Here is a 56,401-nt window from a genome sequence, read left to right as displayed (position 1 = left end):
ATACGGCTTCTTCCATCCAGACGTCGCCACCACTCGCCGCAGGGGTTCTCCTGAGGCGGTCGAGGCCGAGTTGCGCGCACAGATCGACACCGCCTGCCGCGCCGGCATCGACGTCACCCATCTCGACGCGCATATGGGCGCGGCGCTGTCGCCGGAGTTCTGCGACATCTACATAAGGCTCGGGCTGGAATACCGGCTGCCGATCCTGCTGACCTCGACGATTGCCGCCTACACGCCCAACGACAATCTGGTCGGCGTCACGGAGAAGGCGCATGCGCGCGGTGTCGACAGGGCGCGGGCAGCCGGCTTCGCCATTTTCGACGCCGCTCTGCAGACGACATGGGGCAGGCCCCGGTCGAAGCTGGCGGAACCCGCCTACAAGGCGATCATCGGGAGCGTGCGCCAAGGCCTGACCTTCGTCTGCCTGCATTTCAACGCGCCGGGCGAGCTCGAACTCATCGAGCCGCGCTCGGCCTATATCCGCACCGAAGAATACGAGCTGTTCCGCGCGCCTGAATTCCGCGACTGGCTTTTGGCGCAGGACCTCGACATCATCGGCATGCGGCCGCTGCGCGAGGAGTTCCGCGCCCGGCTCGCCGCGCCGGTGAATTGATTTTCTTGCCGCCGTCAACCGCCGGCGAGCCCATGGGAACGGGCCGGAAACAGTCACGGCGGTGCCAAGGCCCGCGAGAGGCCGCCGCCCTGACAGGCCGAGGGGCGCGAAAGCGCCAGGCGGCGCATGGACAAAAGATTGGCCGCGAAAAATGGGAGACTGGGAATGACAACTTCTCTTCTGAAACTGGCGTTCGGCGCGCTGATGTCCGCCGGCATGATGGTCGGGCTAGCGCAAGCCGAGGGATTGAAGGAACCGAAGGACGTGCGCGTCACCTTCGTCGTGCACGGCTCGGCCTCCGACCCCTACTGGTCGGTGGTGAAGCGCGGCGTCGACGACGCCGCGAAACTGACCGGCGCGACCGTCGAATACCACGCACCGCAGGTGTTCGACGTGGTCGAGCAGGCGCGCATGATGGAAGCCGCCATCGCCACCAAGCCGGACGGCATCGCCGTGTCGATCGCCGACGCCGACGCCATGCGCAAGTCGGTGCAGGCCGCGCTTGCCGCCAACATTCCCGTGGTGGTGCTGGATTCCGGCGAAAAGACCGGGGCCGACATGGGCACGACGCTCTATGTCGGCACGGTGTCGGAATACGATTCCGGCAAGAAGGCCGGCGAGCGGCTGGCCAAGGAAGGCGTCCTGAAGGTGGTCTGCATCAACCACGAGGTCGGCAATGTCAGCCTCGACGAACGCTGCCAGGGCCTGAACGACGGCCTGAAACCGTCCGGCGGCGGCACCGAGGTGGTCGCCGTGACGCCCGACCCGGCAGACGTGCAGCGCCGCACCGAAGCCTATCTCTCGGCCCATCCCGACGTGCAGGCGGTGTTCGCGCTCGGCGCCACCGCCGCCAATCCGCTGATCCCGATGTTCCGCGACAAGGAACTGTTCGGCAAGCTGAAGCTCTACACCTTCGACATCAGCCCGGAAGTGCTGGACTCTATCGTCGCCGGCGAGATGGGTTTTGGCATGGACGCCCAGCAGTACCTGATGGGCTACCTGCCGGTGATCTACCTGGTCGAGCAGGCCACGCACGGTTTCTGGCCGATCAACAACTCCTATACGGGACCGCTGTTCATCGACACGCCGGACAAGGCCAAGGCGATCCTGGTGCTGGCCAAGCAGGGGATTCGGTAGGGCGCGACGGCCCACCCTCCCCCTTGAGGGGAGGGTCGCGGAGAAAGCCGAGCGGGACGCGAGGTTTTTGACGCGGGGTGGGGGTTGCTGATCAAGCGCCCGGTGTCAGATTTGTGCCAGTGCAGTTGAGGCACCCCCACCCCGTCTCGCGATCTTCGCTTCGCTCCGAACGCTCGCCGACCCTCCCCACAAGGGGAGGGTAAGACGACCCTCGTTGCGCAACCGGCATTTGGAGCGCCTAATGGCCGCCGTGGAACAGCAGGCACCCTCCGGCGAAAGCGCCGACCGCTTCGGCATGCGCCGCAAGAGCGCCGGCGGGCCGGACGAGCGGCTTGCCGCCACCGGGCGTTTCACGCAACTGATAAGGCGCCCGGAAACCGGCGCCGCAGCAGGCTTCTTCGCCACCATGATCATCTTCGCGCTGCTGCCGGGCGCGGCGAACCTCTATTCGCTGCAGGGGTCGATGACCTTCCTGACGCTGTCGGCGGAGCTCGGCATCATCGCTACCGCCGCGGCGCTGCTGATCATCGCCGGCGAATTCGACCTCTCCGTCGGCTCGATGATCGGCTTTGCCGGCGTGGTCATCGGGCTCGCCGTGCGCGAGTTGCATTTTCCGCTATGGGGCGGCATCGGGCTCGCCTTCGCCGCCGCGATCCTCACCGGATACTTGAACGGCCTGATCGTGGTGAAGACGCGCCTGCCCTCCTTCATCGTCACGCTTGCCTCGCTGTTCATCCTGCGCGGCCTGTCGATCGGCATAACGCGGGCCGTCACCGGACGCACGCAGATCCCCTACATCCTCGAGGACGTGCCCGACCCCGCCACGGCGGCGCTCTTCAACGGCCACCTCCTTACCGGCTTCTTCCAGTGGATGGCCACGCAAGGATGGATCGCCGCGCGCAGCGACGGCACGCCCTTCGTCACCGGCATCCCGATGTCGATCGTCTGGTGGCTGGCCCTCACCGCGCTGGCCGGCTACGTGCTCACCCAGACCAAATACGGCAACTGGATTTTTGCCACCGGCGGCGATGCGGACATCGCCCGCAATGTCGGCGTGCCGGTCGGCCGGGTGAAGATCAGCCTGTTCATCTACACCGCCTGCGCGGCCACGCTGCTCGCCACCATCCAGGTGATGGAGGCGGGCTCGGCCGACACGACGCGCGGCCTGTTGAAGGAGTTCGAGGCGATCATCGCCGCCGTCATCGGCGGCGTGCTGCTCACCGGCGGCTACGGCACGGTCTATGGCGTGCTGTTCGGGTCCCTGATCTTCGGGCTGGTGCAGATGGGCATCTTCTACACCGGCATCGACACCGACTGGTTCAAGGTTTTTCTCGGCATCGTCATCCTGATCGCCGTGCTGGTGAACAACTACATACGCGTGAAGGCGCTGGGGCGCGGAGGCGGCAAATGAACGTTCCGGCGATGGAACTGCGCGGCGTCAGCGTCAATTTCGGCTCGGTCAAGGCGCTGCAGGACATCGACATAAGAGTATTTCCCGGCGAGGTGCACTGCCTGCTCGGCGACAACGGCGCCGGCAAGTCGACGCTGATCAAGGTTTTGTCCGGCGTGCACCGCCCGAGCAGCGGCGCGATTTTCGTCGAGGGCCGGCCGGTCGCCTTTCGCAACCCGCGCGATGCGCAAGGCTACGGCGTTGCGACGGTCTTCCAGGACCTCGGCATGATCTCGCTGATGTCGATCACGCGAAATTTCTTCCTCGGCCGCGAGCCGACGAAAAGTGGCCTGCCCTTCTCGCGCATCAACAAAGAGTTTGCCAACCGCACGGCGCGGCAAGCGATGGCCGACATCGGCATCGACATCCGCGACCCGACGCAGGCGGTCGGCACGCTGTCGGGCGGCGAACGGCAGTCGGTGGCAATCGCGCGCGCCGTGCATTTCGGTGCAAAAGTGCTGATCCTCGACGAACCGACCTCGGCGCTCGGCGTGCACCAGGCAGCGATGGTGCTGAAGCTGATCGTCGAGGCGCGCATGCGCGGCCTGGCGGTGATCTTCATTTCCCACAACATCCACCACGCCTATCCAGTCGGCGACACGTTCACGCTGCTCAACCGCGGCCGCAACCGCGGCACCTATGCCAAGTCAGCCATCACCCGCGACGAGGTGATTTCGATCATGTCCGGCGGCGAGGATTTGAAGGCTGTCGAGGCCGAGATCGAGCGGCTGCTGGCGTCGATCGGCAACAAGGCGGCGGCGCCAGCCTTCCCTCCCCCTTGAGGGGAGGGTGGCCGCGAAGCGGCCGGGTGGGGTCGCCGCGGCCAAACGCCGACGTTACTTTGCGTCGGAGTACTGCCGGACTGCTCCCTCCCCCGGCTTTCGGCCGGACCCTCCCTTCAAGGGGGAGGGGAAGCTGGCGCCAAATACAGGAGATTCTTGATGACCAAACTCCGCGTGGGCGTGATCGGCGCCGGAACCATCTCCCAGGTCGAGCACATCCCGAACCTGATGGCGTTAAACACGCTGTTCGAGGTCAAAGGCGTCGCCGATCCCTCGAAAACCGCGCGGGACTTCGTCACCGAGACATTTGGCATCCCCGGTTTCGAGTCGCCCGGCGCGCTGCTCGACCAGCCGCTCGACGCCGTCGTGATCGGCTCGCCGGACCCGCTGCATCACGAGCAGGTGCTGGCGGCGCTCGAACGCGGTCTGCACGTCTTCTGCGAAAAGCCGCTCTGCTATTCGCCGCAAGAGATCACCGAGATCATCGCGGCGCGCGACAGGTCGGGAAAGGTGGTGCAAGTCGGCTACATGAAGCGCTTCGACCCCAACTACCGGCTGGCGCTGCAATCCCTGCCCGGAACGGCGAAGACGCTGCGCTATGTGTCGGTCGAGGTGAACGACCCGGATTCCTGGCCGTTCATAAAGCACTTCCGCACGCGGTTCGGCACCGACGTGCCGCAGGAACTGATCGCGGCGACGGCGGCGAAACGCAAGGCGCAGGCGGAGCGTGCGGTCGGCATGCCGCTCACCGACCTCGCCTTTCGCGGCTTCACCGCCGCCTACAGTTCGTCGCTGGTGCATGACGTCAACGCCGTGCACGGCATTTTGGACGCGCTCGGCGTGCCCGACGGCGAGGTGGTGGGCGCGCAGATCTTCGCCAATGGCAGCGGCGGCCAGGGTACGGTGCGACTGCTCGACGGCCAGGCGCTGTGGACCATGACGCATCTCGCCGTGCCGTCGCTCGCCGACTACAGGGAACGCATCTCGCTCTATTTCGACGACGCGATCCTCGAACTCGAATTCCCGTCGCCCTACCTCAACCACCAGCCGACGCGGCTGACCGTCAAGACCTCGGACGGACACAAGGCCTCGTGCAACCAGCTCAGAGCCAACTACGAGGAGGCGTTCGTCGAGGAACTGCGCGCCTTCCACGCCGCGATCGTCGAGGGTGCGCCAGTGGTCAACCGGCCCGAGCACGCAGCGCGCGACATGGCGCTGCTGGTCGGCCTGACGCGGCATTTTCTGAAGCATGGCTGACGGCCGGACACGAGTGCCGGCCGCCGCGAAATCTTGGGACGGCTGGCGCACGCAGTTGTCACTGCCGCGCCTTGCGGCCATTATCGCGCCCGGACAGGTTCACCAACCGCCGTCCGCAAGATAGGGTCTGTCGAGATTCAGGTCAGGGCGTGGCGAAAATGGCGTTTTTCGAGAACCGGAGCGGCGTGTACGTGAAGGTACATGAGCACCGGAAGCGTAGAAAGGCGCCAGTTGCAGCCCGCCCTGGCTTGAACATCAGTAGACCCTAAGAGGCAGGCAGGGTCGGCACATCGTGAACAGATCGGCAGTCCGCGCAGCGGCACATGTCGCGGCGGTCTTCGCGATCTACCTGTCGGTGGCGATGCTCCTGCCGGCGCTGATCGATCTCTATTACGGCAATCCCGACTGGAAAGCCTTTGCCTTCTCCGCCCTTTTCGTCGGCGGCTTCGCGCTGGCCGTGGCGCTGGCGACGCAAGGCAGGCCGCCGGCGGCGACTACCCGCTTCGGCTTCCTGCTGGTCAATATGCTGTGGTTCACCCTGGCGGTGGCCGGCGCGGTGCCGCTGATGCTGTCGTCGCTGCAGCTCAGCCCCACCGACGCGTTCTTCGAGGCGGTGTCCGGCGTCACCGCGACCGGCGCCACGGTCATCAACGGCCTCGACAGCGCGCCGCCCGGCCTGCTGCTCTGGCGCTCGCTGCTCTGCTTCATGGGCGGCCTCGGCGTCATCGTGCTTGGCCTGTTCCTTCTGCCCTTCCTCAACATCGGCGGCGTGTCCTATTTCAAGATCGAGTCCTCCGACATCGAGGACCGGCCGTTCGAGCGCTTCCAGACCTTCACCATCAGCCTGATCGCCATCTACGGCGCGCTCGCCGTCGCCTGCACCATCGGTTACGCGGCCGGCGGCATGGAGACGTTCCACGCCGTCAACCACGCCATGTCGACGGTCGCCACCGGCGGCTTCTCCACGCACGACACCTCGTTCCTGCGCTATGCCGAGATGCCGATGATCCTGTGGACCGGCAGCATCTTCATGTTCATCGGCAGCCTGCCCTTCTCGATCATGATCCTGTTCGCCGTGCGCGGCCGGCTCGACGCGCTGCGCGATCCGCAGATCCGCGTCTTCGCCGGCTACTGCATCGTCTTCGCGGTGGCCGTCGCGATCTACCTGCGCGTAAAGCTCGACATGCCGTTCGGCGACGCCATCACCCATTCCACCTTCAACTTCATGTCGATCATCAGCACCGCCGGCTTCGCCAGCGACGACTACACGCTGTGGGGACCGTTCGCGGTGGCCTGCATCTTCGTCGCCACTTTTCTGGGCGGCTGCTCCGGCTCGACCACCGGCGGCATAAAGGCCTACCGGTTCCTGATCCTGTTCGAGCTGCTCGCCAACGGCCTGCGCCGGCTGATCTATCCGCACATGGTGCTGCCGGTGCGCTACGGCGACCGCACGGTGTCGCCCGAGATGCAGCACATGGTGGCGCTGTTCGTCGCTTCCTTCTTCGTCATCTGGATGATCGGCACGATCCTGCTCGGCGCCGCCGGGCTCGACTTGGTGACCGCCACCACCGGCGCGCTGACGGCGCTGACCAATGTCGGGCCGGGGCTCGGGCCGATCATCGGGCCGGTCGGCAATTTCTCGTCGCTGCCCGACACGGCGAAATGGGTTCTGTCGTTCCTGATGCTGCTCGGTCGACTGGAAATCTTGGCGGTGCTGGTGATGTTCACGCCGGCCTTTTGGGCGCGGTGAAGCAGGAAATCCGGGACAGCTCGGATTGTCCCTTAGAGCGTGTCGCGCCCAATCGGGTTCATTCTGTTTCTCGTTTGGCGAGGCGATCCACGCGGAGGATGGCGCGGGTCGATGTGGTTCATCGGCCAAGTCCATCCGACAAAGTGGGCGCCCGCCAAACGGAAACCCGGAGGGCCGGGCTGGATTGGGCCAAATCCTTCGGGCTTCGTCTTGTCCGGGCCGCCAGCCCGGCCTGCGACAAAGCCCTCGACCTTGGCCCAAACCGTCGCCGGCAGAATGAATCCGATTGGGTGCGACACGCTCTAAAGCATGTCGCTAATCGAGCACGACCACGGCCTCCACCTCGAACAGCATCGGGTCGATCGCAAGCTTGGGAACGGGAACCAGGGTCTGCGCCGGCAACGCCTCGCCGAACATTTCCTTTACGTTCTTGGTCAACACGCCAAGCTTGGACATATCGTGATCGACCACGAAGACAGTGAGCTTGGCGACCTGGTTCGGTTTCGCCCCGATGCCTTCCAGGGCAGAGCGCAGATTTGCGTAGGCCTGCGCGACCTGTGCAGCGAAGTCGGGCGACAAGGCTCCGGTAGCGTCCTGGCCGCCTTGTCCGGAGATGTAGGCCACCCGGGCATTGGAAGGCACGATCACTGCCGTGCTGTAGCCGTTCGGCGTCGGATCGTAGAGGTTGTTCGGATTGACGATGGTCAGTTCGTTCGCTGATGCCGCCGTGGTCATGATGATGAGCCCTCCGATGAGCAGGTTCTTGATTGCGTATGACATGATTTTCTCTTGGCGCTGCGGACTGCGAGCAACGTCGGCTCGCGGCCGGCAAGACTGGGTTTTGACTCGCATACGATAGAATCGTACGACGTACTAGTCAATCGTCCGGCATCGACATTCGTGGCGTTGCCGACCAAAATCGACGCTCCAGCCAGAGGGAGACGAATGGCATCCCAACCCAGCGGCGCCGGCAGCAAGCGGCCGAAACGGACAAGTGTGTGGCTCCAGCCCGTGAAGGAGCAGCGCAGTGAACCGCCTCTTTCGCGGGAGCGCATCGTGGCGGCCGCGGTGGAATTGCTGGACAGCGAAGGCATCGAAGGATTGACGATGCGACGGCTGGCCGAGCGTCTCGGCTCGGGCGTGATGAGCCTGTATTGGCACGTCGACAACAAGGAGGATGTCTTCGACCTGGCACTCGATTCGGCGCTCGAATATCGCGGACCGCCGCAAGTGGCTGAATCTCGGGACTGGCGCAACGAAGTGGTTCACATGCTCGAGGACTGGCGCGCCAACATGCTGCGCCATCCCTGGTCGGCGTCGCTGCTGGAGCGCCCGGCGTTCGGGCCGAACGTCCTCGGTCGCCTGGAGCTGCTGAGCAGGACCTTGTCCAGAGCCGGTGTGCCGGACGCAGATCTGAACGTCTCGATATGGTCGCTGTACAACTATGTGATGGGCGCCACCATCGCCCGGGCGAGCCTCGACCTCTCGGACGACGACAGGGCCGTCGGACAGCAGCGCCTCACACGTCTCAGGGACCTCTACCCGACACTCGAACGTACGCGCCTGCTGTTGGACAATGATTGGGATGGCGTGTTCCGGAAGGGCCTGGACTTTCTGCTCGACGGCCTTGCGCCGAGACGGTGAATAGCCGCCGCAACGGCCAACACCGGCCTTCGGATAGACCCCTTCCTGCGCCGTTCATTTATCGGCAAGTTCGATCGTGCAAGGTTGCGCCAAAACGCCGTACAATGTCCGGCGGATCGAGAGGAAGCCGGGTTGACATCCGATCATCGGGCCGGTCGGCAACTTCTCGTCGCTGCCCGACACGGCGAAATGGGTTTTGTCCTCCCTGATGCTGCTCGGCCGCCTGGAAATTTTGGCGGTGCTGGTAATGTTCACGCCGGCTTTCTGGGCGCGGTGAGAGTCCTGCTCCTTCACCCGCGCCGCGTTGCCTCGATGACGGCGACGTCAATCTAGTGCATGTCTACCATCGCGGCAAAGGAGCGTTTCGCTTTGCTGCAATCGGCGTCATGTCAGAGATACCATGCGCACTCGAGTAGCCGATCCTAAAGCCGTACAGAAACGCTATCAGCGCGAGATCGCGACGGTGATACAAAGGTCGAATGAAATGGCGATCTCGGCGCGGTCGCAAATGTTTCGGGCTGGACTTTCGGCAACGGGAGAAAGGCGGGTGCTAGGCCTTTTTCTGCAACGGGCACGCTTCGGCCGGAGCGTTGGAAAATTTCGCTATCTCGGGTCTGTTTGCCATAACCTCGGGCGTGGTGCTCATAAATGGCCCGGCTTCGATGACGAAACCCAATTTCTGACAGGCGGCAATGCATCGCGCGACGTAGTTGGAGAGTGCGTTTTCGTCATAGAATGGCCCGAGGGTTACCGCATAAGTATCGGAGCAGATTGCGCCGGCGCCATCCGAGGGCCGGTGCATCGAAACCGACACGAATTTATCGCCCCAAGCACACCCATTAACGCCGACCACCACTGCGATGACAGCATCAAGTCGAAGCGGTCTCATCGCGGTCCCCAACAGGCACCTCCAGAAAATATCATCGTCCCCTTCATCCGCAACGGGTCGAAAACGATCATTCCACAACGCTCCATCTAACACCGTTCATTTATCCGCAAGTTCGATCGTGCAAGGTTGCGCGGAGGTATCGCCAGACGGCGGGCAAGAGGACGATGGGTTGACATCCGAGGCCGCAATCATGCTCTGCGCCGGACAGCGGCTGGACGCCGCCTCCGCAGGCGCGACAGGACCAGCGGCACTGGCGGCGCTGCGGCAGGAAATCCGCGAAGAGCTGGCGCGCCACGCGGTCACCATCGGCTATGCCTCGGCCTCGGCGGGCGCCGACATCGTCTTCGGCGAGGAAATTCTGGCGCGCTCGGGCGAACTGCATCTTTTCCTGCCCTGCCCGCGCGCGGATTTCGCCGCGCAATATGTGGCGCCGGCCGGCGCGGACTGGGTCTTGCGCTTCGAACGCCTGCTCGAAGCCGCCGCCGAAGTCGAGATCAGTTGCGAGGAGCGGCTGATCGGCGACGACACGCTGCTGCGCTTCAACAACCAGATCCTGCAGGGCATGGCGCGTATCCATGCCGAGCGCATCGGCACCCATGCCCGGCTGCTCGCAGTATGGAGCCCGGAGGCGCCGGCCGATCCCGGCAGCCCGGCCGACTTCATGGACCAGTGGCCGGAGCTGGAGCACCTGTCGCTGATCGACCTCGACGATCTGCGGGAGCGCACCGGGAGCGGCGGCAACGAAGGCACGGGCGACCTGGCGAGCGGCGTCAATGCGCTGGCGATCGGCCTCAGCCCATTGGTGGTACGGGCGATCTTCTTCGCCGACATGGCGACCTACACCTCGTTCAGCGACGAGCAGGTGCCGCTGCTCTGGGATTTTCTGGCCGAGGTGCAGCAGGAGGTGGAGGCGCGGGCGAAGGCGCCGATCCTCATCAACACCTGGGGCGACGCCGTCCACGCGGCGGCCGAGACGGCGCTCGACATGGCCGACTACGCCACCGTGCTGCTCGACACCATCGCCGCCACCGATCCGAAAGCGTTCGGACTGGAGAAGCTGCCGCGCTTCCGCGTCGCGCTGCATGCCGGCCCGGTCTATGTCGGCCTGCATCCGCTCACCGGGCGCAGCATGATCTACGGCCACCATGTCAACCGCGCGGCGCGCATCGAGACGGTCGGGACGCCCGGCGAGGCCTATGCCTCGCAATATTTCGTGGCGCTGCTGAGGGCCGAGATGGACGCTCTTCAGCATGAGGCGAGATTGCTCGGCGAGGCCTATCGACTGCCTTACCGGCTGGAGTATGTTGGGAAACTGCAACTGCCGAAGAATTTTGGCCACGAAGCGCTGTACCGAATCCTGCCCGCCGCCGAGAATCCAGATTAGGGATGTCCCGCCTGCACCCGCCCAAGCTCAGCCTCGCCATCGTCAACGATCTCGCCGAGATCGGCCGCATCGCGCCGATCATCGAAAAGTTCTGCGCCGAACATGGGCTGGGCGAGGAGACGGCACACGCCATCAACCTGTCGCTCGACGAATTGCTGACCAACACGATCAGCTACGGTTTTGAAGACGGCGGGCGGCATGTGATCGACATCGTCGTCGAGGCACAGGGCGACCGGGCGGTCGTGACGGTGAAGGACGATGCGGCCGCCTTCGATCCGACCGAAGCCGGCGATCCCGATCTCGACGCCGATCTCGACGAGCGTCCGATCGGCGGGCTCGGCATCCATATCGTGCGCGCCATGATGGACGACATAGTCTATGCCCGTGTCGGCGGGCATAACCAGCTCACATTGACGAAAATTTCCGTGCAGGAGGGGTAGAGAGTGGACATCCGCAAGGAGACGATCGACACAATCACGGTGCTGACGCCGGTCGGGCGCGTCGACAGCAATTCGGCGCGCGAGGTCGAGGACGCCCTGCTGCCGCTCTTCGACGAAGGTCACCCCGTGCTCGTCGACTTCGGGCAGTTGAGTTACATTTCCAGCGCCGGGCTGCGCGTGCTGCTCTTGGCCGCCCGCCGCAGCAAGGCCACCAACCTGCCGCTGGCGCTCGCCGGTATGAGCAAGCCTGTCGACGAGGTTTTCCGGATCAGCGGATTCGCCAAACTCTTCCAGATCCACCCCGACCGCGCCGAGGCCCTGGCGGCGCTGGGCAAGGGGTGAGGTCGACGCACTATTCGTTGAAATAAACCCGCCGCGTGCCCGCGCCGATCTGTGTAAGCAGCACGTTGGGCGCGCAGTCGAGCCGCTCGGCGACCGGCTCGATCGGCTGCCCACGATCGAAGAAGATTGCCCGCGTCGCAGCGATGTCCGTACCCGCCGGCACGTCGGTCAGGTCGGCCATGGTCATGTTCATGGCGATGCCGCCGATCAGCGGCACGCTCACGCCGCCGAAGCGCACCGCGCCGATCTCGGCGAAACGCTGCGGCAGGCCGTTGGCGTAGCCAATCGACAGCGTCGCCACCCGCGAGGCCCGCTTCAGCTCGGTGGTGCCGCGATAGCCGAGATGCCGGCCGGCCGGATAGTCGGCGACGCGGATCACCGGGGCACTGAGTTCGTAGCAGGGCGTCAATCCGTCCTGCCAGACCGTCGAGGTCTGCACGCCGTAGAGTGCGCTGCCGACGCGTGCCAGGTCGAAATGCCAGTCGTCGGCCATGAACACGCCCGACGAGGCGGCGAGGCTGATCGGCGCCGGCGGCAGGCGCGACACCCATTCACGCAGCCTGCGCCGCTGCTCGGCGTTTTCGGGGTCTTCCGGCAGATTGTAGGCGGCGAGATGCGACACCCACAGTCTTATGTCGAGATGCGCCAGCATGTCCGGCTCCCCGGCGAGGAAGGCCAGTTCCTCCTCGCACAGGCCGAGCCGGCCGAGCCCGGTGTCGATCTGGATCGCCACCGCGGCCCTGCGTCCGGCAAGCAGCGCGTGCCGCGCGCAATGCTCCACCTCGGCAAGCGACGTCAGCGCAGGGATGACGCCCAGCGCCTCGAAGTCGCGGATATGGGCGTTGGCTAGGCCCATCAGCGTGTGCGCCGCGGCCTCGGGCGCGACCGACTTGACGCGCGCCGCCTCCTCAAGATCGTTGACCCAGAAAACCTTGCAGCCAGTGGCGGCCAGCGCGCGCACGACCGGCTCGAGGCCTAGCCCGTAGGCGTCGGACTTCACCACGGCCGACAGTATCTGCCCGTGATAGCGGCGGCGCATTTCCAGAAAGTTCGACCGGATGGCTCCGAGGTCGACGCGAAGCGAAGGTGCGTTATCGGGAGACGTGGCGATCACCTCCGTTGGCGTGACGATTTTGAGCGCGGGGTTCACGACGCACTCCGGAAAAAAATGTCGCGGCCGCCGTCGGCGCGCCGCCGCCAGCGCGTGCCGGCGTGACCCCCGGCGAGCAGCGTACGCTGCCGGTCGATGTCCTCTACGCCGCACCACACGCCCTCCGCCTCGTCCGGCTCTCCGGCCGAAAGGTCGCGATAGAGGATGTAGCGCAGATGCCCGCCATATTTTTCCACGATGGCGCGCACAGCGAAACCCGCCTCGACCAGGTTCGGCCAACTGCGGAGATTGCCCGGCGCCGAGGTGGCGTAGAGATGGCGGACGCCGATGCGGCGCGCATCCTCGACGCGCAGATGGATCAGCTCGTCATGGATGCCGCCGCCCCAGGCGGCGGGCAGCACCGCCGCGCCGGCGAGCTTGGCCAGCCGGTCGGCGGGCGACAGCCCGAGCAGCGGGCGCGCGTCCTCCGAGGGCGGCAGTTCGAGCTGCAGCACGCCATAGGCGATCAGTTCGCCGCCGCGCAGCACGCCGGTGATGCGCCCGCCCCCCGACAGGATGCGGGCGAAAAAATCGCGCGATTCCGGCTTGATCAGCTCCGGACGACCGACCGCACCCGTCGCGGCCAGATGCAGCGCGTAGACGGCGTCGAGGTCGGCCATCGAAAGGCCGGCATGGCGCGTTGCGGCGCTAGTTTCGATCATCCCGTGCCCCCAGGCCCCGGACGCGGTTCAGCCCGTCGGGCCTTCGGCTTCAGGCTTCAGCCCGTCAGCACTTCCGCGTAGTTCAACATGTCGATCGGCGGATACAGATCGAGTTTTTTTGCCACAGGCATATTAATGATCAGCGAAAAGCGCTTCAGCGTCTCGATGGGGATTTCCGCGACCGGCGTTTCCTTGCGCAGAATCTTGACCGCCTTGGAGGCCGCAAGCTGGCCGACCGAATAATAGCGGCTGATCAGCGCCACCAGCGCGCCGCCCTGGCGGATCGCCAGTTCCGCCGCGCCGAAGGTCGGCAGGTTCTGCGCCATCGCCGCGGGCGCGACCCGATCGTATTGCGTGCCGAGGAACGTGTCAGGCAGGAGATAGAGCCAGTTGGCGCCCTCGTTCCGGATCTCGGCGATCAGTTCCTCGATGCCGTCCGGCACCGGGCGGCCGTCGCCGCCGGTGCGGAACTGCCGCTCGACGAGGGTGAAATTCATCGGCTGCTGCAGGTCGCGCGCCTCCTGCACGATCGACACCGAATTCTGCTCGCTGGCCGAATAGAGCACGCCGAGCTTGGTGATCGGCCGGTAGGAATGCATGGCCCTGAGCTGCGTTTCGGTCGGCACGACATGCACGGCGCCGGTCAGGTTGCGGTTCGGGGTGGCGCGGTCGGCCACCAATCCGGCCGCGACCGGCGAGGCCACCAGCGCGAATACGATCGGGATGTCGGTGATGAACTTTGCCTTGTCAGGCGCGTCGTAGCGGCCGGCTATGCCGAGCGTCACCGGCGTGCCCCACGTGTAGACGAGATCCGGCTTTACCGAGCGGATTTCCTCGACGAACCCGGGCAGGCGCGCCACGTCGCGCTCTGCATCGCGCTCGATGAACTCGACGGCGACGCCGTTGCTGGCCAGATAGTCGTCGAAGCCGTCCTCCACCTCGGTGCGGCCGCGATAGGTGATGCGGTAGATGCGGAACGGTTTCGCCTGCCCGCCCGACTGGGCCCTCGCCAGCGTCGGCGCCAGCGCGCCTGCGGCCGCAATGCCGAGAAATGTGCGCCGTCTGATCATGGTCGGCTCCCAGTTGCGGGCAGTTCGAGCTTGGGTTGGCGCCGCGACCCGAATATGGCGGAAAACAGCAGCGCGCACAGCGCCATGCCGCCGCCGATGATCATGGCCGTGGCCGAGAAGCCGTAGATGCCGAGCAGCAGGCCGCCGACCACCGGTCCCAGCGCGTTGCCGGTGCGCTCCACCAGCCGGAAGATGCCGTAGACGGAGCTTTCGGTGACGCTGCCCGGCAGCGCCCGGCCCATCTCGCCGACCAGCCCGGACAGCGGCGCGATGCTGATCGCCTGGCCGAGTCCCAGCCCCGCCAGCATCAGCGCGATCGGCAAGGCCTGGCTGCCGCCGAAGAACACGGCAAAGCCGCTCAGGCCCGCCACCAGGCCGCCCAGCGCCACGAATTGCGCGCGCATGTTCCAGCGGTCGGCCAGCGAGGCGAAGAACGGCACCAGCAGCACCATGGCGATCGGATAGATCATCAGCATGCGGCCGGTGGTCGACTGGGTGGCGCCGATCGCCGCCATCTGCAGCGGCACGAGAAAGAAGCAGAACGACACCAGTATGATCTTTGCCGGCATGGCGCACAGGAACAGCAGGCCGGCCAGTTGCGGCGAGGAGATGATCGGCCCGAAGTCGCGCCAGCGTATCGCCGGCCCCTGCATGGCGCGGCCGCCGCCGGAAGCCGGCATGCACAGCCAGGCGAGCACCAGGCTGCACGAGGCGAACAGGCCGGCGATGATGAAGGTGCCGGGAATGCCGACGCGGTCGGCCAGGATGCCGCCGATCGGCGGACCGCACAGACCGGCGACCAGGATTGCGCTGATGAACATCGCCATGCCGCTCGACCGCTGCCTTATGTCGGTGGAATCGATGACGAATCCCTGCGCACTGACGAAGACCAGCGCGAAACCGAGACCGGAAACCGCACGCGCGGCGGTCAGCCCGATGAGATCGGTGACGAAGGCCGAGGCGCAATAGCCTATCAGCCCGAACAGCGCACCGGCCATCAGGCAGTTGCGGCGGCCGATACGCTCGGTGACGTTGCCGAGCAGCGGCTGCGACAGCGCCACCACCACCAGGAACGCCATCATCGGCAGGCTGATGACGAATTCCGGCGACAGGCCGGGGATCGGCGTCGCCAGCGAGCGGATGTAGACGGGAAGGAACGGCCGCGTCAGCTCTTCCGCTAGCATGAAGACGAACAGCGGTGCGCGCATGGCGATCACCTGCACGGGCGCGGCGATCACCCCCTCGCCGAGGCCGAACCGGCCGCGCATCAGGTCGAGCGCCTGCTGGGATATCTGGTCGCCGCGCTCGGCCACGTTCTTGCGCAGCGACGAATAGGTCGAATGCAACTGCCCGAGCCTCTCGTCGAGCGAACGCGCGAAACCGCCGAACTCGCTGCCGGCGTCGACCGGCGGGTGCAGGCGAAGATCGCCCTTGCGGATCGTCTTCAGCCGTCGCTCGACGCCCTCGATCGCGCCGTAGAGCCCGGCGCCGAAGCCGACATAGACCAGTTCCAGCGCCACCACGGCGGTGACGAACATGACGATGACGAGGTCGATCCAAAGCGTGGACACCACCTGCCGCGCATAGGCCGGGTCCAGTCCCACCACCAGCACGTCGGCGCGGCCGCCCGCGGCGACCGGCACGCTCACCGTCTGGGCTTCGTCCGCCTGGGCGGTCCGCCCGTTGGCGTCGGACGCGGCAGCCCGATAGAGCGTGGCGCCGCCGCCGTCACGCAGCGCAATGAAGGAGAGGTCCGGATTGCCCGCCAGGATACGCTGCAGATAGGCGTCGAGCCCTTGCAGGCGGTCGACCGGCACGCCGAGTTCCAGCGCGCGGCCGACCAGCGAGGCGACCGAACCCGCCACCGTGGCCGCCTTGCGCTCGAGTTCCGGCTGGAGAATGGACTCCGCGCGTTTCGCCGTCTGGAACGACAGGAACACCAGCGCCGCGATCACCACCGCGAGCACCGTTGCCGAAAGGCGTACCCTCAGGCTGTTCATGCGCGGATTTCCGGCTGGAGGCGCTGCATTTCCTTGGCCGCCCGGCCGATCGGATCGTCCGCCGACCGGCCGAGTGCCGATTGTCGTGCGCGGCGGTGCAGGTTGGTGAGCAGGAGCAGGCAGGTCAGGCTGCCGATCGCCACCGCCGCCAGCCCCGCCGGGACCGCGCCGTTGAGGATGTCGGTGCGCAGCCGGTCGATTTCCTTGTCGATCGCCGCCCGGTCGAGCCGCACAATCACCGTGCCGACAGCCGCGCCGATGTCGTTGGCGACGCGCTCCTCCTGGCGGAACGCCGCTTGGTCGCCGCCGCCATCGTCCTTGGCACCGACACGGGTCGCGTCGCTGCTGAACACAACCGCGCCGTCGTCGCCGGCCACGTCGATCGACAGCGTCAGCGGATCGGTCGCCGCCTGGCGCGCCAGCAGGTCAGGCAGCGTCGCCTGCTCGCTCAGCCTGATGCCCAGCGTCGAGGCGGTGGAAATATCGTTGCCGATGCCTTCGGCCATCATCGCCATGCGCGAGCGGATCAGGTCGAGATAGGCGGAGCGCACGCCGCTGAAATTCATGTAGGCAGCCAGGAACATGGCAAAGCCGATGATCACGGCGAAGACCGGAACGGTGCGGATGGCGAGCCGAATCATCTTGGAATCACTGGAAAGCGCTCCCCCCATTGGAGCAGGTTCAGATTAGCAGAATATTATTACAATCCATAGGTTTTGTCGGATGACAGTGGGGTAAGCCTCGAATACCGTTGCCACATTCTGCCGCGACTCACTAAAAACCCGCATGGCTCCAGCTACGAGGATCATCCTGGCAGTGCTCGGCGTCACGTGCGCGGGGCTTGCCCTGTGCGCGGCGCTGGTGTTCGGCAGCACCGACCGCGTCGCGCTGCGCACCGCGGAAGCCAATATCGACTTCCTGCTCACCCAGTTGCGCGACACGATCGAGGCCAATGCCAACCTCGGACTGCAACTCGCGGATGTGCGGGTCGTCCAGGACCTTATCGAGCGCGCCAAGGCTGCCGACCCGCAGGTGGTGGCGGTCGAGGTGTTCTCGCCCGAAGGCATATCGCTGTTCAACACCGACCGAGGCAGCATCGGCGAGGCAATCTCCGGCCTGTGGCGGACCGCCGTGCGCTACCGCGTCGAGAACGAGCGCTGGCGGGTCGAGGAGTTCGGCAATATCGTCGTCGGCCAGGCCATCCGCAACGATTTCGGCGAGCCGATCGGCAATCTCGCCATCACCGTCTCGGGCGCCGCGCGCGCCGATATGGCGCGCGGCGTGCTCACGGGCCTCGCCTGGCAGGCCGCTTGGGTGGCGCCGGCGGCGTTGCTTGCCGTGCTCGCGGTTCTGCTTGTGCTGTTCGGCCTCTCCTCGCGGCCGCTGACGCGCCTCACCGAGCGCCTTGCGGGCGAAGCCGCGCCCCTGCCGGACGGCGCCGCGACCGCGGCATATCTCGCCGACGCCGATCGCGTGCGCCTGTCGGTGGAGCGCGCCGTGACCGATTTCGACCGCGCCGCCGTCGAAGTGCTCAAGGTCGACGAAAGCGATGACCGTGACGCAGCCTGACCACGCCAGCGTCCGCAGCCCGGCCGCAATCATCGGGGTGGTGGTGGCCATCGTCGTCGGCCTTTCGGCCTGGTTTCTGCTCGACGCCGGGCTGCGGCGCAGCGCGCCAGCGCTGGAGGAAGCCACCCGCACCGGCGCCGCGACGGTCGGGCAGGCCGTCGCCGGTCAGTTCTCGCACGCGCTGCAACTCGGCATTCCGCTCGACAAGCTGCCGGGTATCGAGCCCTATCTGCACCGCATCGCCGACAGTTCGCCGCAGGTCCAAGGCCTCGCCATCATCGACGCCGCCGGCAAGACGGTGGCCGCCACCGCCGAGGGCGTCACCGGAGAATCTTTCCCCATAGCCGGCGATGGAACCAGTGCCACGCTGGTGGTGGCCGGTGAATCGCCGCTGATCGACCAGGCGGTCCGGCAGGTGCGCATCGCGCTCACCATCGCCGCCGTGCTCTGCGGCGCGGTCGCCGGCGGCATTCTCGGCGGTTTCTTCGCCTTCAATCTGGCCCCCGCCCATGCGCGGCTGCTCGGCGACATGGAGCGCGTGGCGTCCGGCGACTTCACGCCGCAGGCACATGACGAGGATCGCGGACCGATCTATGCCGCGTCGCGCGCTCTCGCCCGCAGCATCGACCGCGTCAAGGCGGCGCGCCGCAACCTGGTCGAGGCCGTCGCCACCATCCGCGCCATCGACTTCGACGGCAGCCTCGGCCGCCGCGTCGACGCCATCCTCAAGCCGATCGACAGCCGCTACGCCTTCGCCGACGACCGCGATGGCCTCGACGTGGCCGCGCCACGCGGCAGCGGCGCCGTCTGGCGCGTCGCAGTCCTCCTCTGCGTCTACGCCGCCGCCTTCCCCTATGTCGCCAATTTCGCCATCGACCGGGAATCCGCCGTGGTGCCGACGGCCTGGCTGCCGGTCATGCCGCTGCTGGCCGAACTCGGCGCCGCACTGGCCGGCGCGTTGGCCGGCAGGAGCCGGGCGGGGCACTCCTCCGCCTTGCTGGCGCTGGCCGGGCTTCTGCTCGCCGCCGCGCTCGGCGGCACCTATTGGTGCCGGACCTATGATGTCTTCGTCATGCTGCGCGCCGCCGCGGGCGTCTGCGCCGGCTTCATCGTCGCGGCGCTGCTGGTCCATCGCCCGGTCGAGCAGTCGCGGCGCGGCCTTGCCGTGCTGCTGATCTTCGCCGCGCTGTTCGCCGCGCCTCTGGTCAGCGGGCTCTACGCCGAAGCGATCGGCCGCCGTTCCGGTTTCATGATGCTCGGCATAGCCGCGCTGCTGATTGCGCCCTTCGTCGCCTATGGCGAGGCGCGGACAGACCGGACGCCCCCGCGCCCCACCATTGCGGCCGCAACGCTGCCCGACATCCTGCTCGCGCTTGCCACGGCCCCGGCCGCAGCGATGGTACTGGTCGTGCTGCCGGCCGGCATCGGCTTCGACAACTATCTGCTCGGCTCCGGCGCCGCCGCGCTGCTGGCCCTGGCGGCGCTGATCGCGCCGGCCCTGCCGCCGCTCGGCTGCGGCGCGGCGCTGCTCATCGGCGCCGCCGCGCTGCACGATCCGCTCGGCAATGCCGTCGCTTCGACGCTTGTCGCCTGCGCCGCGCTCGGTCTGGGCGGCGGCGCGGCCGTCAAGTCTTGCGTTGGCGAAGCAAGACATCCCTGGTTCTCGATCGGGTGCGCCGCCGCCCTCGGCCTCGCGCTCACCGGCGCCACCAGCGAGGCCGGCCTGACGCTCGCTCTGGCCGTCACCATCGTCGCCTTGCTCGTCGCCGCCGGCCAGTTTCTCGGCCGCCGTCCGGCCGAACCGGCCGCAGCCTGAGGACCGCCATGCTGCTCAGCACGCGCATCGCGGTCTTCGTCTCGCTGGTCTTCATCCTCGCCTTCGGCATTCTGGCGGTCATCGGCGTGCAGCGCGAGTCCCTCGCCGCGCGCCCCTATACGCGCATCGCGATTGCCGGCCAGGAGGCACTGTGGCGCGAGATATTGCACACCGAGACCCGCCGGCTGGCGTCCCTGCGCGACCGCATCGCCGCGGACGGCGCCGTCGTCGAAGCGTTCCGCAAGGCCGACCTGCCGGCGCTCCGCCGCCTCGCCCACACCTGGACGCAGCCCTGGCTGACCTCCGGCGAACTGTCGGATTTCCAGATCCTCGACCGCAACGGCCACATCGTCGTCTCCAGTTCGGCGCTGGCCGAGCCGCCGCGCCTGCTCGACATCAGCACCATCGCGGCCATCGTCGACGGGCAGGAGCCCGCCGGCATCCGCCAGGTCTCCTCCGACGCCTTCCGCATCGTCGCCGCCAAACGCTTCGAGAGCTGGGACGGCGAGCCGACCGTGCTCGCCGTCGGCTCCAAGGCCAGCGGCCCGCTGAAGAGTTTCGGCGAGGCGATGGACGCCGAAGGTTATCTCGTCAGCACGCGCGGCCGGCTGGTCGAGGGCACCGAATCGCAGCTCTGGCAGGATCTCGACCTGACCTTCCCGCAACGCACCGGCTCGGTGCAGCAGGCCGAGCGCGGCGACCGCCTCTATGCCGTCACCGCCATCCCGCTGGCCGACATCTCCGCCGGCTCGGCCGGCCTGCTTGTCGCCGCCCAGGACGCCACCGAAAGCCTGCTGGCGCTCGACAGGTTGACGCTGCTCACCGTCATCATCATGGCGGCGGTGGCGGTGCTCACCGTCGGCGGGCTCTATTTCTACCTGCGCCACAGCTTCAACCCGCTGCGCCGCGCCGTCACCATCCTGACCGCGCTGGCGCGCGGCGACACCTCGGCCACGCTGGTGCGCCGCAGCGACGACGAGATCGGCCAGATCGCCTCGGCCATCACCGAACTCCGCCACAATCTCGTCGCCTTCAACGAGGCGCGCCGGCAGCGCGAATTGCAGCGCCGCCGCCAGGAACGTTTCGTGCGCCGGCAGATGGAATCGCTGGCCGGAACGCTGGAGCCCGGCGCCCGCGACGAGGTCTTGAGCGACCTCGGCCGCATCGTCGCGGCCACCAGGGGCGGCACCGAGCCCACCGGCGAGATCGATCCGGTCGCCCGGCTGATCCGCGAGGACGACCAGCTCGGCCCGATCGCCGCCGTGCTGCAGCAGATGTCGGGCCGCGTCGTCGAGCAGCACCGGCGACTCTCCGAACTGGTGGCGCGCCTGCGCGAGGCGCTGGTGCGCGAGACCCAGCTCGCGACGCTGCAGCAGGAACTCTCCATCGCCCGCGACCTGCAGCGCTCGGTGCTGCCGGCCGATTTCCCGCCGCGGCCGACCTTTGCGGTCAAGGGCCTGATGCAGTCCGCAAACGAGGTCGGCGGCGATTTCTACGATTTTTTCGAACGCCGCGACGGCAAGCTGGTGTTCGTCATCGCCGACGTGTCCGGCAAGGGCGTGCCGGCCGCGTTCTTCATGGCGATCTCGCGCACCCTCCTGAAGGCGATCGCGCTGTTCGAGAACGACCCGGCCGTCTGCGTGCGCCAGCTCAACGACCTGCTCGTCGTCGACAACGACCAGATGATGTTCGTCACCCTGGTCTTCGGCGTGTTCGATCCGAAGACCGGCCATGTCGATTTCGTCAATGCCGGCCATGCCGCGCCGATCCGGATGCGGCCGGACGGCAGCGTCGAGACCATCGTCGAGTCGACCGACGTCGCTGTCGCGGTCGTAGGATCGGTCGAATTCACCAGCCACTCGATCGATCTCGCGCCCGGCGAGGCGATCCTGCTCTACACCGACGGCGTGACCGAAGCCTTCGACCCCGGCGGCGATCAGTTCGGCGAGGAGCGGCTGCTGGCCAGCCTTGAAAGTTTTGGCGGCGCGCCCGGACCGGATGCGGTGGCGGAAGGCGTGCTCGCCGCGGTAAAATCCTTCGAGAACGGCGGCCACCAGTCGGACGACATCACGCTGCTGGTCGTGCGTTATTCCGGCGCGGCCCGCGATGCCCTCGCCGCCGCGTCCTGAGCGTCTCCCAAGCTGTTTGACAGCATTCTCGACCTATTCGTGACGCCGCACTCCGTCCAACACCTCTTGGTTTCGGCCGCGGGCGCGGCGGCCGCTCGATTGCGGGAATCGGACGGTCGGCGTGCGGCACCCTTCTCACCGCCGGAACGGGTGACTGGCGGCTGATGTTTTTTCGGAGTCAGGGGAAGCGAAGCGAGCGGGCACGACGAACGGCCTTGAAACAAAACTGATCCGTTCGGTTCGATTTGACCTCGTGAAGTAAAGCGGCCATACCAGGGACAGTCGAACTATACGGTTCGAATATTTTCGAGGAAACGATGTCTCCTGACACCGAGGAATTTCCGGAAGCCTGCGACCAGGTGCTGGAATATCTGCGGCGTGGGAGGCCGGCGGCGGGCCAGGATCCTGCCAAACGCAAGCAGATCCTAGAGGGCGCACGCCGTGTCTTCATAAACATGGGCTTTGACGCAGCCTCGATGAACGACATCACACGCGAGGCCGGCGTCTCGAAGGGCACGATCTACGTCTATTTCAACAACAAGGAAGAACTGTTCGAGGCGCTGATCGAGGATGAGCGCAAGACGATCTTCGCCAATCTCTACGACGCGCTGGAACAGGAAGGCAGCGTCAGGGATACGCTGCTCCGCTACGGCATCGCGCTTGCCTGGAAGATCACCTCGCCGGGGGTGCTGAAGGCACAGCGCACCGTGATCAGCATCTGCGAGCGCATGCCTGAACTCGGCGTACGCTTCTACGAGCGCGGCCCGAAACGCGGCCACGACAAGCTGGCGGAATATCTCGAACGGGCAGTCAAGGCCGGCGACCTCGCCATTCCCGACGTCGATCTTGCCGCCTACCAGTTCACGGACCTCTGCATGGCGGGCCTGTTCCGGCAATGCATCTTCGGCTACCGCAGCGCGATTCCGACCGAGGAGGAGGTCAGGCGCGTTGTGACCTCCGGGGTCGATGTTTTTCTCAAGGCATATGGGGCCGGCAAGTAGCGCATGAGGGACGCACCTACTGCACCGCCGCCAATGAGATCGCCGCGCGAAGCTCTTCGATCCCCTCGCCTTCTTCCGACGACGTTGCAATGATCTCCGGAAAGGCGGCGGGACGTTTCCTGATCTTCTCCGCCGTCTCCTCAAGCAGGCGCGGCACGCCGGCAACCTTGATCTTGTCGATCTTGGTCAGCACGACCTGATAGGAAACCGCCGCCTTGTCGAGCAGCGTCATCACCTCCAGATCGTTCGCCTTGATGCCGTGTCGCGCATCGATCAGCAGGTAGACGCGCTTCAGCGTGACGCGGCCGCGCAAGTAATCGAGCACCAGTTTCGTCCAGCGGTCGACTTCGGTCTTCGGCGCCTTGGCGTAGCCGTAGCCGGGCATGTCCACCAGTGCCAGTGGTGGCAGGTCGGCCCCCTCGCCTGAAAAGCCGTCGGGCACGAAATAGTTGAGCTCCTGCGTGCGGCCGGGCGTGTTGGAGGTGCGCGCCAACCCCTTCTTGCCGGTCAGCGCATTGATCAGCGACGATTTTCCGACATTGGAGCGGCCGGCGAATGCGATCTCCGCCGGCCCCTGCGGCGGCAAGAGGTCCATCGACGGCACGCTGCGGATGAAGATCCACGGTTTTGCGAAAAAATCCGGCGCCGTGGCGGCCTGGCTTGTCGTCATGCTCACCGTGCGGCCTCCAGGGCTTTCAGATCGGCGCCGCGTATGGCGTCGAGGTTGCGGGTGATCTTTTCCACCGGCCAGTCCCACCAGGCGATGTCGAGCAGGCGGCGGATGGTTCGCTCGTCGAACCGCTTCTTCACCACCTTGGCCGGGTTGCCGGCGACGATGGCGTAGGCCGGCACGTCATGGGTCACCACCGACTTCGCGCCGACAACCGCGCCGCTGCCGATGCCGACCCCCGGCATGATCACCGCGTCCATGCCGATCCAAACGTCGTTGCCGATCACCGTATCGCCGCGCACCTCGCGTTCCCAGGTCGAGACGTCGAACCCCTGCTCCCAGCCATGGCCGAAGATGTTGAAGGGATAGGTGGAAAAACCCGACAGCGCGTGGTTGGCGCCGTTCATGATGAAGCGGGCGCCTTCGGCGATGGCGCAGAACTTTCCGATCACCAGCCGGTCGCCAATGAACGGGTAATGGTGCAGCACGCATTTTTCCGCAAAACGGTCCGGCCCCTCCGGATCGTCGTAATAGGTGAAATCGCCGATCTCGATGTTCGGCGCCTCGACCAGCGGCTTCAGGAAGCCGACGCGCGGATGCATCGGGATCGGATGTTTTATGTTCGGGTGGGGTCCGTGCATGGCGCGCCTCGCTCCGTCGGTCGGAAGCATCTTTCCGCGCCGGTCGCCCGCCCGGCGGCCCGGGCGCGTGCTTCTCAATCGCTTCGGCTCATTGCACGGGGCCGGAAACCGTTCAAGCGGAAACGGCCGCGCATGGCGGCCGTTGTTGGCAACGGTCTGACGGCAGGGTCTGTTGAGATTCGGGTCAGGGCGAGGCGAAAATGGCGGCTTTCGAGAACCGGAGCGGAGCGTACTTAAAGTACGTGAGCACCGGAAGCGCAGAAAGACGCCATTTGCAGCCCGCTCTGGCCCGAATGTCGACAGGACCCTAGAGCAGTGCCAGGATGTAGGACACGCAGGCGGCGATACCAGCAACCGTGCGGACATGGTTCCACGCCGTCCAGTTGGAGAGGTAGGCGCTCCAGTATTGCGCTCCCGCGGCGCTGGCCGGATCGACGGCGGCGAGCGCGTTGTTCATCGGCACGTTGACGGCGATGGTCACACCGATGATGCCGACGAGGTAGAAGGCCGCGCCGACGTAGATCGCCAGCGCGCTGCCGCCGTGCCAGCCGAGCAGCGCCGCCACCGCCAGGACGATGCCGAGCAGCGCCGGGCCGAAGAAGGCGACGAAGAACACCGGGTTCTGGATGACTTCGTCGATCGTCTGCATGGCCGCGATGCCGCTGCTCGGCGCGATGCGCCCCAGCGCGCCCATCACCGAGGTCGAATAGGCGAAGAACAGGCCGCCCATGACGCCGGAGCCGACGGCCGCCAGTATGGTGAGGGTCTGGAACACGCGCTCGCTCATCTTACTCCTCCCACGGCACGGCGTGTGCGGCGCGGTGTCCAGATCCCGGTTTCGGCGGCATCGCGCGCAAAGTCGGCGAAATCGCGGGGCGGCCGGCCCAACGCCTCGGCGACGCCGCCGGCGAGGGACTGATTGCGGCCATCCAGCAACTGGGTGAACAGAACCATGATGAGTTCGACAAGGCTGTCCGGCACGCCTTCCGCCACAAGCAGGTTCGAGAACTCACCCGCCGATATCTGTTCCAGCCGGATTTTTCGGCCCGTCGCCGCCGCGATCTCGGCAATCGCCTCGCCGAAAGTCAGCAGGCGCGGCCCGGTCAGTTCGTGGAGTTTGCCGGCATGGCCGTCCTCGGTCAGGGCGGCCGCCACGACATCGGCGATGTCGTCGGCATCGACGAAAGGCTCGCGCACGCCGTCGACCGGCAGTGCCACGACGCCGGCGAGGATCGGGTCGAGCAGAAAATTCTCGGAAAAGTTCTGGTTGAACCAGGCACAGCGGACGACGGTCCAATCGGCTCCGCTCGCCTTCAGCGCCTGCTCGGCCTTCTCAGCCTCTTCCTCGCCCCGGCCGGAGAGAAGCACCAGCCGCCGCACGCCGGCATCGAGAGCAGCCTCGGTGAAGGCGGCGACGGCCGCCGCCGCGCCGGGGACAGAGAGGTCGGGATAGTAAGTGATGTAGGCTGCGCGCGCGCCCTTCAACGCCGCAGCCCATGTCGCGCGGTCGTTCCAGTCGAATGCCGGCTCGCTCGACCGGGAGCCTACGCGCACCAGCACGCCTTGCGCTTCCAGTCTTTCGGCGACGCGCCGGCCGGTCTTGCCGTAGCCACCTACCAGCAGGACGGGTTTTTCCAGATTACCGAGGGTCATTTCAGCCTCCAAAAAACATGAGCATTTCTCATGTTTGCAAATGTGATAAATCCTCATATTATGGATGTCAAGCAGCTTTCTGGATGAAGGACGAACGGGGCATGGAGAATCCGACAGGGGCAATCGAGCCCCGCGGCGGCGATGCGGCGGGGACGCGCCGGACGCCGACGCAGAAGCGCAGCCGCGAGCGGGTCGAGCGCATGCTGGCCGCGGCGACCGAACTGATCGCGGAGCGCGGCAGCGACGCGCTGCGCATGAGCGAGGTGGCGGAGCGCGCCGGCGTGTCGATCGGCTCGCTCTACCAGTTCTTCCCCGACAAGACGGCGATCGTCGGCACGCTGGTCGAGCGCTACAACGAAGCGGGCCGCCGCTGCATCGCCGACGGGCTGGCGCAGGTGGAAAGCGACGGCGACATGCGCCGCGCTTTTTGCGCACTCATCGACATCTACTACCGAATCTTCCTGGCCGAGCCGGTGATGCGCGACATCTGGTTCGGCGCTCAAGCCGACAAGGCACTGCGCGACGCCCAGCTTGCCGACAGCCGCCGCAACGGCGCGATCGTCGCCGAAGCATTGAAGCGGCTGCGCCCGCTGGCCGATCCCGCCGCGCTGGAGGTCTCGGCGCTTGCCGTCATGCATCTCGGCGAGGAGGCGATGCGGCTGGCGATTTCCATCGGCCGGCAAGAAGGCGACGCGCTGGTCGAGGCCTACAAGCGCATGGCGCTGGCGGAACTGCTGCGAGGCTGACGGTGCGAGGCGGCAAAGGGCCGAGGCCTCGCGGGGATAGAGCGAGACCCCGGCCAGACGGACGGCGCGGTGCCGCCGTCCAGGGCCACGCCATGCACACGGCTTTGCTCAGCCGCGCGACGTAGCCGGTTGTTCGCCGTTCATCTTGGCCGCGGCGCCTCGTTGACGACATGAGGCAGGCACATGGTTCCTCCGCGAAGCTGTTCTTGGGCCTGACGCCAGTAGCCACGAGGGCAGGCCGGAAAAGTTTCGGCGGGCGCGAGAAATTTGCCAAGGACCGCGGCTGAGAGCCGGTCTTCCCTCACGTGTTTCGAGACGGGCTGACGAAAAAAGGCCCCGACGCTGCGGGGCCTTTCGGTACTTTCGACGATGATAGCGGCTATTCCGCCGGCGTCGGCTTTCGCTTGAACAGGCCGGCGAGATTGTCCCACAGCTCGATCTTGGCGCCCTGGCGCTTCATGATGACGCCCTGCTGCAAGATCGACAGGAAGTTGTTCCAGGCCCAGTAGATCACCAGGCCGGCCGGGAACGAGGCCAGCATGAAGGTGAACATCAGCGGCATCCAGTTGAAGATCATCGCCTGGGTCGGATCCGGCGGCGTCGGGTTCATGCGCATCTGCAGGAACATGGTGATGCCCATGATGATCGGCCACACGCCCAGCATCAGGAACGGGCCGAACACCGGCACCGTGCTCGGATCGAACGACAGCAGGCCGAACAGGTTGAACAGCGACGTCGGGTCGGGCGCGGCAAGGTCCTGGATCCAGCCGAAGAACGGCGCGTGCCGCATCTCGATGGTGATGTAGAGCACCTTGTAGAGCGCGAAGAACACCGGGATCTGGATCAGCACCGGCCAGCAGCCGGCGATCGGATTGATCTTCTCGGTCTTGTAGAGCTCCATCATCGCCTGCTGCTGCTTCATCTTGTCGTCCGCGTATTTTTCGCGGATTTCCAGCATCTTCGGCTGCACCTTCTTCATGTTCGCCATCGACTTGTAGGACTTGTTGGCGAGCGGGAAGAACACCGCCTTGACCACGACGGTGGTGGCGATGATGGCCAGGCCGAAATTGCCGAGCAGCTTGTAGAGGTTGTCGATCAGCCAGAACATCGGCTTGGTGATGAAGTAGAACCAGCCCCAGTCGATCAGCAGCTCGAACTGGCGGATCTGCCGGTCCTTTTCATAGGCGTTGATCTGCGCGACTTCCTTGGCGCCGGCGAAAACCATGGTCTCGACCGTCGCCGACTGGCCGGGCGCGATCGTGATCGCGTCGGTCAGGAAGTCGGACTGGTAGCGCGGGCGGCCGTCGGGGAAATAGGCAAAGCGCGGCTGGAACGGCTGCTTGGCCGAAGGCACCAAGGCCACGGCCCAGTATTTGTCGGTGATACCGAGCCAGCCGTCGGTCGACTTGCCGGGCGAAACCTGCTTGTCCTCTTCGATCGTGGAATAGCCGATCTCCTGAAGACCCTCTTCGCCGGTGACGCCGATCAGGCCCTCATGCAGCACATAGGCCGCGGCATGCAGCGGCTTGTCGAAGCGCGTGACCCGTCCATAATTCGCCAGGCTGACCTCAGCCGTGCCGGAATTGGTCACCGTGTCGGAAATGGTGAACATGTAGTCGTTGTCGACGCTGATGGTGCGCTTGAAGGTCAGGCCCTTGTCGTTCGTCCAGGCAAGCGTGACTGGCGTCGTCGGCGTCAGCGTCTGGTTGCCCTCGACCGCCCACACCGTATCGGGACCCGGCACCGCGCCGGTCGCGGCGCTGCCGACAAACCCTACCTCGGCAAAATAGCCGGTGGGCAGCGCCTGCGGGTTGAGAAGCTCGATGGTGGGCGAACCCGGCTCCACCGTCAGCCGGTAGTCGTTCAGGCGCAGATCGTCGAGCCGCGCGCCGGTCAGGTTGATCGAGCCCGTCAGGCTCGGCGTATCGATCCTGACGCGCTGGCCGCTAGCCAGCGCCTTTTCGCGGTTCGCTTCCGAGGTGCCGTCGGTTCCGGGAATGCCCGGCACCGCGCCCTGCGGAGGCACCGCCGGGTCGGTTGCGCCGCCCGGCTGGGCGGGCTGCGCCGCCTTCTGCTCCGCCGCCACGCGCTCGGCCTCGATGCGGGCCGTCTCTCGCTGGGCCTCGACGCGCGGGTTCATGTAGAACACCTGCCAAAGCACCAGGATCAGCACCGACAGCGCGATGGTGATGAAGAAATTCCGGTTGTTTTCCATCGGATCCCAGATCTCAACGACGCTGGCGTATACGCCGCGACAGTTCGTCCGCCAGTTGGGCGAAAGGCGCCGTCAGCACATCCTCGCGCCCGACGATGACATAGTCATGGCCGGCGGCCATGTCACGGGCGGCATCGACGCGCACCGCCTCTTTCAGCCGCCGCCGCACGCGGTTGCGTACGACTGCGTTGCCGACCTTTTTCGTCACGGTGAAGCCCACGCGAGGCGGTGCCGTGTCCGCACGGTCGAGCACTTCCAGCAGGAAAAGCCGCCCGCGGCGCTTGTCACCGCGCCGGACGGCCAGAAACTCCTCCCGCTTGCGGAGCCGCGCGGGAGGCATGATCACGGAATCGCCGGAGACCGGCAACGCGCCAAATGTCCGCTCAGGCGGACAGGCGCTTGCGGCCACGGTTGCGGCGCGCGGCGACGACGCCGCGGCCACCCTTGGTGGCCATGCGGGCGCGGAAACCGTGCCGGCGCTTGCGGACGAGTTTGGACGGCTGATAGGTACGCTTCATTTGTTTTAATACCGCGGCGTGCGGCCCTTCTTGATTCTGTCACCAGGTAACAGGAGCTTTGCCGGGGCCATTGCGGGACGCGCAAAACTGCGCGCCGGACGACGGAGCCCGAGCGTGGCGGGCTTATAGGGGTAGCGGTATTTCGAGTCAATCGGCGGCAAAGGCATCGTCCGCGGTTCGGCTCGGTAGTGTCTCAGTTCGAGCTGCAGCCTGAGGTGGAAGTTTGCCGTTCGCGTGGGCGGGCGGTGCGGCTTGCTCGCGCAGGGAAGCGACCGTGCCCTACAATCCCAATGCCTCTTGTTCGACTTGGGTGGAAACGGCCGCACGCGCTGCATTGGTAACTTCCAGAACCATGCGCCGACGATGGCAGCACGGGTCAGCGCCTTTGCTCCGTAACGGGTGTGCCGTCACGGAGACATGACTTCACGTGGCACCGACACCGTCAGTGCGAGGGCTGCGGTTCCGGGAACTTCCAGCTGCCGCTCAGGATCTCCTCGCGCGGGCGATAGAGCCTCACCGTATAATTCCAGCCCTTCATGATCGGCAGGCAGTTGGCGATCTTGCCGTCGCAGCCGCCGAACTGGATGTCGACCGCGCCGCCTTCGCTCTTCTTCGCCGTGATGTTGTTGACCGAATAGGCGTTGTACTCGTTCTTCTCGTAGTAGCCGTCGGCATCATAGAGGCTGACCGACCAGAAGCCGTCCACCGGCACGTCCTTGACATCAAGCTTGTAGACCGTCGTGCCGTCATTGTTGGGTGGTGTGACGTTGAGATAGAAGGCGTCCTTGTCAGGATTACCGCCCCAGCCGAGCGCAGTGCCGACCAAATGTCGGACGGGATCGACCTCTCCCTTCTTGCCGAATGCATTCTTGAAGTCGGGCATCGTCGAACCGAGCACCAGCAGCGCGTCGCGCACCTTCTTCTGGCTCGCCTGGTCCCAGTCGGGGATCTCGAACGTGCCTTCGCTCGCCTGCTCGACCTTGATCGCATCCTGCAGCGCGTGGACCTTCTTCACGTCCTCGGGGTCGGCCGGATCGACCAGCGTGCGCACGCCGGCCATCACATAGCGTGTACCGACCTTCTGCTTGTCCAGGGTGTAACTGCCGGCGCCATAGATCACCTCCGGCACGTAGTGATCTTCGCTGATGATCTGCATCGACATGAAGCGGTCGCCCGCATCCGGCAGCGTGATGGTCACCGGGCCGGCGTCGAGGTCGAAGATAGCGGCAGAATAAAGCGTATCGCGGTTGAGCCGGATGACGGTCTGGTCGTCGATCGACGCTGGTTCGCGTCGATGGAAGAACTTGCCCGGTCCGCCGGCCTCCTTGACCCCGTTGCCGAAATAGAGATCGCTCTCGGCACGTATGAAGTTGTCTACCGTCACCGGTTCGGCGGCCATCGCCTGATGCGCGGTCAAGACGGCGAGCCCCACTGCGAGCGTCAGCACCGTCAATTTGTACTTCATCATTTTCTCCTCGTAATTCAGCTTGCGCGCTCGAGCGGTGGCGCCTTCCAGGTGCCGTTTAGCGCTTCCTCTTTCGGCCAGTAGAGCCGCATGGCCATGAAGAACGGGCCTTCCGGCGCCGGTAGCCAGTTGGCTTCCTTGTCCGCTCCCGGGCTCTCATTTTGGATGTAGAGCGTCAACCCGCCGTCAGCGTCCTTCTTTAGGTCGGGCAGCATGTCCGAATTGATGAGATAGCGGTTCAGCTTGTTGGCCGACAGCAGGCTCTCCGGCATCTTGTACATCGTCAGCGACCAGAAGGCGTTGACCGGCGGCAGTCCGCCCGGCGCGAAGCGCATGGTGTAGCGGTTCGCGCCCGACGTCGGCTGGTGCCCGGCATCGGTGAAGTAGGCGGGATACATCGCCTCCTGTTTGGAGTTGCCATAGATGCCGAGCACCGCGCTCGACATGCGGCTGAGATAGTCGCCGTTCAGATGTTCGCGTGTTCCAAAACCGTCGCCGCTTGTCTTCTTGCCCGTATCGAGTTCGGTTTCCTTGAAGGTCTTGAACACCGCCCAGGCGTCAGCCATGCCGCCTTCAAACGCGGCGCGTGTCTCAGGCGACAGCGCATTCGGGTCGAATGCCTTGCCGCCCTCGATGCCGAGTTTGGCGAAGCGCGCCCTAATGTCGGTCTCGACCGGATTGACCGGGGCGAACTGCAGCAGGAAGTTCAGGACGTCGAAGAATTCCGGCGAGGTCTTCTCCTCGTCGGGCGCCAGCGGTTTCCTGAAATCGATCGCCGGAGCGGTGGCCGGCGCCGGCTGACCGAGGAAGGCCGACAGCGGCTCCACCTTGTAGCCCGCCTGTATCTTCTTGACGTTGTCGATGTCTTCGGGACCGAAGAGTTGCGTACGGTAGAGCACGAACACGAACTCTGTCTCCGAGCGGATGACCTCCTTGACGCCCTCCGGTTTCTCGCCCTGCCAGTTCGGCCCGGCGAGCAAAAAGCTGCCTGCACCGTTGCCCGTCGCGCGGCTGCCGACATAGGCGAAGTTGAAGGTGTACATGTCGATGAACTGCAGGGAATAGTACCGCCCCTTCTCGACCTCCGGCACGGTGAAGACCAGCGGCTCAGTCCTGAGGTCGGCGCCGACATAGGAATAGGGCGTGTCGGAATTGGGCGTCTGGATTGCCGTGTCGTCGGGCGTGTAGACGCGGGCATTGTTGAAGATCTCGTTCCAGGGCGCCTTGTACTCGGGGCCGCCCTTGTCGACGAAATACGAATGCTGGATGCGGTAGCTGTCGACCATCGGGAAGCCGTAGATGTAGGCTTCCTTGGCGATGGCGCGCGCTTCGGCCGGCGAGAGGTCTTGGGCTAGAGACGGCAAACTGTTCGAGGTTGCCGCAGCCAATGAAACCGCGCCGATCATGACAGAGCGCCGCGTCAGGGGCGCGCCACTCAACGACGATATCGTCATGGTCATCTCCGTGAGATTCGCTGTCAACGTATCGTCCACCGTAGCAAACGCAATGGCATCTCATCGTAGCATCCGGCCGCGCAACGCCAAAGTTGGCGACTGGCTGCGAAAGCCCCTGCATTGGTCAATCCCAGGGCGGAGCAGGAGCGAAGCTACCTGCGCGGACCCTAGGATCCATGCCGTAGCGGTGGCGAAGGGCTTCGGCGGCGCCGAAAAGGCAAGCAAAACCGCTCGAAAAAGGGGGATGGAAAATGCGCCGCCTGAAAGAAATTTTTCTGCCGGGGCCGTCTTGCCGTTCGCCAACCCGTTGAAATCGCTCGCAGGCACTCCTTCGACGCAAGCATCTTCGCCAAAAAAATGACGCCGGCCGTCCCCCTCCCCAAAACCACGCGCATACTCGTCGCCAGTTTCTCCTGCGGGAACGCCGATCATGACGGTGTGAAGGCGGGGAGGAACCGGCGCCTCCGGTGCGGGAAGACGTAGCCCGCGCCCGGGGAGGCTTTGTCCGAAGGTCCTCCCTCCGCAACTACGTGCGGTGTGCGCTGGACGACGCGCTTAAGCACGGCCAGCCGAGGCGAAAGCCGGAGCCGGAGCTGTCGCGAAGCAGGACGGGACAGAGCCCAAAGTCGCCGGACGGGCGGCCGCAAGGTCGCAGATTATTTACTAGATGAGCGAGCTTGTGGTCGCCCGTCTTCCCGAGCCTTTTTCAACAACCCGGCCGAAAAGCGCGGGAGCGAGAGCCCATGCCCAGACGAAACCCGCCTCCCCAAACCGTCCCCGACATCGATTTCGACTCGCTGCCGCCTGACGAACGGCGCTGGATGGACAAGCTCGCCGACGTGCCGTGGATCGGTGACACGCCCGACGGCATGACCGAGGCGGAATTCTTCACGCCGAAACCCTACGAGAAAACCGACTGGAGCGATCCCGACATCACCGATGTCTACGAGCACTACAAGATTCCGCCGGCTTATCCGCGGTTTCGCGTCCCTCATGCTCCGCGCTCGCAGTTCAAGACCGAGGAGCACTACCTGGTCGACCGCCGCTTGACGGAGAGTTACTATTTCACCCTCTCGATCTCGCTTGGCGCCGCCCAGCAGGCAGCGAGCCTGCTGGGATTGCACAAGGACTGCAAACGGTCCGCCTGCCGGCGGGCGCGGCGCTGCGTGTCGCGGCGGGCAGAGGACGACTGGACGGTGTTTCCTGGCCCCTGGCTGCCGCCCTGCTGCAACAGCTTTGAGCGCACCGCCACGGTTCGCCACTGGGTCAACGTCAAGATCGAACAGCACAACGAGGGGGTGCGGGACGTGGAAAGGACCGATGAAGCTATGCCGCGCGCCCCGAAAGGGTCGGCATAGCGGATGGCTGTTTCGGCCCCGTCGTCGCGGCATGCCGCCTCCCTCCATCGGCCGGTTTGGCAAACGCGATGCGATCGCCTATCTTTGCCGTGCTGCCCGAATGGTGCCGGCGCATCGCATTCATTGCTTTGCAATCGCCGCTCTCCAATCCGGAGGACATTGCGCGGCGGCTGGACAAGGACCGAACGGCCGCATGAGCGACCGGCAGATTGGGGAAGTCAGGCAAGACACGGCGGATCCGGCGAGGACGGTCTCGCTGGGGCGGCGCCTGTCTGCGAAGCTGCTGGTGCTGACGGCCTGCTTCGTGCTGATCGTCGAAGTGCTGATCTTCGTGCCGTCGATCGCCAATTTCCGCCTGGGCTGGCTGCAGGAGCGGCTCGGCACTGCCGCCGCGCTCTCGGTCGTGCTGGTCGAGGAGGACGCCAACACCCTGTCGCGCCAGGTGCAGGACGACGTGCTGATGGCGATCGGCGCCAAGGCGATCGCCGTGCGTTACGACGGCATGTCGCGCCTGCTCGTCGTCACCGAGGTGCCGCCGGAGGTGGACGAGCATATCGACCTTGGCGACACCAGCCTGGTCGAGGCGATGGCCGGGGCGCTCGACACCCTGGTGTCGGGCGGCAACCGCATGCTGCGCGTGTTCGGCAAGGTCGGCGACAGCAACAAGGAATTCGAGCTGATCATCCCCGACAGCCGGCTGCGCATGGCGATGCTCGCCTATTCGCGCAACGTCGCGCTGTTGTCGCTGCTGATCGCGCTGGTCACCGCCACGCTGGTCTTCTACACCATCGACCGCATCATGATCCGGCCGATCCGGGGGATGACCCGCTCCATGCTCGATTTCTCGCGCCGGCCCGACGACCCCGGCCGCATCATCCAGCCGGATCGGCGCGGCGACGAGATCGGCGTGGCCGAACGTGAACTGGCCGACATGCAGACAAGGCTGCAGAAGACGCTTGGCGAACAGAAGCACCTCGCCGATCTCGGACTGGCGGTCTCCAAGATCAACCACGACATGCGCAACATCCTTGCCTCCGCGCAATTGATGTCGGACCGTCTCGGCGCGGTGAAGGATCCGGCCGTGCAGGCGCTGGCGCCGCGGCTGCTGCGCGCGCTCGACCGCGCCGTGTCCTATTCGGAGGGCGTGCTGGCCTATGGACGCACCCAGGAGCCGCCGCCCGCCCGCCGTCGGCTGCGGCTGAGACAGGTGGTCGACGAGGTCCACAATCTTCTCGGCATCGAGCCGGAGAGCGGCGTCGAGTTCGTCAACGGCGTCGACCCGGCCTTCGAGATCGACGCCGATTCCGAGCAGCTCTTCCGAATCCTCACCAATCTCTGCCGCAACGCCGTGCAGGCCATGGCCGCCGAGACCGAATCGGCCGCCGTCAACCGGTTGAGCGTCACCGCCGAAAGGCTGGGCAGCGTCAGCCGCATCCTCGTCACCGACACAGGCCCCGGCCTGCCGAAAAAGGCGCGCGAAAACCTGTTCGCCGCCTTCCGCGGCGCGGCGCGCAGCGGCGGCACCGGGCTTGGCCTGGCGATCGCCCAGGAACTGGTGCGCGCCCATGGCGGCGCGCTCGAGCTGGTCGAGAGCCGAGGCGGCAGCACGGTGTTTTCGGTGACCATCCCTGACCAGCCGGTGCGCCTCGACGATGCACGCGGCAGCCTGCGCCGGCATGGGTGACGCGTGCGGGTTCGCGCTGGCTATCGGTCGATCGAGCCTGCCAATGGTGGCCGTTCGAGCCGGTGCGCGTCCATGGACTGGCCCCAGCCGCCGGAAGGCCGCTGCGGCGGCACGTTGTTTTCGGCGACGACGCCAATCAGCCGGTCCGCCTCGAAGACCCGCGGCAGCCTGCGCCGGCACGGCCTATTCATTGGCGTTTCGTGGTCAGCCAGCCCGGCTCGACGACGCCCGGCGGGATATGCCTGCATGGATGAGCGGCCCGTATGCCCGATCGCCCGCCGGCAAAAGTTTTCGGGGGCGGCTTGCTTTTCTCGAAACCAGCGATTAGGGACTGTCTCGCTCGCGGCCGACCTGTCGGTTGGCCCTTGCAGGTCGTTTCAGACGGCCCCTGCGCGCCCGTAGCTCAGCTGGATAGAGCACCAGACTACGAATCTGGGGGTCAGGAGTTCGAATCTCTTCGGGCGCGCCATTATTTCAATACCTTAGCACTGCGCTTGCTGGCCTTGACGACGCCAGTTTGCAATCGATTTGCAAACTTTGTGCTCTTTGCGTTCTCGAACAGGCTGACCGCCTCGCTGGCCAAGATGCGCGCTCGCGAGTGGCTTCGTCATTGCCGAGCTGAACCGCCTGACGGGACACGACTCGGGAAAACTCGGGACTTCCTCCAGGAAATCAGCGTTCAATTACGAACGCGAGCCTCGTGAGGAGTCCAAACGCCTACCGCCATTAACCCTATTCCACTGCGGTGTCGACAAACTCCTTCCTCGCAGCGTTTTCACCAGACTCAAGTATCGACAAACCTCCGGTTGCATGTAACTTTTCATAGGTGGTGTGGGGACGGGGGAAGAAGTGACGGCTTCAAGAAAGTTCATGCGACAATGCCTTCGCGCTAGAAATAATGGCGCTCTTGCACCTAGCAATTCTTTGAAGGCCCGATCCAGATGCCTCGCTTGACGGATCGCCGCGTTGCCACCCACCGGCGCCCCAATCCAGGGGAATCGTCGTCCGTCTGAACTATCCCACGGTCCATTCCCCTCCATCGACGCCGCCTTACGTGGCGAAAGCGCGCCCGGACGACAACATTAACGTGCGGAAGCATCGCGCTTCCCAGATCGAGAGAAAAAATGGAAAAGTATCGGCTTCAGCGGTTGTTTCACCCCGTGTCGCAACGCGCCTTGATCGTAGCGATCGATCATGCATTGTTCAACAATACCGCGTTCCTTCCCGGCATCGAAAACATGTCGGACAGTGTCAGGAAAGTAGCTGAGGCCAAGGCCGATGGCGTGCTTCTGTCGGCAGGCGAGGCGCCGCATCTCCAAAGGCTGCCCGGCCGAGGCAAGCCGGGCCTCCTCCTCCGCGTTGACCCCGCCAATTTCTACAACAACGTGGCGCCCGTTTCGCGCTTGCATTGCCGGGTCTACGAAAACGCGGTGGAGATCGCGTTGCGTCTGGATGCTGCCTGCATCCTGCTGAACCTCCTGCAAATCGACGATCACCCGGAAATGCTGAACCAATGCGTAGAAAACATCCTTCGGGTGAAAAACGATTGTGACCGCTATGGCATGCCGATGGCGATCGAGCCGCTGTCATTCAAGACCAGCAAGGACGGCTATGTCGGCGATGGTAACCCGCAGCGAGTGACGACGCTTGCTCGAATGGCCGCTGAACTCGGGGCCGACCTGATCAAGACGGATGCGACGGAGCCGGAGGAGGAGTTTCACCGCGTGATTGAGGCTGCGTCGGGCGTTCCCGTGACAGTTCGCGGCGGCAGCAGGGCCTCCGACAGGGAGGTTCTGGAGCACACAGAGCGGTTGGTCGCTCAAGGCGTTGCCGGATTGATCTACGGAAGAAACGTCATACAGCACGAAAAGCCCGCCGCCATGACGCACGCACTTCAAGCAGTTCTGCATCATGGCAAGTCAGCTGAAGAGGCCCTGGAACTGCTGCGGGCCAACTGAGATGAAGCAGAGCGACGTTAACCGCCTCTGTCGGGAAGCCGACGCCTGTCTTCGCCGGCTGGGTTGGGCGTTGCCGCCCAACGCCCAGTTCGCCGCGACCGACTTCGGCCTCGGCGACTATCGGGCCGCGGGGCTGGTCGAGGTGCTGCTGGCCAATGAACCCGAATATTGCGAGAAGATCATGTATGCCGGCGAGAACATGTCGACGCCGGCGCACACCCACGGCAAGAAGAAAGAAGACATTATCTGTCGGTCGGGCGCGATCCGGCTTACCCTCTGGAACGAAAATCCGAGACTCAACCCTGCCAACGGTTCGGTGTCGGTCCAGATCAACCGGGAAATGCGCACCCTGTCGTCGGGCGAAGCCTTCGTCCTCAAGCCCGGCGAACGCATCACGCTAACGCCCGGGATCTGGCACGAATTCTCGCCGTCTGCCCCGGACACGCTCATCGGTGAGGTGAGCACGTGGTGTGACGAGGCGACCGACAATTTTTTTGCCGATCCGAAGGTCGATATCTTTCATGCGATCGAGCCCGACGAGCCCGCGGAATTTGGCAGTTTTTCAGCGGAGGTTCCCTCGTGAATCAGCGTCCGAAAGCTCTCGTGTTCGATATGGACGGTCTGCTGCTCGATACGGAGGGGGTCTACAAGCGCTCCTGGACGGTCGCAGCCGCGGGTCTGGGCTTCGATCTGACGGATGCCCTGTTCCAGCGCCTCATCGGCATCACCATTGCCGATTGCGAGAAGCGCCTGGTTGAGCATTTCGGGCCGGATTTTCCGCTTGAACGGTTTCGCGGCGATGCCCGGACCGGCTACGAGGACATCATCCTCACCGAAGGCATTCCGCTGAAACCTGGCGTTCACGCCATTCTCGATTGGGCTCGGGAAGCGGGCATTCCCTGTGGTATCGGCACCTCGACGGCTACCGAGGAGGCGCGCAGCCGGCTGATCCACCACGGCATTCAGGATCGTTTTTCCGTGGTGGTCGGCGGCGATCAGGTGAGCCATGGCAAGCCCGATCCGGAAATCTTCCTGAAGGTCGCGCAGGGGCTGGGACAGGGGCCTGAACACTGCCTGGTCTTCGAAGACGCGCATAGCGGCGTCCGTGCGGCCCGTGCCGGGGGAATGTCGGTCGTCCTGGTCCCTGATCTTCTGCCCGCGACGGACGAGATCGCCGCCATGACCAGCGGCGTCTTTCCTTCCCTCAATGCGACTGTCGACTGGCTCAAGACGCTTCCCGAGAGATCCTCATGAAACCGGGTCTCATCGGACGACTGGCTCGCCGCGCAGGCGCGACATCCGACTCCTTGACCCGCCGCCAGTTATTGAAGGGCGCGGCCGCCACCAGCGCCGGCCTGATGCTGGGTGGACGATTCGCCCAGGCCAGGACAAGTGCATCTGCTCCTCACGTCATCATCGTCGGCGCGGGCTTTTCCGGCCTAAGCTGCGCCTTCAAGCTGAGCAATGCCGGCGCCTGGGTAACTGTGCTGGAAGCCCGGAACCGGGTCGGTGGGCGCGTTCTGTCGCTGACGGATTTCATGGAAGGCCGGGTTGTCGAAGGCGGTGCCGAACTGATCGGCTCCAACCATCCGACCTGGATGGCCTATGCCCAGCATTTCGGACTCGAGTTCCGGGATGTCACCGAGCCCGAGAGCGACAAGGCGCCAATCGTCCTCAACGGCATGACGTATGCGGGCGAAGACCTCGAATCGCTCTGGGAGCAAATCGACGATGCGCTTTCGCGCCTCAACGCGGACGCCCGGAAGGTCAATCTGGATCGACCGTGGGAGACCCCCGGCGCCGAGCAGCTCGACAACACCAGCCTGGCGTCGGCGTTTGGCGCCTGGGAAATGGACGAGACGGCGCGTCATGGCGCGCTCACATTGATGGCCAATGACGACGTGCTCTGGCCGGATCGCGCCAGCTATCTGGCCTCCCTGTCCTGCATCGCCGGCGGCGGATACGAGAAGTTCTGGACCGACTCGGAAGTCTTCCGCTGCATTGGCGGCAACCAGCAGATGGCCTTCAGGTTGGCCGGAGCGATCGGCGAGGAGCACATAAGGCTGGGAACGCCGATCACCCGCATCCGGCTTGGCGGACCGGGTGCAGCCGTGGATCTGGCCGACGGAACGACAGTCGAAGGCGATCTCGTTGTCCTGACCGTTCCCCCCAGCGCCTGGAACAATTTCGCGATCGAGCCCGCCCTGCCGCGGGGATATCAGCCCTCCACCGGTCCGGCGATCAAATATCTGTCGAAGGTTTCGAGCGCCTTCTGGGAGAAGCGCGGCCTCGTTCCCGGCTCGCTGACGGATACCCCGGTGGGAGAAACCTGGGAAGGCACGGACGGACAACGCTCCAGCGCGGACGAACCGGCTTGTCTCACCGTGTTCTCCGGAGGCCAGGCAGCCCAGACCTGCCTGGATTTTCCGCCGGAGCAGCGCACGCAGAAATTCCAGGATCAGATCGAGGCGATCTATCCCGGTTATTCGTCAGCCGTCGAAAAGACGATGTTCATGGGCTGGCCGAACGAAAAGTGGACCCAGTGCGGCTATTGCTCGCCAAGGCTCGGCGAGGTCACGTCGATCTATCCCAATCTAGAAAAGGGATTTGAAGACCGCCTGTTCTTCGCCGGGGAATATACCAGCCTGCTGTTTACCGGCTACATGGAAGGCGGTCTCCACAGCGGTGCGAAACTGGCGAAGAAGCTTGCCGCAATGCTGAGCTTACGCCTCGAGTAGCCGTCTCGCGCGTAGGCTGACGAACAGGAGCCCAACCAGCGGGAGCATGAGCAGTGGCGCGATCGCCGACGTGGCGATGCCCCATCGCAAATCGTGCAAATCCCCGACTGCGCCCACGACCCAAGGCATGAGAATGCCACCCGCGTTTCCGAACGCGGCAAGGACTGCAAACATGCTGGCGCCGCCATCGGGATAGCGGTCGGCAGCCACCGCCAGCATTGTCGGCCACAGGCTGCTACCGGCAAATCCGGCGGCGATGCACGCAAGCAGCGCCAAGGTGGGATTTTGCAGGAACGCCCCTAGCAAAAACAAGACGACCGACGTTGCGGCGCCCACCGCCAGAACCGCGTAAGGGTTCACCCGGTCTTCCAGCATTCCGACAGCCATGCGCCCAAGGGCCATCGCGACGGAGAAGAACAGCAGCCCGCTCGCGGCTACGGCGGGTAAAAAGCCAAGCGAAATTTCGGCATACGCCGGCAGCCATTGAGACATACCCAACTCCGTCGCGCCACCGAGGAAGATCGCCAGCAGCGCTGCCAGGAACCAGGCCCTTCGCAAAAGTGCCGACATGGGCGTTCGCCCACTGTCCGCTACCAATGCTGGAAAGCGCATGGGCAGGAACGCCGCCGTCAATCCGAGGGGGAACAAGATCAGCAGCCAGCACACAATTCGCCAATCGATGCCCAGGGCCAGCGCCGTCATGCCGATCAGGACCGTGACCACAGACCCGACGCAAAAATAGGAATGCAGCCAGTTCATCGCGGCCGTCCGTCGCTCGGGATTCAGGGCCGCCACAACCGGGCTCAAGATCATGTCGAGCATTCCTGCTCCAAGCCCCAGTATGAACACCATGACCAGCAATTCACCGTAATCGCCAGCGAGCGCCATGCCGGCAAGTCCGGAGACCATCAAAAGGTTTGCAAGCAGGACGAAAGGCTTCGCCCCGAACCTGTCGGCCACAGGGCCGGTGACGACTATGCCCGCGACGAGCCCGGCAAAGGTCACCGCCCCCAACCGGCCCAGTTCTTCCTGGCTCAAGGGCTGCTCGCCGCCAAACGTGGCGCCGATGCTGGTCAGAAACACGGGCAAGAGATTGACGCCGATCGCCAGGCACATCATCGCCGCGTAACACAAGGCCGTAAGCAGCTTGGGCTGAACGTCTCTCGTCAAGCTATTGCCCCCCGTAACGATAGAAAAAGATTGGGTTCGCGTTCGATCCGCGATGAACTTGCGGAGTGAACGACAGCCGAGCGTCTACTGTGGATGAAGATGCCATGCAACTCAGCACCTGAACCTCCCCGGGTTTGCCGAGGCTCCAACTTTTGAGAAGGTGAAGCCGACCTGAGCAGGACAACGAACAAGTTCTCCCCGGAAGTGCGCCAGCGTGCCGGCTGGTTCTGGATCACGAGCATGAGCATCCCTCCCGCTGGGCTGCGATCGTGTCGATCGCAGCCAAGAGCGGCTGCACGGTTCAGACGCTGAACGAGTGGGTGACGAAGGCCGAGGTGGATGCCGGCAAGCAGGCCGGCGTGCCGTCGGACATGGCCGCGAAGCTGAAGGCCCTTGAGCGCGAGAACCGAGAGCTTGCGCAGGCCAATGAGATCCTGCGCAAGGCGAGCGCACGACGACGACGTTTTTCGTCCCCATCAGGTCGCCCATGGCCCGCTGAATCATCTCGACGTCTGCAGGCGACGAACGACTAACGACCCATCGGGACGTGATAGGTCTGCCGGAAATAGTCGCGAAAGGCCTGCATGGCCGGCGTAAAGGTCACGCCGCGTTTCCATGCGAGTCCGACATCCATTGCCGGGATCGCATCGCTGAGCGTGATCGTCTCGATGCGCCTTCCTTCCAGCGACCAGGGCCGGTGGACCATGTCTGAAAGGATGGCGACGCCCTGACCGTTGGCGACAAGCGAGCGAACGGCTTCCACGGACGACGTGCGCAGCCGGACCGAAGGCCGGTAGGGCGTCTTGCTCCAGTATTTGAGCGAGGTATGCGCAGCCTCGTCGACGGTCAGCATGATGTAGGGCTCGTCCGAAACGTCCTGGAGCCCGACCGAGGCGCGCGCGAGCAACCTGTGACGCGCCGGAAGCCAGAGCCGCCTGCGCGACGACAGGTGGGTTTCCGTGGAAAGGTCCGGATTGTTGGTGTTGGCGGTCAGCATCACGGCGATATCGTACCGATTGGCAAGCAAGCCTTCCTCGATCGCCTCACGGTTCAGTTCAAAGAGCTGGATGTCGAGTTGCGGAAAGTTGCGCCTGAGCCGTTCGAGGTGATGCGGCAGATAGTAGCCGATGACCGTGTAGGATGCTGCGACGCTGAGCGTACCCGCCAAGTCGCTGCCGGGCACGCTGATCCCGGTCATCTCGTCCACCTTGGCCAACACCTCGTAGGCGTGAAACAGCAACTCCCGGCCGGCCGGCGTAAGGTCCATTCCTTGTTGCGAACGCGAAAAGAGGGTCGCGCCGACCTCGGCTTCCAGATCCTTGATCGCGGTGGTTATGGCCGATTGGGAGATCGACAGCGCAACCGCTGCCTGAGAGATCTGGCCGCTCTCGGCTGTGGAAACGAAGTAGCGGATCTGCTTCAGGCTGATCGGCATCGGCTGGGCGCTCCTTCTGAAATTCAGATACGGGCTTGAGTCAATTCCAAAATACAAACCGCCGACGAGGGATTGGCATAACCCGCCAACATTTTAGGCAGAGATCCAAACGCAAAGCCCCACCCTTTGGGCGACTCTCGCTATTTGCGAGGCAAGGTGGCCATCGTAATTTTAGAAGGTCAACCTCAAAGAATAGAATTTTTCAATGCTTCAAACCTCCGCTAACGTTCCTGGAACAAGGGAACAGCGGCGCAACACGCCGGCAGCATGGAGGACGGCAACTATGCGGCTGTCTGCGGTCGATCTCAATTGCGATATGGGCGAAGGCTTTGGCCGCTGGACGATCGCGGACGCCGACGATGCCCGCATCATGGGGCTGATCAGTTCCGCCAACATCGCGACCGGTTTCCATGCCGGCGATCCCATGCTCATGGACGAAACCGTGAGGCTTGCGGCGCAGCACGGCGTGGGCGTCGGCGCGCATCCCGGCTACCGGGATCTCCAGGGATTCGGCCGCCGGAAAATCGCCGGAAGCAACGAGGAGATCCTCAACGACCTCATCTATCAGGTCGGAGCGCTGCGCGAGTTCGCGCGCCGCCATGGCGTAAACCTCCAGCACGTCAAGCCGCACGGCGCGCTCTACATGGAAATCGCAGCCAGCGAGGAACTGTCGCGGGGCTTCATCGACTTCATGCGCCGTACTGCGCCGGACGCCTATGTTTTCTGCATGGGATCGTCGCTGACCTACCGCATAGCCACGGAGATGGGGCAACCGGTGGTGCGCGAATTCTACGCGGACCGTGACTATGATCGGAGCGGTTCGATCGTGTTTGCCCGGAGGGTCGGTCGCCTCGACCCCCGGGTCGTGGCCGAGAAGGTCGTTCGCGCGTGTCTTGAAGGGCGGGTCCGCACCGTCGACGGCGCGGACATAGACATTCGATTCGAGTCCATCTGCTTCCATTCCGATACACCGGGCTGCGTCGAGATCGCGGGTGCCATCCGCGACGCGCTGCTTGCCAATAGTGTCCGCATCGCTCCGGTTTCGGAGATCGCCACCAGCCCGGACAACACCTCCAGGAGAGCTGTATGAGCAAGCAGGAAACAAGATCGCCGCTGCCTGGGATCTTCTACCGCAAGGCAACGCCCGACAGTCCTCCGTACAAGAATGACGGCGATGCGGTCGCTGCCGGCGACACCATCGGCCTCATCGAAGTCATGAAGTCGTTTCACGAAGTCAAGGCTGAGGTCTCCGGCAGCGCAATTCGCTTTGTCGTGGACAACGAGGACGCGGTCATGGCCGGCGATGTCCTCGCGGAGATCGAAGGATGACCATCCGGTCGGTTCTCGTCGCAAATCGAGGTGAGATCGCCGTGCGCATCATCCGCGCCGCGAAGGCGCTCGGTTTGCGGACGATCCAGGTCTACAGCGCAGCGGACGCCGACTCACTGGCCGTCCGCCTTGCCGACGAGGCCGTGGCGATCGGACCGGCCGCGGCGAAAAAGTCGTATCTCAACATCGAAGCGATCATCGAGGCGGCGCAGAAGACGAAGGCCGAAGCGGTCCATCCCGGCTACGGTTTCCTGGCGGAGAACGCGGATTTTGCTGACGCGGTGGTCGCGGCTGGGTTGCGCTTCGTCGGTCCGTCCGGCGCATCGATACGTCTGCTTGGCGACAAGGTCGCTGCGCGCGAAGCGGCCCGCAAGGCCGGCGTGCCGACCGTGCCGGGCAGCGATGGCCGCGTGGCGGACGCGAATGCCGCGGCTGCCATTGCGCGCGGGATCGGCTTTCCGGTCATGATCAAGGCGGCAGCCGGCGGCGGCGGGCGTGGCATCCGCATCATCCAGGATGCGGCGGAGTTCGAGCGTCAGTTCCCGCAAGCCTCCGCGGAGGCTGCGGCCGCCTTCGGAGACGGCGGCCTCTATGTCGAGAAGGTGATCGCCAAGGCCCGCCATATCGAAGTGCAGATCCTTGGTGACGGCCGCAATTTCGTGCACTGCTTCGAGCGCGAGTGCTCGCTGCAACGCAGGCGCCAGAAAGTCTGGGAAGAAGCCCCGGCATTCCGTCTCCCGCAGGCCATCCGCGAGAAACTGTGCGCCAGCGCCGTCGCTCTGGCGCGTTCGGTCGGCTACGTCGGCGCCGGAACGGTCGAGTATCTGTACGACGAGCAGGCGCAGGATTTCTATTTCATCGAGGTCAATACACGGATCCAGGTCGAACATCCCGTCACGGAAATGATCACTGGAATCGACCTGGTGCAGGAGATGCTGAAGATAGCGGGCGGAGATCCGCTGTCGGTGCGCCAGGAAGACGTTGCGATCGCCGGCCACGCCATCGAGTGCCGCATCAATGCCGAAGATCCGTTCAAGGATTTTCAGCCCTGGCCCGGAACGGTGGAGAGGCTTGTCGTGCCCGATGGCCGGCATGTGCGCTTCGACACCATGCTGTTCGAAGGTTATGCGGTGCCGCCCTTCTACGATTCCCTGCTCGGCAAGCTGGTCGTTCATGGCGACACGCGCGAGCAATGCCTATCGCGCCTGTCCGACGCACTGGCAGGCCTGGAGATCGGGGGCATTCCGACGACCGTGCCGCTGCATCGGGCGCTCGCGGCCGATCCGGACGTCGCGACCGGCAATGTCCACACACGCTTTCTGGAAAAATGGCTTGAGACGGGGCTCGCTGCAACCAGCGGTGAGAAGGAGGTGGCTCTATGAGGAACCGCTACAGCTTCGGGGGAGACGAACACCTTTTCGTCGAGTGCGACGAGAGCATGTCGCTGGAGGCCTTCTTCAAGAGCCTCTCCATGACCAAGGCCGTGAAGGAACGCGGCATCAAGGGCGTGACCGAGATCTGCCCGGCCAACGCATCCTTCCAGATCAAGTTCGACCCCGACATCGTCAAGCCCGACGACATCCTGCGCGAGGTCAAGGCGATCGAGGAACAGGCCGAGAGGTCCGAGCCGGTGATCCGCACGCGCATCATCGAGATCCCGGTCTACTATCAGGATCCCTGGACGCACGAGACGCTGATGCGCTTCCGCGAGCGGCACCAGGACCCGAAGGCGACCGACCTCGAATACGCCGCGCGCATCAACAGCTTCGCCACGGTCGACGAGTTCATCGCGGCACATTCCGGCGCCCCGTGGTTCGTGTCGATGGTCGGCTTCGTCGCCGGCCTGCCCTTCATGTACCAGATGGTCGACCGTCCACGGCAGCTCCAGGTGCCCAAATACCTGCGCCCGCGCACCGACACGCCGAGGCTGACCGTTGGCTATGGCGGCTGCTTCTCCTGCATCTATTCCGTGCGCGGAGCCGGCGGCTACCAGATGTTCGGCATCACGCCGATGCCGATCTACGACCCCGAGCAGAAGGTGAGCTACCTGCGCGACTTCATGGTGCTCTTCCGGCCGGGCGACATCGTCAAGTTCAAATCGATCGGCCGCGAGGAATACGACCAGGCGGTCGCGGATGTGGCGGCGGGCCGCTTTGCGCCCGCCACGAGCGACGTGACCTTCGACCTCACCGAGTTCCAGAAGGACATCGACGGCTACAACGCAAGTCTGGAGGGGCGGATCCATGGCCGTTAAGGTAATCAAGCCGGGTCTCGCGACCTCCGTGCAGGATCTCGGCCGTCCCGGCTATTTCCACCTGGGCATTCCGATCGGCGGGGCGATGGACCGGCTTGCCCTGCGCGCGGCCAACCTGCTCGTCGGAAACGACGAAGGTGCGGCGGCCCTGGAAGCGGTCTTCGTCGGGCCGGAACTGGAATTCACGGCCGACACAGTCATCGCAGTGACGGGCGCCGACATGCCGCTGAAGATCGACGGCGAGGAGCAGCCCGGCTGGACCACGCTTGCCGTGAAAAGGGGGCAGGTCCTGTCCTTCGGTTTCCTCAAGTCGGGCGCACGCATCTACATCGCCTTCGCCGGCGGCGTCGACGTGCCGGTCGCACTCGGCAGCCGCTCGACCTATGTGATCGGTGCGCTGGGCGGGTTCAACGGCCGCCCCCTGGCGGCCGGCGACGAGCTTCCCATCGGCAATGGCGGCCCGGCCCGTGTGGGGCGAAGCGTGCCGCAGGCGCTCAGGCGCACACCCGGCAGGCCTGCGGAATTGCGCGTGTTGCCCGGACTCTACTGGCATCGCATCCGCGAAGAATCGCAGGCCAGCTTCTTCGACGACGGCTGGAAGGTCGCCCCCGAGGCCGACCGGATGGGCTACCGGTTCCGGGGCGGACGTCCGCTCTCCTTCGTGGAGCGCGAGCAACCGTTCGGCGCCGGTTCCGATCCCTCCAACATTGTCGATAGCTGCTATCCGTACGGCTCCATCCAGGTGCCGGGCGGCACCGAGCCGATCATCCTGCACCGCGACGCCGTGTCAGGCGGCGGCTACTTCATGATCGGCACGGTGATCTCCGCGGACATGGACCTGATCGGCCAGATGCAGCCGAACACGCCGACAGGCTTCGTCAAGGTCACCATGGACGAAGCACTGAAGGCCCGCGCCGACCGGGCGAGGCTCCTCGACGACGTACGGAGCGCAGTCGACTGATTTCATGGGCGAATGCCGCCAGTACGCCCGGCGGCGATAAAACAAGGGGAATCGAGATGAGAACACTGTCAGCATTGATGCTTGCCGCCGCCGTTTCCACGGCAGCATTGTCCCAGGCCCTCGCGGCCGACTGGTTTCCTTACGACGCGGCGAAAGTCGAGCCGCCCTTCGCGGCGGACGGCAAGTCGGAAGACGTCTCCTACGTGCCGCTGGAAAAGGCCTCGAAGCCGTGGAATATTTGCGTATCCTTCCCGCACATGAAGGATGCGTACTGGCTCGGCGTCGGCTACGGCGTCGCCGAGGAGGCTGCGCGACTCGGCGTCAAGATGAACCTTGTCGAGGCCGGCGGCTACACCGAACTCAACAAGCAGATCTCACAGATCGAGGACTGTGTCGCCAGCGGCGCCGAGGCGGTGGTGATCGGCGCGATCTCCTATGACGGCCTGAACAACCTCGTCGCCGAGATCCGCAAGAAGAACATCCCGGTCATCGACGTCATCAACGGCATCTCATCGCCGGAAGTGTCGGCGAAGTCGCTGGTGTCCTTCCACACCATGGGCCGTTCGGCCGGTGAATATCTTGCCAAGAAGCATCCGGCAGGAAGCGAGGAGGTCGTGGTCGGCTGGTTCCCGGGCCCGGCCGGCGCCGGCTGGGTGGAAGCCGCCAACACCGGCTTCCTGGAGGCGGTCAAGGGTTCCGCGGTCAAGGTGCTCGAGCCGAAATACGGCGACACCGGCAAGGAGGTGCAACTCAAGCTGGTCGAGGACGAACTGCAGGCCAACCCGAACATCCGCTATGTCGCCGGCACGGCAGTGACCGCCGAAGCCGCCCAGGGCCTCGTCCGCGAGCGCGGCCTGGAAGGCAAGGTCGACCTGCTCGCCTTCTATATGACGCCCGGCGTCTATGAAGGCATCAAGCGCGGCTTCATCCTCGCCGCACCTGCCGACTCCATGGTCATCCAGGGCCGCATCGCCATCGACCAGGCCGTCCGCATCCTGGAGGGCAAAGACTACGTCAAGCATGTCGGCCCGAAGATCTTCGTGGTCGACCCGGACAACGTCAACAACGTGCCGCAGACGAACATCCTGCCGCCCGACGACTACAAGCCGGTCTTCAGTGTAAACTGAGCCGCGAGCCTGGGAGAGACCCCGCCCATGCGGCGGGGCCGACCTGGGGGGAGACAGCGATGAGCGAAGCGCCTCTGGTCGAGATGACGGGGATCACCAAGGAGTTCCCCGGCGTCAAAGCCTTGTCGAATGTCGATTTCCGCCTCGAGCGCGGCGAAGTGCATGTGCTCTTCGGCGAGAATGGCGCGGGCAAGTCGACGCTCATCTCGATCCTCTCCGGCGTCTATCGCCCGACCAGCGGGACAGTGCGGATCGAAGGCAAGGACGTGGAGTTCCGCTCGGTCCAGGAGGCGCGCGACAGCGGCATCGGCACCGTCTTCCAGGAGTTCTCGCTGGTGCCCACCTTGAGCGTCTTCGAGAACGTACATCTCGGCAAGGAGCCTAGACGCGGTTTGCTCGTCGACCGCCGCGCGATGGCGCGCAGCACCGAAACACTCTTTCGGGATCTCGGCTTCGACATCGACATCCGCACGCCCGTCGCGCGCCTCTCTCGCGCGCAGCAACAGATGGTCGAGATCGCCAAGGCGCTACAGGCAAGGGCCCGCGTGCTGATCCTTGACGAGCCGACCGCCTCGCTGACCGAAAAGGAGACGGAGAAACTCTTTTCGTTTATCCGGCATGCACGCGACAGCGGCGTGGGCATCATCTACATCTCGCACCGCATTCAGGAGTTTGCGGAGATTGCGGACCAGATCAGCGTTTTGCGCGATGGCAGGATGATCGGCACAGTCGCGGCGAAAGAGGTCTCCGAAAAAACGCTGGTCGAACTCATGACCGGACGGGCGATCGACAAGGTCTATCCGCAGATTCGCCGGCAGCCCGACGGAGAGACGCTGCTTTCGCTCGAAGGCATCCATGCCGGCGGCGTCAACGGCGTTGACATCGACGTGCGCGCCGGCGAGGTGCTGGGCGTCGCCGGGCTTGTCGGCTCGGGGAAGTCGCGCGTCTGGCGCAGCGTGCTCGGCCTCCAGCCGCTGAAGGCCGGCAGCGTGACCATGCGTGGCCGCGACGTCACCGGCCAGCCGACGCGCCGGCTGCTGAGGTCAGGCATCTTCTACTTGCCGCCCGACCGCAAGTCCGAAGGTCTTCTGCTCGCCGCATCGGCCCGCGACAACATCCGCCTCAGCCTGCTCGAACGCCGCGATCTCGCCGGGCTGCTCGGCATGCCCTCGCCGGCCCGCAGCCGCGCCGAAGCCGATGCCATCGGCGCGCGGGTCGACCTGGCGCCGAGCGCCCTTCCCAGGGCCGTCGCGACGCTGTCGGGCGGCAACCAGCAGAAAGTTCTGTTCGGCAAGGGTTTCGGCGAGGAGCGACTGGTCTACATCTTCGACGAGCCCACGGTCGGCGTCGACATGGGCACCCGCAGCCAACTCTACCTCCTCATCCGCGACCTGGCCGAGGCCGGCAAGGCGGTGGTGGTCATATCGTCCGACCTGCCGGAGGTCATGAATCTCTCCCACCGGCTGCTGGTCTTTTCGGGCGGCCGGATTTCCGCCGAGCTGGCCGGCGCAGACATCTCCGAGGGAACCGTACTGCGCCACTTCTTCAACGAAACAAGGATTCCCGCCTGATGGGCTCGCCCGATGTCATGAACGGGTCAAGCCCGCTTTCGCGCCGCTTCACCGTCACCGAGGCCGCCAGGACGCTGTTCCTCAAAGTCGGGGTGCTGCCGTTCTTTCTGGTCGGGGCGCTGATCATCTTCTCCCTTGTCTCCGGCAACTTCCTGTCGGTGCAGAACCTCACCAACGTCGCGCGCCAGTCGGTCTACCTGATCCTCGTCTCGCTCGGCCAGATGATCGTGCTGATCACCGGCGGGTTCGACCTCGCCGTCGGCACGGCGATCGCGCTGACCTCGGTGGTCAGCGCTCTTGCCATGGTGGCGCTGGCCGCCGCCATGCCGGAATATGTGTGGCTCGCAATCATACTCGGCTGCCTTGCCGGCCTCGGCGCGGCACTGGCGATCGGCTGCCTGAACGGCATTGGCGTCGCCCAGTTCGGCGTCTCCCCCTTCATCATGACGCTGGGCGTGCAGTCCGTCGGCGCGGGCACCGCACTCTTCCTGACCGGGGGCGTGCCGGTCTCGCGCCTTCCGTATGCGTTCGGCAACGTGTTCGGTTTCGGGCGCGTCTTCGGCATGCCTGTGCCGGTCATCATCGCCGTTGTCGCCATCATCGCCATCTGGCTCGTGATGAACCGGACCCGGCTGGGCGCGCATATCTACGCGGTGGGCGGCAACACCAAGGCCGCGCATCTTTCCGGCGTCAACACCAAGCGGGTGCTGTTCCTCGCCTACGTCATATGTGCGCTGCTCGCCTCTCTCGCGGGCCTGCTGCTGACGGCGCGGGTGGAGTCCGGCGAGACCAATCTCGGCGGCTCGGTCGCGCTCGAATCGATCGCAGCCTGCGTGATCGCCGGCGTGTCCCTCAGGGGCGGCATCGGCCGTGTGGAAAGCGTGGTGCTTGGCGCCTTCTTCATCGTGCTCGTCCAGAACGGCATGAACATCGCGCAGATCGGCTCCTACCTGCAGATGGTCCTGCTCGGGAGCCTGCTGATCCTCGCCGTCATCTTCGACCAGTTCCGCTACCGCATGCTGGTGGGCCGGGCCTGACGCAGCCAGACACGAACCGAGAAGGAACTTCGACATGTCGACGATCGCTTTGCATCCCACGCTGGCCAGCAGGCTTTCCGGTGGGACCGCGCCGCTGGCGCGCAACGTGCTGCTCGCGATCGTCGGCTCCCTGGCGCTCTGGGCTTCCGCCAAGATACAGGTGCCGTTCTATCCGGTCCCCATCACCATGCAGACCTTCGTCGTGCTGGCGATGGGCATGGCGTTCGGACGGCGGCTCGCGGCGGCGACCGTGGCGCTCTACCTCGCCCAGGGTGCGATCGGGTTACCGGTGTTCGCGGGAACGCCCGAACGCGGCATCGGTCTTGCCTATATGGCGGGTCCGACCGGCGGGTACCTGCTGGGGTATCTTCCGGCCGCCGCACTGTGCGGCTGGCTCGCCGAGCGCGGCTGGGATCGCCGGATCGCAACAACGGCGGCGGCGATGCTCGCCGGCAACGCCGTCGTCTACGCCTTCGGCCTGCTGTGGCTGGGTTCGGTGATCGGATGGGACAAACCCGTGCTGCAGATTGGTCTCACCCCTTTCATCCCGGGAGATTTCCTCAAGCTGCTCCTGGCTGCGCTCACACTGCCGCTGGCATGGAAACTGCTCGGCCGGTCCGACCCTGCGAGGCAAGGCTGAGGATCGGCTTGCGAGAGCGCCGACGGTAGATGCGCCCAATCTAGCAACCTTCGCCTCCGGCGCCTGTCGCACAAGGAACAAACTTTGCTCGCAACCGGGGATATAGGACTGTTCATGGCCGACAGCGTCGCGGACGCGACGGCCGCGCTTACCGACGATGGATGCGTTCCTCTTGCCGGCGGGACGTGGATCATGCGCGCTTCGATCAGGGGCGAAGCCCAGAGCCGCCGTTATGTCGGAATAGGCCGCATCCCCGAACTCAACACGATCGATGTGAAAGACGGCGAAATCCGCCTCGGCGCCTGTGTCACACACGCGCGGCTGGTGGAATCTTTCGCTGGCTTGGCGCAATGGAATGGGCTGGCGGCTGCCGCCGGCGCCGCCGCGAACCCTGCGGTGCGGGAGATGGCGACCGTTGGCGGCAACTTGTCCACCCAGGATTTTTTCGCCGCGGACTTGCCGCCCGCGCTTCTGAGCCTCGACGCTGCCGTTGAACTTGTCAGGCCGGGCGGGACGGAGCGCCTTTCGGTCGGCCGCTACCTGGATGTTCGCAGGACACTGGAGCCGGGAGCGCTGATGACCAGCATCGTGCTTCCGCGCAGGCCGATGCGGACCGGCCACGCTCGGTTGCCGCTGCGCAAGGCGGGCGACTATCCGGTCGCGATCGTCAGCATGGCGGCGGTGCTTTCGTCGGATGGCCGCGTCGACGTGATCAGGATCGCAGTGGGATCAGTCGAGCCTGCTGCGGGACGCTGGACCGAGCTCGAGGAAAAGCTTCTGGGACGTCCGCTCGACCCGGACACAGCACACGAGATGGCCGAGGCCACGGCTGATACCTTCACCGGGCGCGACAGCGTCGAAGCCCCTGGCTGGTATCGCGTGAAAGTGCTGCCGGCCCTGGTCAGGCGAGCGACACAGGCCGTTCTCTCTTCGCGATAGATTCGATGGACAGTTGGGAGAGAGGTCCCGTGCCGACCAGTTTGATGATAAATGGCGAGCGTCGTACCTCGAACCGCGATCCGATGACGCCGCTCATCGACGTCCTTCGCGACGAATTCCTCCTCACCGGAGCGAAGTCGGTTTGCCGGGAAGGTGTCTGCGGCGCGTGCACGGTTCATCTGGATGGACGGCTGGCCGTGTCCTGTCTCGTCCCGATCGGCACGGTCGAAGGCAAGGACGTGCGGACGGTCGAATCCCTCGCAATGGCGGGTGAACTCTCACCTCTGCAACAGGTCATGGAGCAGCATGATGTCGTCCAGTGCGGCATGTGCTTTCCGGGGATTCTGATGACCCTGACCAGCTTCTTTCAGGCCCAGCCGAATGCCGGCAGGGATGAAATCAAGGCGGCGCTGGTCGGCAATATCTGCCGGTGTACCGGTTATGAACGCCTTGTCGATGCAGCCGTCACGCTAACGAAGCGGAGTTGAAGCATGGCCATTGCCGACCCAGCGGCCGTCACGATGAATCTGCCGCGGCGCGACGCTCGCGACAAGCTGCTCGGCCGCACGCGCTTTACGGTCGATCGCAAATTGCCGCGCATGCTTCACGCCGCGATCCTGAGATCGGAGGCTGCGTCGGCGCGTATCGTAAAGATCGACGTCACGCGTGCAAAGCAGATGCCCGGCGTGCGCGCCATCGCCCTCGCCGAAGATGCGCCGGGAATGCACGGCATCGGCATCGCCGATCACCCGCTTTTCGCATCTGACGTGATCCGCTTCTACGGGGAACAGATCGCCGCCGTCGCTGCGGATACCTACGAGCAGGCACAAGCCGCCCTACGGGCGATAGAAGTCGAACTCGAGCCTCTCCCAGCCGTGCTGACGATGGCAGAGGCGCTGGCTCCCGGCGCGCGGCTCATCCATCCCGGCTGGAAAAACTACGAGGTCTTGTTCGAGGGCGGTGCGCGCGGCGGCAACGTCGCTTGGGAAGCGACGGTGATCCGAGGCGATATCGACGCCGCATTTGCACGCGACGATGTCGTCGTCGTCGAAAGCTGCTTTCGAGTCGGCCGGCAAAACCATGTATCGCTTGAGCCACGGGCCGTCATCGCAACTTACGAAGATGGCCGCTATCATATCGAGACGTCGACCCAGGTTCCCTGGACGGTGCGCAACCAGACCGCAAAGCTTTTGGGGGTCCCGGCATCCCAGGTGCATGTGACGGTGCCGCCGGTTGGCGGCGCATTCGGCCAGAAATTCGACTGTACGCTTGAGCCCTATGCCGCGATCCTGGCGCGCAAGGCAGGCCTGCCGGTCCGTCTCGTCTATTCGCGGCAAGAAGAGATGCTGACCTGCCTTTGCCGCGAGAACGCCGAGATCAAGATGCGCTCCGCGGTGACGCGCGAGGGCGACATCGTCGGCCGCGAAGCCGTCGTCCTGATGGACTGCGGCGCTTATGGCGGCGAGCAGATTTTCCTGACGACGATGACGGCACACACGTTGATGGGCAACTACAAGCTTGGTTCGGTCAAGGCAGCGACCCGTGCCGTCTACACCAACACTGCGCCCAACGGCGCCTTCCGCGCCTGCAACGGCGTATACAACACGTTCGCCCTGGAGCGGCATACCGACGAGATCTGCGAAGCCATCGGCATGGACCCGCTTGAATTCAGGCGACGCAACGTGCTGGGTGATGGCGACCTCGGCGCCACCGGCCAGGTCTTCGAGGGTGATGTGCTGGGACCGATGCTCGACCGCATGGCCGCGATGCGGGAGAAGTCACCTCCGAAGAAAGATCTGGCGGACGACAGGCTCTATGGCCGCGCGACGGTCGTCGGCACCTGGTTCGTGTTTGTGGGTCCGTCCGCGGCCACCATCAACCTCAATGCAGATGGCAGCGCCACGTTGATCACCGCAGGTGTCGAGATCGGCCAAGGCACCATGGTCCAGGCGCTGCCGCAGATCGTGGCGCACGAACTCGGCATCCACCCCGACGACGTCATCGTCCGCAACGCCGACACGGATGCCGCGGGCTTTGATCTCGGCGTCGGCGGTGGGCGCACAACCGTATCGGTTGGCGCGGCGAGCAAGGCCGCCGCCGCGGTGGTGCGGCAGAAGATCCTAGAGACTGCAAGCGAGCTTCTTCAAACCAGGCCCGAGGGCCTGGTCCTTCGAAACGGCCGCGTCGAGCTGGCAGGTGTCGAAGGCTCTGGCATGACGATAGCCAAAGTCGTCCAGCGCGCGCACCAGGTGACCGGACCTGTGGTCGGCAGCGGCTCGTTCACAAATCCCGGCGTCGCTGCCATGCCCGGCTGCGCCGCGGGCCATTTCATCGACGCCATCGACATCCCTGTCTTCAATGTTCACGATTGCGAGGTTGCCGTCGATCCCGAAACCGGCCACGTGGAGATCTTGAGCTACAAGGTGGTGCAGGATGTTGGCCGGGCACTAAACCCGCGCGCCATCCATGGACAGATCCAAGGGGGAGTCACCCAGGGGATCGGCTATGCGCTGCATGAAGAACATACGATCGGGGAGGACGGCTGCATTCGGCAAAACAGCCTCGAGACCTATCGTGTGCCCCTCGCGCTCGACACGCTGGCGATCGAGATCGACCTCTATGAGGGGGCCCCATCCATCGGGCCGCTGGGCGTGAAGGGCGCTGGCGAGGTTCCTGTCATGAACCCACCCGCGGCCATTGCCTGTGCCGTCGCCAATGCAACTGCGTGCCGGATCCAGCAGACACCGCTTACGCCGCCCCGCGTGTTGGGCTATCTGCTCGGCAGAGAACCTGCCGTCGAGTTGCCCCATATCGCCGACAACTGGTGGGACAACGTGCTGATGAAGCGGCCGTCGTGAATGCCTGACCGCCTGCAATCGGATTTTTGGCGCGGCGGGACCAGCTCCGTCGCGCGATGCAAGAGCCGGTCGGAGCATTCGGTCTGTCTCGGAGTTACCCCTTGCACCTGGGCGGCGGCCCCGTGCGGTGACGGCCGCGTCTCAGGCGAATACGCCAACGGCGGCGTAGCAAATCGCGGCGATCACACCCGATATCGGCAGCGTGATGATCCACGCCCAGACGATGTTGCTCGCCACGCCCCAGCGTACAGCCGAGACGCGGCGCGCGGCGCCCACGCCGATGATCGAGCCGGTGATCGTATGGGTGGTTGATACCGGGATCCCGAGCCATGTGGCGCCGAACAGGGTGAGGGCCCCACCCGTTTCGGCGCAAAATCCCTGCATCGGGTTAAGCCGCGTGATCCTCGATCCCATCGTGTGCACGATGCGCCATCCGCCCAGCAGCGTGCCAAGCGCAAGGACGAACTGGCAGGAGAGCACGACCCAGAGCGGCACATAGAACTCGCTGCCCAGCATTCCCTGGGAATAGAGCAGCACCGCGATGATGCCCATCGTCTTTTGAGCATCGTTGCCGCCATGGCCCAGCGAGTAGAGCGAGGCGGAGATGAACTGCATCACCCTGAACACTCGATCGACCGCGAACGGTGTCTGACGTATGAACAGCCACGACACGAGCAACACCAGCAGCAGAGCCAGGACAAAGCCTGTCAGCGGCGACAGCACGATCGCCGCCGAGGTCTTGAGCACCCCCGTCCACACGACGGCATCAAAGCCTGCCTTGGCGAGACCCGCCCCGATCATCCCTCCGATCAACGCGTGGGAACTGCTGGACGGGATTCCGTACATCCAGGTCACCACGTTCCAGATGATGGCTCCTATGAGCGCGGCGAAGATC

55 protein-coding genes, 1 tRNA gene and 1 pseudogene (2 of these 57 only partly in view) are annotated in these 56,401 nt (G+C 65.0%); 36 read left to right on the top strand and 21 right to left on the bottom strand.

What is annotated here, in order from left to right; translation table 11 throughout:
* From RB623_RS15800 to RB623_RS15775, 6 genes are all read left to right on the top strand, one after another.
* On the top strand, positions 1-613 hold the 3' portion of the coding sequence (locus tag RB623_RS15800; protein ID WP_308057851.1) for a ChbG/HpnK family deacetylase. 278 nt of this gene lie to the left of the window's left edge; 613 of the gene's 891 nt are visible here — the last part of the coding sequence; the start codon falls outside the window, past its left edge; its stop codon occupies positions 611-613.
* Positions 614-778: 165 nt separating this feature from the next.
* On the top strand, positions 779-1,750 hold the full coding sequence (locus tag RB623_RS15795; protein WP_308057850.1) for a sugar ABC transporter substrate-binding protein: 972 nt from the start codon (positions 779-781) through the stop codon (positions 1,748-1,750).
* 295 nt (positions 1,751-2,045) lie between these two features.
* Entirely contained in the window at positions 2,046-3,161 is a 1,116-nt protein-coding gene (locus RB623_RS15790; RefSeq protein WP_308057990.1) for an ABC transporter permease, read from the top strand.
* On the top strand, positions 3,158-3,982 hold the full coding sequence (locus RB623_RS15785; protein WP_308057849.1) for an ATP-binding cassette domain-containing protein: 825 nt from the start codon (positions 3,158-3,160) through the stop codon (positions 3,980-3,982). The genes RB623_RS15790 and RB623_RS15785 overlap by 4 nt, the downstream gene beginning before the upstream one ends.
* A 159-nt stretch (positions 3,983-4,141) precedes the next feature.
* Complete coding sequence (locus RB623_RS15780; protein WP_308057848.1) at positions 4,142-5,239, top strand: Gfo/Idh/MocA family oxidoreductase; 1,098 nt, start codon at positions 4,142-4,144, stop codon at positions 5,237-5,239.
* A gap of 292 nt (positions 5,240-5,531) precedes the next feature.
* The gene (locus RB623_RS15775) at positions 5,532-6,989 is read left to right on the top strand and encodes a TrkH family potassium uptake protein (RefSeq protein WP_308057847.1); all 1,458 of its coding nucleotides are present in this window, start codon (positions 5,532-5,534) and stop codon (positions 6,987-6,989) included.
* A gap of 315 nt (positions 6,990-7,304) precedes the next feature.
* Here the strand turns inward: RB623_RS15775 and RB623_RS15770 are convergent, their stop codons facing one another.
* Positions 7,305-7,769: a RidA family protein gene (locus RB623_RS15770; protein ID WP_308057846.1), complete on the bottom strand. Its 465-nt coding sequence runs from the start codon at positions 7,767-7,769 to the stop codon at positions 7,305-7,307.
* 165 nt (positions 7,770-7,934) lie between these two features.
* Between RB623_RS15770 and RB623_RS15765 the strand changes: the two genes are divergently transcribed.
* Entirely contained in the window at positions 7,935-8,633 is a 699-nt protein-coding gene (locus RB623_RS15765; protein ID WP_308057845.1) for a TetR/AcrR family transcriptional regulator C-terminal domain-containing protein, read from the top strand.
* A gap of 54 nt (positions 8,634-8,687) precedes the next feature.
* Here the strand turns inward: RB623_RS15765 and RB623_RS15760 are convergent, their stop codons facing one another.
* A complete protein-coding gene (locus RB623_RS15760; protein ID WP_308057844.1) occupies positions 8,688-8,888 on the bottom strand; it encodes a hypothetical protein in 201 nt (66 codons plus the stop codon).
* A 295-nt stretch (positions 8,889-9,183) separates the two neighbouring features.
* Complete coding sequence (locus tag RB623_RS15755) at positions 9,184-9,522, bottom strand: hypothetical protein (protein WP_308057843.1); 339 nt, start codon at positions 9,520-9,522, stop codon at positions 9,184-9,186.
* Between the two features lie 169 nt (positions 9,523-9,691).
* Between RB623_RS15755 and RB623_RS15750 the strand changes: the two genes are divergently transcribed.
* Genes RB623_RS15750 through RB623_RS15740 form a run of 3 tightly spaced genes read left to right on the top strand, consistent with a single transcriptional unit; the run spans position 9,692 to position 11,688 of the window.
* Entirely contained in the window at positions 9,692-10,906 is a 1,215-nt protein-coding gene (locus RB623_RS15750) for an adenylate/guanylate cyclase domain-containing protein (RefSeq protein WP_308057842.1), read from the top strand.
* 2 nt (positions 10,907-10,908) lie between these two features.
* Complete coding sequence (locus tag RB623_RS15745) at positions 10,909-11,346, top strand: ATP-binding protein (RefSeq protein ID WP_308057841.1); 438 nt, start codon at positions 10,909-10,911, stop codon at positions 11,344-11,346.
* Positions 11,347-11,349: 3 nt separating this feature from the next.
* On the top strand, positions 11,350-11,688 hold the full coding sequence (locus RB623_RS15740) for an STAS domain-containing protein (RefSeq protein WP_308057840.1): 339 nt from the start codon (positions 11,350-11,352) through the stop codon (positions 11,686-11,688).
* Between the two features lie 10 nt (positions 11,689-11,698).
* Here the strand turns inward: RB623_RS15740 and RB623_RS15735 are convergent, their stop codons facing one another.
* Genes RB623_RS15735 through RB623_RS15715 form a run of 5 tightly spaced genes read right to left on the bottom strand, consistent with a single transcriptional unit; the run spans position 11,699 to position 17,211 of the window.
* A complete protein-coding gene (locus RB623_RS15735; RefSeq protein ID WP_308057839.1) occupies positions 11,699-12,838 on the bottom strand; it encodes an alanine racemase in 1,140 nt (379 codons plus the stop codon).
* Entirely contained in the window at positions 12,835-13,500 is a 666-nt protein-coding gene (locus tag RB623_RS15730) for a GNAT family N-acetyltransferase (protein WP_308057838.1), read from the bottom strand. The genes RB623_RS15735 and RB623_RS15730 overlap by 4 nt, the downstream gene beginning before the upstream one ends.
* A gap of 56 nt (positions 13,501-13,556) precedes the next feature.
* The gene (locus RB623_RS15725) at positions 13,557-14,570 is read right to left on the bottom strand and encodes an ABC transporter substrate-binding protein (RefSeq protein ID WP_308057837.1); all 1,014 of its coding nucleotides are present in this window, start codon (positions 14,568-14,570) and stop codon (positions 13,557-13,559) included.
* Positions 14,567-16,570 carry an MFS transporter gene (locus tag RB623_RS15720; RefSeq protein ID WP_308057835.1) on the bottom strand — a complete coding sequence of 668 codons (2,004 nt, stop codon included), beginning with the start codon at positions 16,568-16,570 and terminating at the stop codon, positions 14,567-14,569. Before RB623_RS15720 ends, RB623_RS15725 begins: the two co-directional genes overlap by 4 nt.
* Positions 16,567-17,211 carry a hypothetical protein gene (locus tag RB623_RS15715; RefSeq protein ID WP_308057834.1) on the bottom strand — a complete coding sequence of 215 codons (645 nt, stop codon included), beginning with the start codon at positions 17,209-17,211 and terminating at the stop codon, positions 16,567-16,569. Before RB623_RS15715 ends, RB623_RS15720 begins: the two co-directional genes overlap by 4 nt.
* Before the next feature lie 145 nt (positions 17,212-17,356).
* Here RB623_RS15715 and RB623_RS15710 point away from each other — a divergent pair, with 145 nt between their 5' ends.
* The 4 genes from RB623_RS15710 (at position 17,357) to RB623_RS15695 (ending at position 23,085) form a co-directional block, all read left to right on the top strand.
* Positions 17,357-18,139, top strand: a complete 783-nt coding sequence (locus RB623_RS15710; RefSeq protein WP_308057833.1) for a hypothetical protein — start codon at positions 17,357-17,359, stop codon at positions 18,137-18,139.
* Positions 18,120-19,955, top strand: coding sequence for a hypothetical protein (locus RB623_RS15705; protein WP_308057832.1), 1,836 nt, complete (start codon positions 18,120-18,122; stop codon positions 19,953-19,955). The genes RB623_RS15710 and RB623_RS15705 overlap by 20 nt, the downstream gene beginning before the upstream one ends.
* A gap of 8 nt (positions 19,956-19,963) precedes the next feature.
* The gene (locus RB623_RS15700) at positions 19,964-22,084 is read left to right on the top strand and encodes a SpoIIE family protein phosphatase (protein ID WP_308057831.1); all 2,121 of its coding nucleotides are present in this window, start codon (positions 19,964-19,966) and stop codon (positions 22,082-22,084) included.
* Between the two features lie 317 nt (positions 22,085-22,401).
* On the top strand, positions 22,402-23,085 hold the full coding sequence (locus RB623_RS15695; RefSeq protein WP_308057830.1) for a TetR/AcrR family transcriptional regulator: 684 nt from the start codon (positions 22,402-22,404) through the stop codon (positions 23,083-23,085).
* A 16-nt stretch (positions 23,086-23,101) separates the two neighbouring features.
* Here the strand turns inward: RB623_RS15695 and yihA are convergent, their stop codons facing one another.
* The 4 genes from yihA to RB623_RS15675 form a co-directional block, all read right to left on the bottom strand.
* A complete protein-coding gene (gene yihA, locus RB623_RS15690; RefSeq protein ID WP_308057989.1) occupies positions 23,102-23,755 on the bottom strand; it encodes a ribosome biogenesis GTP-binding protein YihA/YsxC in 654 nt (217 codons plus the stop codon).
* A 2-nt stretch (positions 23,756-23,757) separates the two neighbouring features.
* Positions 23,758-24,396: a CatB-related O-acetyltransferase gene (locus RB623_RS15685; protein ID WP_308057829.1), complete on the bottom strand. Its 639-nt coding sequence runs from the start codon at positions 24,394-24,396 to the stop codon at positions 23,758-23,760.
* Between the two features lie 307 nt (positions 24,397-24,703).
* Positions 24,704-25,183 (bottom strand): anthrone oxygenase family protein, encoded by a 480-nt coding sequence (locus RB623_RS15680; RefSeq protein WP_308057828.1) that lies wholly within the window; start codon positions 25,181-25,183, stop codon positions 24,704-24,706.
* Entirely contained in the window at positions 25,180-26,049 is an 870-nt protein-coding gene (locus RB623_RS15675) for an NAD(P)H-binding protein (RefSeq protein WP_308057827.1), read from the bottom strand. The genes RB623_RS15680 and RB623_RS15675 overlap by 4 nt, the downstream gene beginning before the upstream one ends.
* A gap of 101 nt (positions 26,050-26,150) precedes the next feature.
* On the opposite strand from RB623_RS15675, the gene RB623_RS15670 reads away from it, so the two are divergent.
* Positions 26,151-26,795, top strand: coding sequence for a TetR/AcrR family transcriptional regulator (locus RB623_RS15670; RefSeq protein WP_308057988.1), 645 nt, complete (start codon positions 26,151-26,153; stop codon positions 26,793-26,795).
* Positions 26,796-27,174: 379 nt separating this feature from the next.
* Here RB623_RS15670 and yidC read toward each other — a convergent pair whose 3' ends face one another.
* From yidC to RB623_RS15645, 5 genes are all read right to left on the bottom strand, one after another.
* Complete coding sequence (gene yidC, locus RB623_RS15665; protein WP_308057826.1) at positions 27,175-29,010, bottom strand: membrane protein insertase YidC; 1,836 nt, start codon at positions 29,008-29,010, stop codon at positions 27,175-27,177.
* A gap of 13 nt (positions 29,011-29,023) precedes the next feature.
* A complete protein-coding gene (gene rnpA, locus RB623_RS15660) occupies positions 29,024-29,377 on the bottom strand; it encodes a ribonuclease P protein component (protein WP_374121688.1) in 354 nt (117 codons plus the stop codon).
* Positions 29,378-29,393: 16 nt separating this feature from the next.
* A complete protein-coding gene (gene rpmH / locus RB623_RS15655) occupies positions 29,394-29,528 on the bottom strand; it encodes a 50S ribosomal protein L34 (RefSeq protein ID WP_008833937.1) in 135 nt (44 codons plus the stop codon).
* Between the two features lie 442 nt (positions 29,529-29,970).
* Positions 29,971-30,996, bottom strand: coding sequence for a DUF1254 domain-containing protein (locus RB623_RS15650; protein ID WP_374121687.1), 1,026 nt, complete (start codon positions 30,994-30,996; stop codon positions 29,971-29,973).
* A gap of 14 nt (positions 30,997-31,010) precedes the next feature.
* The gene (locus RB623_RS15645; protein ID WP_308057801.1) at positions 31,011-32,447 is read right to left on the bottom strand and encodes a DUF1254 domain-containing protein; all 1,437 of its coding nucleotides are present in this window, start codon (positions 32,445-32,447) and stop codon (positions 31,011-31,013) included.
* A gap of 187 nt (positions 32,448-32,634) precedes the next feature.
* Here RB623_RS15645 and RB623_RS15640 point away from each other — a divergent pair, with 187 nt between their 5' ends.
* From RB623_RS15640 to RB623_RS15630, 3 genes are all read left to right on the top strand, one after another.
* Entirely contained in the window at positions 32,635-32,808 is a 174-nt protein-coding gene (locus tag RB623_RS15640) for a hypothetical protein (protein WP_308057800.1), read from the top strand.
* A 382-nt stretch (positions 32,809-33,190) separates the two neighbouring features.
* Positions 33,191-33,805 carry a hypothetical protein gene (locus RB623_RS15635; protein ID WP_308057799.1) on the top strand — a complete coding sequence of 205 codons (615 nt, stop codon included), beginning with the start codon at positions 33,191-33,193 and terminating at the stop codon, positions 33,803-33,805.
* A gap of 193 nt (positions 33,806-33,998) precedes the next feature.
* Positions 33,999-35,489 (top strand): HAMP domain-containing sensor histidine kinase, encoded by a 1,491-nt coding sequence (locus tag RB623_RS15630; protein ID WP_308057798.1) that lies wholly within the window; start codon positions 33,999-34,001, stop codon positions 35,487-35,489.
* Between the two features lie 20 nt (positions 35,490-35,509).
* On the opposite strand, the gene RB623_RS15625 is transcribed toward RB623_RS15630, so the two are convergent.
* Entirely contained in the window at positions 35,510-35,680 is a 171-nt protein-coding gene (locus RB623_RS15625; protein WP_308057797.1) for a hypothetical protein, read from the bottom strand.
* 201 nt (positions 35,681-35,881) lie between these two features.
* On the opposite strand from RB623_RS15625, the gene RB623_RS15620 reads away from it, so the two are divergent.
* The 5 genes from RB623_RS15620 to RB623_RS15600 all read left to right on the top strand — a co-directional run bounded on the left by RB623_RS15620 (position 35,882) and on the right by RB623_RS15600 (position 40,185).
* A tRNA-Arg gene (locus RB623_RS15620) sits at positions 35,882-35,958 on the top strand.
* A gap of 655 nt (positions 35,959-36,613) precedes the next feature.
* The gene (locus RB623_RS15615) at positions 36,614-37,447 is read left to right on the top strand and encodes an aldolase (RefSeq protein WP_308057796.1); all 834 of its coding nucleotides are present in this window, start codon (positions 36,614-36,616) and stop codon (positions 37,445-37,447) included.
* A gap of 1 nt (position 37,448) precedes the next feature.
* Positions 37,449-38,030, top strand: a complete 582-nt coding sequence (locus tag RB623_RS15610; RefSeq protein ID WP_308057795.1) for a D-lyxose/D-mannose family sugar isomerase — start codon at positions 37,449-37,451, stop codon at positions 38,028-38,030.
* On the top strand, positions 38,027-38,701 hold the full coding sequence (locus RB623_RS15605) for an HAD family phosphatase (RefSeq protein WP_308057794.1): 675 nt from the start codon (positions 38,027-38,029) through the stop codon (positions 38,699-38,701). Before RB623_RS15610 ends, RB623_RS15605 begins: the two co-directional genes overlap by 4 nt.
* Positions 38,698-40,185 (top strand): FAD-dependent oxidoreductase, encoded by a 1,488-nt coding sequence (locus RB623_RS15600; RefSeq protein WP_308057793.1) that lies wholly within the window; start codon positions 38,698-38,700, stop codon positions 40,183-40,185. Before RB623_RS15605 ends, RB623_RS15600 begins: the two co-directional genes overlap by 4 nt.
* Here RB623_RS15600 and RB623_RS15595 read toward each other — a convergent pair.
* Positions 40,171-41,355 carry an MFS transporter gene (locus RB623_RS15595; protein ID WP_308057791.1) on the bottom strand — a complete coding sequence of 395 codons (1,185 nt, stop codon included), beginning with the start codon at positions 41,353-41,355 and terminating at the stop codon, positions 40,171-40,173. The genes RB623_RS15600 and RB623_RS15595 overlap by 15 nt on opposite strands.
* A 171-nt stretch (positions 41,356-41,526) precedes the next feature.
* Here RB623_RS15595 and RB623_RS15590 point away from each other — a divergent pair.
* Positions 41,527-41,858: pseudogene (locus RB623_RS15590) on the top strand (transposase); the annotation flags it as partial.
* A gap of 26 nt (positions 41,859-41,884) precedes the next feature.
* Here RB623_RS15590 and RB623_RS15585 read toward each other — a convergent pair.
* Complete coding sequence (locus RB623_RS15585) at positions 41,885-42,790, bottom strand: LysR family transcriptional regulator (RefSeq protein ID WP_308057790.1); 906 nt, start codon at positions 42,788-42,790, stop codon at positions 41,885-41,887.
* A 283-nt stretch (positions 42,791-43,073) separates the two neighbouring features.
* On the opposite strand from RB623_RS15585, the gene RB623_RS15580 reads away from it, so the two are divergent.
* The 12 genes from RB623_RS15580 to RB623_RS15525 all read left to right on the top strand — a co-directional run bounded on the left by RB623_RS15580 (position 43,074) and on the right by RB623_RS15525 (position 55,506).
* Complete coding sequence (locus RB623_RS15580; protein ID WP_308057789.1) at positions 43,074-43,880, top strand: 5-oxoprolinase subunit PxpA; 807 nt, start codon at positions 43,074-43,076, stop codon at positions 43,878-43,880.
* A complete protein-coding gene (locus RB623_RS15575; protein WP_308057788.1) occupies positions 43,877-44,119 on the top strand; it encodes an acetyl-CoA carboxylase in 243 nt (80 codons plus the stop codon). Before RB623_RS15580 ends, RB623_RS15575 begins: the two co-directional genes overlap by 4 nt.
* On the top strand, positions 44,116-45,501 hold the full coding sequence (locus RB623_RS15570) for an acetyl-CoA carboxylase biotin carboxylase subunit (protein ID WP_308057787.1): 1,386 nt from the start codon (positions 44,116-44,118) through the stop codon (positions 45,499-45,501). Before RB623_RS15575 ends, RB623_RS15570 begins: the two co-directional genes overlap by 4 nt.
* On the top strand, positions 45,498-46,373 hold the full coding sequence (locus RB623_RS15565; RefSeq protein WP_308057786.1) for an allophanate hydrolase subunit 1: 876 nt from the start codon (positions 45,498-45,500) through the stop codon (positions 46,371-46,373). Before RB623_RS15570 ends, RB623_RS15565 begins: the two co-directional genes overlap by 4 nt.
* Positions 46,363-47,334 (top strand): biotin-dependent carboxyltransferase family protein, encoded by a 972-nt coding sequence (locus RB623_RS15560; protein WP_308057785.1) that lies wholly within the window; start codon positions 46,363-46,365, stop codon positions 47,332-47,334. The genes RB623_RS15565 and RB623_RS15560 overlap by 11 nt, the downstream gene beginning before the upstream one ends.
* Positions 47,335-47,390: 56 nt before the next feature.
* Positions 47,391-48,461, top strand: coding sequence for a TMAO reductase system periplasmic protein TorT (gene torT, locus RB623_RS15555; RefSeq protein ID WP_308057784.1), 1,071 nt, complete (start codon positions 47,391-47,393; stop codon positions 48,459-48,461).
* 59 nt (positions 48,462-48,520) lie between these two features.
* Complete coding sequence (locus RB623_RS15550; RefSeq protein ID WP_308057783.1) at positions 48,521-50,032, top strand: sugar ABC transporter ATP-binding protein; 1,512 nt, start codon at positions 48,521-48,523, stop codon at positions 50,030-50,032.
* A 17-nt stretch (positions 50,033-50,049) separates the two neighbouring features.
* Complete coding sequence (locus tag RB623_RS15545; protein ID WP_308057985.1) at positions 50,050-51,069, top strand: ABC transporter permease; 1,020 nt, start codon at positions 50,050-50,052, stop codon at positions 51,067-51,069.
* 34 nt (positions 51,070-51,103) lie between these two features.
* Positions 51,104-51,709 (top strand): biotin transporter BioY, encoded by a 606-nt coding sequence (locus RB623_RS15540; protein ID WP_308057782.1) that lies wholly within the window; start codon positions 51,104-51,106, stop codon positions 51,707-51,709.
* A gap of 114 nt (positions 51,710-51,823) precedes the next feature.
* A complete protein-coding gene (locus tag RB623_RS15535; protein ID WP_308057781.1) occupies positions 51,824-52,648 on the top strand; it encodes an FAD binding domain-containing protein in 825 nt (274 codons plus the stop codon).
* A gap of 29 nt (positions 52,649-52,677) precedes the next feature.
* Positions 52,678-53,136, top strand: coding sequence for a 2Fe-2S iron-sulfur cluster-binding protein (locus RB623_RS15530; protein WP_308057780.1), 459 nt, complete (start codon positions 52,678-52,680; stop codon positions 53,134-53,136).
* A gap of 3 nt (positions 53,137-53,139) precedes the next feature.
* Positions 53,140-55,506, top strand: coding sequence for a xanthine dehydrogenase family protein molybdopterin-binding subunit (locus RB623_RS15525; protein ID WP_308057779.1), 2,367 nt, complete (start codon positions 53,140-53,142; stop codon positions 55,504-55,506).
* Between the two features lie 141 nt (positions 55,507-55,647).
* On the opposite strand, the gene RB623_RS15520 is transcribed toward RB623_RS15525, so the two are convergent.
* Positions 55,648-56,401, bottom strand: the 3' portion of a protein-coding gene (locus RB623_RS15520; protein ID WP_308057778.1) for an inorganic phosphate transporter. It continues 251 nt past the right edge of the window; the window shows 754 of its 1,005 coding nt (coding positions 252-1,005); the start codon falls outside the window, past its right edge; its stop codon occupies positions 55,648-55,650.

The organism is Mesorhizobium sp. LHD-90, from assembly GCF_030929505.1.
In the GTDB taxonomy this organism is placed as follows: domain Bacteria; phylum Pseudomonadota; class Alphaproteobacteria; order Rhizobiales; family Rhizobiaceae; genus Kumtagia.
Note: the sequence above shows the minus strand (reverse complement) of the source record. Positions and strands in the feature narration are given on the sequence as shown.

Bases quoted from the DNA above. Each gene is read 5' to 3' on its own strand.
- RB623_RS15795 (WP_308057850.1), top strand. From the start codon at position 779: ATGACAACTTCTCTTCTGAAACTGGCGTTCGGCGCGCTGATGTCCGCC.
- RB623_RS15790 (WP_308057990.1), top strand. From the start codon at position 2,046: ATGCGCCGCAAGAGCGCCGGCGGGCCGGACGAGCGGCTTGCCGCCACC.
- RB623_RS15785 (WP_308057849.1), top strand. From the start codon at position 3,158: ATGAACGTTCCGGCGATGGAACTGCGCGGCGTCAGCGTCAATTTCGGC.
- RB623_RS15780 (WP_308057848.1), top strand. From the start codon at position 4,142: ATGACCAAACTCCGCGTGGGCGTGATCGGCGCCGGAACCATCTCCCAG.
- RB623_RS15770 (WP_308057846.1), bottom strand. From the start codon at position 7,769: ATGTCATACGCAATCAAGAACCTGCTCATCGGAGGGCTCATCATCATG.
- RB623_RS15765 (WP_308057845.1), top strand. From the start codon at position 7,935: ATGGCATCCCAACCCAGCGGCGCCGGCAGCAAGCGGCCGAAACGGACA.
- RB623_RS15755 (WP_308057843.1), bottom strand. From the start codon at position 9,522: ATGAGACCGCTTCGACTTGATGCTGTCATCGCAGTGGTGGTCGGCGTT.
- RB623_RS15745 (WP_308057841.1), top strand. From the start codon at position 10,909: ATGTCCCGCCTGCACCCGCCCAAGCTCAGCCTCGCCATCGTCAACGAT.
- RB623_RS15730 (WP_308057838.1), bottom strand. From the start codon at position 13,500: ATGATCGAAACTAGCGCCGCAACGCGCCATGCCGGCCTTTCGATGGCC.
- RB623_RS15725 (WP_308057837.1), bottom strand. From the start codon at position 14,570: ATGATCAGACGGCGCACATTTCTCGGCATTGCGGCCGCAGGCGCGCTG.
- RB623_RS15720 (WP_308057835.1), bottom strand. From the start codon at position 16,570: ATGAACAGCCTGAGGGTACGCCTTTCGGCAACGGTGCTCGCGGTGGTG.
- RB623_RS15715 (WP_308057834.1), bottom strand. From the start codon at position 17,211: ATGATTCGGCTCGCCATCCGCACCGTTCCGGTCTTCGCCGTGATCATC.
- RB623_RS15710 (WP_308057833.1), top strand. From the start codon at position 17,357: ATGGCTCCAGCTACGAGGATCATCCTGGCAGTGCTCGGCGTCACGTGC.
- RB623_RS15705 (WP_308057832.1), top strand. From the start codon at position 18,120: ATGACCGTGACGCAGCCTGACCACGCCAGCGTCCGCAGCCCGGCCGCA.
- RB623_RS15700 (WP_308057831.1), top strand. From the start codon at position 19,964: ATGCTGCTCAGCACGCGCATCGCGGTCTTCGTCTCGCTGGTCTTCATC.
- RB623_RS15695 (WP_308057830.1), top strand. From the start codon at position 22,402: ATGTCTCCTGACACCGAGGAATTTCCGGAAGCCTGCGACCAGGTGCTG.
- yihA (WP_308057989.1), bottom strand. From the start codon at position 23,755: ATGACGACAAGCCAGGCCGCCACGGCGCCGGATTTTTTCGCAAAACCG.
- RB623_RS15685 (WP_308057829.1), bottom strand. From the start codon at position 24,396: ATGCACGGACCCCACCCGAACATAAAACATCCGATCCCGATGCATCCG.
- RB623_RS15680 (WP_308057828.1), bottom strand. From the start codon at position 25,183: ATGAGCGAGCGCGTGTTCCAGACCCTCACCATACTGGCGGCCGTCGGC.
- RB623_RS15675 (WP_308057827.1), bottom strand. From the start codon at position 26,049: ATGACCCTCGGTAATCTGGAAAAACCCGTCCTGCTGGTAGGTGGCTAC.
- RB623_RS15670 (WP_308057988.1), top strand. From the start codon at position 26,151: ATGGAGAATCCGACAGGGGCAATCGAGCCCCGCGGCGGCGATGCGGCG.
- yidC (WP_308057826.1), bottom strand. From the start codon at position 29,010: ATGGAAAACAACCGGAATTTCTTCATCACCATCGCGCTGTCGGTGCTG.
- rpmH (WP_008833937.1), bottom strand. From the start codon at position 29,528: ATGAAGCGTACCTATCAGCCGTCCAAACTCGTCCGCAAGCGCCGGCAC.
- RB623_RS15650 (WP_374121687.1), bottom strand. From the start codon at position 30,996: ATGATGAAGTACAAATTGACGGTGCTGACGCTCGCAGTGGGGCTCGCC.
- RB623_RS15645 (WP_308057801.1), bottom strand. From the start codon at position 32,447: ATGACGATATCGTCGTTGAGTGGCGCGCCCCTGACGCGGCGCTCTGTC.
- RB623_RS15635 (WP_308057799.1), top strand. From the start codon at position 33,191: ATGCCCAGACGAAACCCGCCTCCCCAAACCGTCCCCGACATCGATTTC.
- RB623_RS15630 (WP_308057798.1), top strand. From the start codon at position 33,999: ATGAGCGACCGGCAGATTGGGGAAGTCAGGCAAGACACGGCGGATCCG.
- RB623_RS15625 (WP_308057797.1), bottom strand. From the start codon at position 35,680: ATGAATAGGCCGTGCCGGCGCAGGCTGCCGCGGGTCTTCGAGGCGGAC.
- RB623_RS15615 (WP_308057796.1), top strand. From the start codon at position 36,614: ATGGAAAAGTATCGGCTTCAGCGGTTGTTTCACCCCGTGTCGCAACGC.
- RB623_RS15610 (WP_308057795.1), top strand. From the start codon at position 37,449: ATGAAGCAGAGCGACGTTAACCGCCTCTGTCGGGAAGCCGACGCCTGT.
- RB623_RS15600 (WP_308057793.1), top strand. From the start codon at position 38,698: ATGAAACCGGGTCTCATCGGACGACTGGCTCGCCGCGCAGGCGCGACA.
- RB623_RS15585 (WP_308057790.1), bottom strand. From the start codon at position 42,790: ATGCCGATCAGCCTGAAGCAGATCCGCTACTTCGTTTCCACAGCCGAG.
- RB623_RS15580 (WP_308057789.1), top strand. From the start codon at position 43,074: ATGCGGCTGTCTGCGGTCGATCTCAATTGCGATATGGGCGAAGGCTTT.
- RB623_RS15575 (WP_308057788.1), top strand. From the start codon at position 43,877: ATGAGCAAGCAGGAAACAAGATCGCCGCTGCCTGGGATCTTCTACCGC.
- RB623_RS15570 (WP_308057787.1), top strand. From the start codon at position 44,116: ATGACCATCCGGTCGGTTCTCGTCGCAAATCGAGGTGAGATCGCCGTG.
- RB623_RS15565 (WP_308057786.1), top strand. From the start codon at position 45,498: ATGAGGAACCGCTACAGCTTCGGGGGAGACGAACACCTTTTCGTCGAG.
- RB623_RS15560 (WP_308057785.1), top strand. From the start codon at position 46,363: ATGGCCGTTAAGGTAATCAAGCCGGGTCTCGCGACCTCCGTGCAGGAT.
- torT (WP_308057784.1), top strand. From the start codon at position 47,391: ATGAGAACACTGTCAGCATTGATGCTTGCCGCCGCCGTTTCCACGGCA.
- RB623_RS15550 (WP_308057783.1), top strand. From the start codon at position 48,521: ATGAGCGAAGCGCCTCTGGTCGAGATGACGGGGATCACCAAGGAGTTC.
- RB623_RS15545 (WP_308057985.1), top strand. From the start codon at position 50,050: ATGAACGGGTCAAGCCCGCTTTCGCGCCGCTTCACCGTCACCGAGGCC.
- RB623_RS15540 (WP_308057782.1), top strand. From the start codon at position 51,104: ATGTCGACGATCGCTTTGCATCCCACGCTGGCCAGCAGGCTTTCCGGT.
- RB623_RS15535 (WP_308057781.1), top strand. From the start codon at position 51,824: ATGGCCGACAGCGTCGCGGACGCGACGGCCGCGCTTACCGACGATGGA.
- RB623_RS15525 (WP_308057779.1), top strand. From the start codon at position 53,140: ATGGCCATTGCCGACCCAGCGGCCGTCACGATGAATCTGCCGCGGCGC.